At 61.7% G+C, this 56297-nt stretch carries 49 protein-coding genes (2 of these 49 cut by a window edge); 26 read left to right on the forward strand and 23 right to left on the reverse strand.

All coding sequences use genetic code 11. The annotated features are described in order from the left end of the window. The 3 genes from ACM6IM_RS24495 to ACM6IM_RS24505 all read right to left on the reverse strand — a co-directional run. Positions 1–255 carry the 5' portion of an MFS transporter gene (locus ACM6IM_RS24495; protein WP_192305254.1) on the reverse strand. It extends 1062 nt beyond the left edge of the window, so only the first 255 of its 1317 coding nucleotides appear in the window; the start codon lies at positions 253–255; the stop codon falls past the left edge of the window. A 193-nt stretch (positions 256–448) separates the two neighbouring features. After that, positions 449–1684, reverse strand: coding sequence for a transporter associated domain-containing protein (locus ACM6IM_RS24500; protein WP_414866536.1), 1236 nt, complete (start codon positions 1682–1684; stop codon positions 449–451). Between the two features lie 12 nt (positions 1685–1696). Further along, positions 1697–2509, reverse strand: coding sequence for an inner membrane protein YpjD (locus ACM6IM_RS24505; protein ID WP_192305258.1), 813 nt, complete (start codon positions 2507–2509; stop codon positions 1697–1699). 194 nt (positions 2510–2703) lie between these two features. Here ACM6IM_RS24505 and ffh point away from each other — a divergent pair, with 194 nt between their 5' ends. From ffh to ACM6IM_RS24555, 10 genes are all read left to right on the forward strand, one after another. Beyond that, the gene (ffh, locus tag ACM6IM_RS24510) at positions 2704–4080 is read left to right on the forward strand and encodes a signal recognition particle protein (protein WP_192305260.1); all 1377 of its coding nucleotides are present in this window, start codon (positions 2704–2706) and stop codon (positions 4078–4080) included. A 248-nt stretch (positions 4081–4328) separates the two neighbouring features. After that, positions 4329–4580: a 30S ribosomal protein S16 gene (rpsP, locus tag ACM6IM_RS24515; protein WP_007944872.1), complete on the forward strand. Its 252-nt coding sequence runs from the start codon at positions 4329–4331 to the stop codon at positions 4578–4580. 5 nt (positions 4581–4585) lie between these two features. Then, positions 4586–5122: a ribosome maturation factor RimM gene (rimM, locus tag ACM6IM_RS24520; RefSeq protein ID WP_414866537.1), complete on the forward strand. Its 537-nt coding sequence runs from the start codon at positions 4586–4588 to the stop codon at positions 5120–5122. A gap of 2 nt (positions 5123–5124) precedes the next feature. Continuing rightward, entirely contained in the window at positions 5125–5877 is a 753-nt protein-coding gene (gene trmD / locus ACM6IM_RS24525; RefSeq protein WP_010463006.1) for a tRNA (guanosine(37)-N1)-methyltransferase TrmD, read from the forward strand. A gap of 45 nt (positions 5878–5922) precedes the next feature. Further along, entirely contained in the window at positions 5923–6273 is a 351-nt protein-coding gene (gene rplS / locus ACM6IM_RS24530) for a 50S ribosomal protein L19 (protein ID WP_054593850.1), read from the forward strand. Positions 6274–6372: 99 nt separating this feature from the next. Beyond that, the gene (xerD, locus tag ACM6IM_RS24535) at positions 6373–7269 is read left to right on the forward strand and encodes a site-specific tyrosine recombinase XerD (RefSeq protein ID WP_414866538.1); all 897 of its coding nucleotides are present in this window, start codon (positions 6373–6375) and stop codon (positions 7267–7269) included. Between the two features lie 273 nt (positions 7270–7542). Beyond that, entirely contained in the window at positions 7543–8274 is a 732-nt protein-coding gene (gene dsbC / locus ACM6IM_RS24540) for a bifunctional protein-disulfide isomerase/oxidoreductase DsbC (RefSeq protein ID WP_192305266.1), read from the forward strand. A 134-nt stretch (positions 8275–8408) separates the two neighbouring features. Beyond that, positions 8409–9713 (forward strand): homoserine dehydrogenase, encoded by a 1305-nt coding sequence (locus ACM6IM_RS24545; RefSeq protein WP_201194139.1) that lies wholly within the window; start codon positions 8409–8411, stop codon positions 9711–9713. A gap of 66 nt (positions 9714–9779) precedes the next feature. After that, positions 9780–11189, forward strand: coding sequence for a threonine synthase (gene thrC, locus ACM6IM_RS24550; protein WP_192305271.1), 1410 nt, complete (start codon positions 9780–9782; stop codon positions 11187–11189). Between the two features lie 313 nt (positions 11190–11502). After that, on the forward strand, positions 11503–11787 hold the full coding sequence (locus ACM6IM_RS24555) for a DUF3509 domain-containing protein (protein WP_414866539.1): 285 nt from the start codon (positions 11503–11505) through the stop codon (positions 11785–11787). Positions 11788–11961: 174 nt separating this feature from the next. On the opposite strand, the gene ACM6IM_RS24560 is transcribed toward ACM6IM_RS24555, so the two are convergent. Both ACM6IM_RS24560 and ACM6IM_RS24565 read right to left on the reverse strand, forming a co-directional pair. Beyond that, complete coding sequence (locus tag ACM6IM_RS24560) at positions 11962–12810, reverse strand: TIGR02285 family protein (protein WP_412548004.1); 849 nt, start codon at positions 12808–12810, stop codon at positions 11962–11964. A 73-nt stretch (positions 12811–12883) separates the two neighbouring features. Continuing rightward, entirely contained in the window at positions 12884–14083 is a 1200-nt protein-coding gene (locus ACM6IM_RS24565) for a CaiB/BaiF CoA transferase family protein (RefSeq protein WP_414866540.1), read from the reverse strand. Positions 14084–14229: 146 nt separating this feature from the next. On the opposite strand from ACM6IM_RS24565, the gene ACM6IM_RS24570 reads away from it, so the two are divergent. From ACM6IM_RS24570 to ACM6IM_RS24580, 3 genes are all read left to right on the forward strand, one after another. Beyond that, positions 14230–14772 carry a YaeQ family protein gene (locus tag ACM6IM_RS24570; RefSeq protein ID WP_192305279.1) on the forward strand — a complete coding sequence of 181 codons (543 nt, stop codon included), beginning with the start codon at positions 14230–14232 and terminating at the stop codon, positions 14770–14772. A 58-nt stretch (positions 14773–14830) separates the two neighbouring features. Continuing rightward, complete coding sequence (recJ, locus tag ACM6IM_RS24575; RefSeq protein WP_192305281.1) at positions 14831–16540, forward strand: single-stranded-DNA-specific exonuclease RecJ; 1710 nt, start codon at positions 14831–14833, stop codon at positions 16538–16540. Between the two features lie 266 nt (positions 16541–16806). Continuing rightward, positions 16807–17913, forward strand: coding sequence for an NADH:flavin oxidoreductase/NADH oxidase (locus tag ACM6IM_RS24580; protein WP_414866541.1), 1107 nt, complete (start codon positions 16807–16809; stop codon positions 17911–17913). A 57-nt stretch (positions 17914–17970) separates the two neighbouring features. On the opposite strand, the gene ACM6IM_RS24585 is transcribed toward ACM6IM_RS24580, so the two are convergent. After that, positions 17971–19092 carry an OpgC family protein gene (locus ACM6IM_RS24585; RefSeq protein WP_192305285.1) on the reverse strand — a complete coding sequence of 374 codons (1122 nt, stop codon included), beginning with the start codon at positions 19090–19092 and terminating at the stop codon, positions 17971–17973. Between the two features lie 238 nt (positions 19093–19330). On the opposite strand from ACM6IM_RS24585, the gene ACM6IM_RS24590 reads away from it, so the two are divergent. Genes ACM6IM_RS24590 through ACM6IM_RS24600 form a run of 3 tightly spaced genes read left to right on the forward strand, consistent with a single transcriptional unit; the run spans position 19331 to position 22220 of the window. Further along, complete coding sequence (locus tag ACM6IM_RS24590; RefSeq protein WP_192305287.1) at positions 19331–19705, forward strand: GtrA family protein; 375 nt, start codon at positions 19331–19333, stop codon at positions 19703–19705. Beyond that, the gene (locus tag ACM6IM_RS24595) at positions 19702–20667 is read left to right on the forward strand and encodes a glycosyltransferase family 2 protein (RefSeq protein ID WP_414866542.1); all 966 of its coding nucleotides are present in this window, start codon (positions 19702–19704) and stop codon (positions 20665–20667) included. The genes ACM6IM_RS24590 and ACM6IM_RS24595 overlap by 4 nt, the downstream gene beginning before the upstream one ends. Beyond that, positions 20664–22220 carry a glycosyltransferase family 39 protein gene (locus ACM6IM_RS24600; protein ID WP_414866543.1) on the forward strand — a complete coding sequence of 519 codons (1557 nt, stop codon included), beginning with the start codon at positions 20664–20666 and terminating at the stop codon, positions 22218–22220. The genes ACM6IM_RS24595 and ACM6IM_RS24600 overlap by 4 nt, the downstream gene beginning before the upstream one ends. A gap of 2 nt (positions 22221–22222) precedes the next feature. Here the strand turns inward: ACM6IM_RS24600 and ACM6IM_RS24605 are convergent, their stop codons facing one another. Next, positions 22223–23842, reverse strand: coding sequence for an FMN-binding glutamate synthase family protein (locus ACM6IM_RS24605; protein ID WP_201194123.1), 1620 nt, complete (start codon positions 23840–23842; stop codon positions 22223–22225). Between the two features lie 164 nt (positions 23843–24006). Next, complete coding sequence (locus ACM6IM_RS24610; protein ID WP_192305296.1) at positions 24007–24807, reverse strand: helix-turn-helix transcriptional regulator; 801 nt, start codon at positions 24805–24807, stop codon at positions 24007–24009. A 126-nt stretch (positions 24808–24933) separates the two neighbouring features. On the opposite strand from ACM6IM_RS24610, the gene ACM6IM_RS24615 reads away from it, so the two are divergent. The 4 genes from ACM6IM_RS24615 to ACM6IM_RS24630 all read left to right on the forward strand — a co-directional run bounded on the left by ACM6IM_RS24615 (position 24934) and on the right by ACM6IM_RS24630 (position 28518). Further along, a complete protein-coding gene (locus ACM6IM_RS24615; protein WP_414866544.1) occupies positions 24934–25755 on the forward strand; it encodes a carbon-nitrogen hydrolase family protein in 822 nt (273 codons plus the stop codon). 235 nt (positions 25756–25990) lie between these two features. Then, complete coding sequence (locus ACM6IM_RS24620) at positions 25991–27316, forward strand: APC family permease (protein WP_414866545.1); 1326 nt, start codon at positions 25991–25993, stop codon at positions 27314–27316. Between the two features lie 114 nt (positions 27317–27430). Beyond that, positions 27431–27853 (forward strand): NUDIX hydrolase, encoded by a 423-nt coding sequence (locus ACM6IM_RS24625; RefSeq protein WP_414866546.1) that lies wholly within the window; start codon positions 27431–27433, stop codon positions 27851–27853. Positions 27854–27879: 26 nt separating this feature from the next. After that, positions 27880–28518, forward strand: coding sequence for a LysE family translocator (locus ACM6IM_RS24630; protein ID WP_414866547.1), 639 nt, complete (start codon positions 27880–27882; stop codon positions 28516–28518). 13 nt (positions 28519–28531) lie between these two features. Here ACM6IM_RS24630 and metR read toward each other — a convergent pair whose 3' ends face one another. Then, complete coding sequence (gene metR, locus ACM6IM_RS24635; protein WP_192305307.1) at positions 28532–29449, reverse strand: transcriptional regulator MetR; 918 nt, start codon at positions 29447–29449, stop codon at positions 28532–28534. 116 nt (positions 29450–29565) lie between these two features. Then, the gene (locus ACM6IM_RS24640) at positions 29566–35103 is read right to left on the reverse strand and encodes a dermonecrotic toxin domain-containing protein (protein ID WP_414866548.1); all 5538 of its coding nucleotides are present in this window, start codon (positions 35101–35103) and stop codon (positions 29566–29568) included. Between the two features lie 217 nt (positions 35104–35320). Here ACM6IM_RS24640 and ACM6IM_RS24645 point away from each other — a divergent pair, with 217 nt between their 5' ends. Both ACM6IM_RS24645 and ACM6IM_RS24650 read left to right on the forward strand, forming a co-directional pair. Beyond that, a complete protein-coding gene (locus tag ACM6IM_RS24645) occupies positions 35321–36355 on the forward strand; it encodes an alpha/beta fold hydrolase (protein WP_414866549.1) in 1035 nt (344 codons plus the stop codon). An 81-nt stretch (positions 36356–36436) separates the two neighbouring features. Beyond that, positions 36437–37102: a DsbA family oxidoreductase gene (locus ACM6IM_RS24650; RefSeq protein WP_414866550.1), complete on the forward strand. Its 666-nt coding sequence runs from the start codon at positions 36437–36439 to the stop codon at positions 37100–37102. A 27-nt stretch (positions 37103–37129) separates the two neighbouring features. On the opposite strand, the gene ACM6IM_RS24655 is transcribed toward ACM6IM_RS24650, so the two are convergent. The 11 genes from ACM6IM_RS24655 to ACM6IM_RS24705 form a co-directional block, all read right to left on the reverse strand. After that, positions 37130–37459, reverse strand: a complete 330-nt coding sequence (locus ACM6IM_RS24655) for a GlpM family protein (RefSeq protein ID WP_201194420.1) — start codon at positions 37457–37459, stop codon at positions 37130–37132. An 8-nt stretch (positions 37460–37467) separates the two neighbouring features. Continuing rightward, a complete protein-coding gene (locus tag ACM6IM_RS24660; protein ID WP_414866551.1) occupies positions 37468–38796 on the reverse strand; it encodes a sigma-54-dependent transcriptional regulator in 1329 nt (442 codons plus the stop codon). Then, positions 38793–40694, reverse strand: a complete 1902-nt coding sequence (locus ACM6IM_RS24665) for a sensor histidine kinase (RefSeq protein ID WP_201194108.1) — start codon at positions 40692–40694, stop codon at positions 38793–38795. The genes ACM6IM_RS24660 and ACM6IM_RS24665 overlap by 4 nt, the downstream gene beginning before the upstream one ends. A 162-nt stretch (positions 40695–40856) precedes the next feature. Further along, the gene (locus ACM6IM_RS24670; RefSeq protein WP_192305323.1) at positions 40857–41591 is read right to left on the reverse strand and encodes an amino acid ABC transporter ATP-binding protein; all 735 of its coding nucleotides are present in this window, start codon (positions 41589–41591) and stop codon (positions 40857–40859) included. After that, positions 41588–42259: an amino acid ABC transporter permease gene (locus tag ACM6IM_RS24675; RefSeq protein ID WP_192305324.1), complete on the reverse strand. Its 672-nt coding sequence runs from the start codon at positions 42257–42259 to the stop codon at positions 41588–41590. Before ACM6IM_RS24675 ends, ACM6IM_RS24670 begins: the two co-directional genes overlap by 4 nt. Further along, positions 42259–43005: an amino acid ABC transporter permease gene (locus ACM6IM_RS24680; protein WP_414866552.1), complete on the reverse strand. Its 747-nt coding sequence runs from the start codon at positions 43003–43005 to the stop codon at positions 42259–42261. Before ACM6IM_RS24680 ends, ACM6IM_RS24675 begins: the two co-directional genes overlap by 1 nt. A 194-nt stretch (positions 43006–43199) precedes the next feature. Then, entirely contained in the window at positions 43200–44114 is a 915-nt protein-coding gene (locus ACM6IM_RS24685; RefSeq protein WP_201194105.1) for a glutamate/aspartate ABC transporter substrate-binding protein, read from the reverse strand. Between the two features lie 447 nt (positions 44115–44561). Further along, entirely contained in the window at positions 44562–46100 is a 1539-nt protein-coding gene (gene glpD / locus ACM6IM_RS24690) for a glycerol-3-phosphate dehydrogenase (protein ID WP_414866553.1), read from the reverse strand. 307 nt (positions 46101–46407) lie between these two features. Then, positions 46408–47163, reverse strand: a complete 756-nt coding sequence (locus ACM6IM_RS24695) for a DeoR/GlpR family transcriptional regulator (RefSeq protein WP_201194102.1) — start codon at positions 47161–47163, stop codon at positions 46408–46410. A gap of 95 nt (positions 47164–47258) precedes the next feature. Next, positions 47259–48764, reverse strand: a complete 1506-nt coding sequence (gene glpK / locus ACM6IM_RS24700) for a glycerol kinase GlpK (protein ID WP_192305334.1) — start codon at positions 48762–48764, stop codon at positions 47259–47261. A gap of 74 nt (positions 48765–48838) precedes the next feature. Continuing rightward, positions 48839–49690, reverse strand: a complete 852-nt coding sequence (locus tag ACM6IM_RS24705; RefSeq protein ID WP_414866610.1) for an MIP/aquaporin family protein — start codon at positions 49688–49690, stop codon at positions 48839–48841. Between the two features lie 370 nt (positions 49691–50060). Here ACM6IM_RS24705 and ybaK point away from each other — a divergent pair, with 370 nt between their 5' ends. Together ybaK and ACM6IM_RS24715 are read left to right on the forward strand one after the other, a co-directional pair. Continuing rightward, positions 50061–50531 carry a Cys-tRNA(Pro) deacylase gene (gene ybaK, locus ACM6IM_RS24710; protein ID WP_414866554.1) on the forward strand — a complete coding sequence of 157 codons (471 nt, stop codon included), beginning with the start codon at positions 50061–50063 and terminating at the stop codon, positions 50529–50531. Between the two features lie 16 nt (positions 50532–50547). Next, the gene (locus ACM6IM_RS24715) at positions 50548–51330 is read left to right on the forward strand and encodes a PhzF family phenazine biosynthesis protein (RefSeq protein WP_201194098.1); all 783 of its coding nucleotides are present in this window, start codon (positions 50548–50550) and stop codon (positions 51328–51330) included. A 54-nt stretch (positions 51331–51384) separates the two neighbouring features. On the opposite strand, the gene ACM6IM_RS24720 is transcribed toward ACM6IM_RS24715, so the two are convergent. Further along, positions 51385–52494: an ABC transporter ATP-binding protein gene (locus ACM6IM_RS24720; protein ID WP_414866555.1), complete on the reverse strand. Its 1110-nt coding sequence runs from the start codon at positions 52492–52494 to the stop codon at positions 51385–51387. After that, positions 52491–53411: an ornithine carbamoyltransferase gene (argF, locus tag ACM6IM_RS24725; protein ID WP_414866556.1), complete on the reverse strand. Its 921-nt coding sequence runs from the start codon at positions 53409–53411 to the stop codon at positions 52491–52493. The genes ACM6IM_RS24720 and argF overlap by 4 nt, the downstream gene beginning before the upstream one ends. A 401-nt stretch (positions 53412–53812) precedes the next feature. On the opposite strand from argF, the gene ACM6IM_RS24730 reads away from it, so the two are divergent. Further along, positions 53813–54103, forward strand: a complete 291-nt coding sequence (locus ACM6IM_RS24730) for a hypothetical protein (RefSeq protein WP_192305339.1) — start codon at positions 53813–53815, stop codon at positions 54101–54103. 135 nt (positions 54104–54238) lie between these two features. Next, positions 54239–56297 carry the 5' portion of a molybdopterin oxidoreductase family protein gene (locus tag ACM6IM_RS24735; protein ID WP_414866557.1) on the forward strand. Its footprint extends 47 nt past the window's final position, so only the first 2059 of its 2106 coding nucleotides appear in the window; the start codon lies at positions 54239–54241; its stop codon lies beyond the right edge, outside the window.

Genomic DNA, 56297 nt, shown 5'->3' on the forward strand with positions numbered 1-56297 from the left:
ATGGCCAAACAGCGCCGAGCCCAAGGGGCGCGCCAGAAAAGCGATGCCGAAGGTGAGAAACGCCGAGAGCATCTGGGCAGTGCCGGAGGTCTGCGGGAAAAACACCGGGCCGATCACCAGCGCTGCGGCCGTGGCGTACACATAAAAGTCGTAGAACTCGATGGCAGTGCCGATAAAGCTCGCCGTCGCGACCCGAGTGGCGGAGTTCGTCGGCTGTTCGGGCGTGGTTTCGGTAAAGGTCGTGCTGGTCGTCATGCGGTTGTCCCTGACAGTCATGTGCTCCCGTGGAGCGAATTATTATGGTTGAACACCCAGGGATGTGGGTTTGCAGCGGGGTGCGGGTAGCACGGGTAGGGCGGGGCTTGGGTAAGCGTAGTGCGATTATAGGAAGGTGGCTAACGATTGAACAAGGGCAAACCCCTGTGCGCTCAGGCTGGATCGGCGAGGGTTAAGGGGTGACCGGAATGGCGCTGGTGTGCCAGATCAATACGCGGGTCACGCGATTGTCTTCGGTTTCCAGAATCTCCAGCCGGTAACGCCCGATCTTCAGGCACACCGGGCTGTCCGGAATCGTCTCCAGTGCCTCGGTCACCAACCCATTGAGGGTTTTCGGGCCGTCGCTGGGCAGGTGCCAGCCGAGGCTTTTGTTCAGCTCGCGGATGGACGCCGCGCCATCGATCACCAGGCGTCCGTCGGCCTGTGGATGGATGTGCGGGTTATGCAGGCTGTGCTGGCTTTCGAATTCGCCGACGATTTCTTCGAGGATGTCTTCCAGGGTCACAATGCCGAGCACCTCGCCATACTCGTCGACCACCATGCCCAGGCGCCGTTGCTGCTTGTGGAAATTCAGCAATTGCAGTTGCAGTGGGGTGCTCTCCGGGACGAAATACGGGTCGTAGCTGGCGGCCAGCAACGCTTCGCGGGTCAGGTTGCCCTCGGTCAGCAGATGGCGGATCTGGCGGGTGTTGAGCACCGCTTCGACCTGATTGATGTCACTGTGGAACACCGGCAGGCGTGTGCGCCGATTGGCCCGCAATTGCTCGACGATCTCTTCGATGGAGTCGTCCAGGTTGATCCCGTCGACATCGCTGCGCGGCACCAGGATGTCGTTGACGGTGATGTTGTCCAGCGCATGGATGCCCGGCAGCGGGTGTGGTCGGCAGACCGGGCTCTGCGGGTCATCATGGCGATCGGTCGGCGTTTCGTCCTCGCTCTGCTGCACCACCCGGACCCTGCGGGCAAACGGTCGCGTCAGCAACCGGCTGAGGCCATCGAGCAGCCAGGCGGCGGGGTAGACGATTTTCAGTGGCACGCCGAGCAGGGTATTGCCCAGGGACAGGACGGCATCCGGATAACGCACAGCGAGGGCACGCGGCAGGTAGTCGGCAAACACCAGGAGCATCGCGCCCGCCACGAGGCAGGCGACCCACGGGCCGTTTTCGGCCCAGGTGAAAATCGCCAGCAGGGTGCAGATGACCACCACCAGCGCGCGACACAGGGTGTTGCAGAAGATCAGGCTGGACAGCGGGAAACTCAGTTTCGCCACCGGCTTGTCGCTGGAGCGCGAGGCCGTGCGTTGGGCCAGCAAATGCTGTTGCGCGGCCTCGACGGCGGTGAACAGCCCCGACCATAAAATCAGCAGGGCCACCACGGCGAGCATCGGTCCTATGGGCAAGTCGTCCATTAATGCCGCCTGTCAGATATGCAGGATGTATTCACGGACCAGTTTGCTGCCGAAGTACGCCAGCATCAGCAGGCAGAAACCGGCCAGGGTCCAGCGGATGGCCTTGTGTCCACGCCAGCCGAGGCGATTGCGACCCCAGAGCAGCACGCTGAAGACGATCCAGGCCAGGCACGCCAGCAGGGTCTTGTGCACCAGGTGCTGGGCGAACAGGTTGTCGACGAACAGCCATCCGGAAATCAGCGACAGCGACAACAGGGTCCAGCCGGCCCAGAGGAAACCGAACAGCAGGCTTTCCATGGTTTGCAGCGGCGGGAAGTTCTTGATCAGCCCGGACGGGTGCTTGTGCTTGAGCTGATGGTCCTGGACCAGCAGCAACAAGGCCTGGAACACCGCGATGGTGAACATGCCGTAGGCGAGGATCGACAACAGGATGTGCGCGAGGATGCCCGGCTCTTCGTCGATGATCTGCACCGTGCCGGCAGGGGCGAACTGGGCAAGCAGCACGGTCGCGACGCCCAGCGGGAACAGCAGGATCAGCAGGTTTTCCACGGGGATTCGTGAACACGCCAGCAGGGTCAGGGCGATGACGGCGGCAGCGATCAGGCTGGCGGCGCTGAAAAAGTCCAGGCCCAGGCCGATCGGCGTCAGCAGGTGGGTGAACAGGCTGGCACTGTGGGCCAGGACCGCCAGCACGCCGAGCGTGACCAGCAGGCGCTTGTTCGCCTTGGCGCCGGAGGCCAGGCGAGTGCCCTGATAGATGGTCGCAGCGGCATACAAGCAGGCGGCGGCGAGCGTGGTGAGCAAACTGGGTGACAAGGGGAGCATAAATCCTGTTAGGCAAGCCCGAAAGGCGCTGAGTTTGGCATAGAACCCCCACGGCACGAAAGTGCGAGGTGTGCGCCAGACGCAGTCTTCGCTATAATCCGCGACCTGCCCACGCCGCCAGCTCGCCGAGCACCTGTTTTTCCGCTCTGGGCCGCCATTATCCCGGTCTACACAGGGCCTGAAAGGATCGCGCAATGTTTGAAAACCTAACCGACCGTCTCTCGCAGACGCTGCGCCATGTCACCGGCAAGGCCAAGCTGACCGAGGACAACATCAAAGACACCCTGCGCGAAGTGCGCATGGCGCTGCTCGAAGCCGACGTCGCCTTGCCGGTGGTGAAGGATTTCGTCAACTCGGTCAAGGAACGCGCCGTCGGCACCGAAGTGTCGCGCAGCCTGACGCCGGGCCAGGCCTTCGTGAAGATCGTCCAGGCCGAACTCGAAAGCCTGATGGGTGCGGCCAACGAAGACCTGAACCTGAGCGCCGTGCCACCTGCGGTCGTCTTGATGGCCGGTTTGCAAGGCGCCGGTAAAACCACCACGGCCGGCAAGCTCGCGCGCTTCCTTAAAGAGCGCAAGAAGAAGTCGGTGATGGTCGTGTCCGCGGACGTCTACCGTCCGGCGGCGATCAAGCAGCTGGAAACCCTGGCCAACGACATCGGCGTGACGTTCTTTCCGTCCGACCTGAGCCAGAAGCCGGTGGACATCGCCCAGGCGGCCATCAAGGAAGCCCGGCTGAAATTCATCGACGTGGTGATCGTCGATACCGCCGGTCGCCTGCACATCGACGAAGAGATGATGGGCGAGATCAAGGCGTTGCACGCTGCGGTCAACCCGGTCGAGACCCTGTTCGTGGTCGACGCCATGACCGGTCAGGACGCCGCCAACACGGCCAAGGCCTTCGGCGATGCGCTGCCCCTGACCGGCGTGATCCTGACCAAGGTCGACGGCGATGCCCGTGGCGGTGCCGCGCTGTCGGTCCGTGCCATCACCGGCAAGCCGATCAAGTTCATCGGTATGGGCGAGAAGAGCGAAGCGCTCGAGCCGTTCCACCCTGAGCGTATCGCTTCGCGCATCCTCGGCATGGGTGACGTGCTCAGCCTGATCGAGCAGGCGGAAGCGACCCTCGACAAGGACAAGGCCGACAAGCTGGCCAAGAAACTGAAGAAGGGCAAGGGCTTCGACCTCGAAGACTTCCGCGATCAGTTGCAACAGATGAAGAACATGGGCGGCCTCGGCGGCCTCATGGACAAACTGCCCAACATCGGCGGCGTGAACCTGGCGCAGATGGGCAACGCCCAGGGCGCGGCAGAGAAGCAGTTCAAGCAGATGGAGGCCATCATCAACTCCATGACCCCCGCCGAGCGTCGCGACCCCGAGATGATCAGCGGTTCGCGCAAGCGCCGGATCGCCATGGGTTCCGGCACCCAGGTGCAGGACATCGGTCGCTTGATCAAGCAGCACAAGCAGATGCAGAAGATGATGAAGAAGTTTTCCGCAAAAGGCGGCATGGCCAAAATGATGCGCGGCATGGGCGGTATGTTGCCCGGCGGCGGCATGCCGAAGCTATAAGGAAGGCGCCGGTCATCGCATCGGCGCAGGCCCGCAGGGAGGCGGGATCTCCAGCAAACCCGCACTTGGCGGGAGCTGACTGGCCGTTGTCAACGACGGCTCTATAGCAAATCTGGATGGCGGCCGATAGACCGCCGGAAAAAGTCATTTGCAAAAGTCCGGATATTCCTTAGAATATGCGGCCTTTCGGGCACCTATGCCCGCTGTGCCTTTAGATTTGCAGCACCGACTACAGGAACGATGTTCACATGCTAACAATCCGTCTTGCCCTTGGCGGCTCCAAAAAGCGCCCGTTTTACCACTTGACCGTAACCGACAGCCGCAACCCGCGCGACGGTTCGCACAAGGAACAGGTTGGTTTCTTCAACCCTGTTGCCCGTGGTCAGGAAGTTCGTCTGTCCGTGAACCAAGAGCGCGTAGCCTACTGGCTGAGCGTTGGTGCACAGCCTTCTGAGCGCGTTGCTCAGTTGTTGAAGGACGCTGCTAAGGCTGCGGCCTGAGCAATATGAACGCGACGCCAGCTGTTGCTGATGATTTGATCGTTATCGGCAAAATTTATTCGGTTCATGGCGTTCGCGGCGAAGTGAAGGTGTATTCCTTTACTGATCCGACTGAAAACCTGTTGCAGTACAAATCCTGGACGCTCAAGCGCGAAGGAAGTGTGAAACAGGTCGAGCTGGTCAGCGGACGTGGGAACGACAAGTTCCTGGTCGCAAAGCTCAAGGGTCTTGATGATCGTGAAGAAGCGCGTCTTCTGGCCGGTTACGAGATCTGCGTGCCGCGTAACCTGTTCCCTGAACTGACCGACGGCGAGTACTACTGGTACCAGCTGGAAGGTCTGAAGGTTATTGATCAACTCGGGCAATTGCTCGGGAAAATCGATCATCTTCTGGAAACCGGCGCCAATGATGTAATGGTGGTCAAGCCTTGCGCTGGCAGCCTGGATGATCGCGAACGCCTGTTGCCCTATACCGAGCAATGCGTGTTGGCCATCGACCTTGCCGCAGGCGAGATGAAGGTGGATTGGGACGCGGACTTCTAAGCGTGGCTAACTTGCGCGTAGAAGTGATCAGTCTGTTCCCCGAGATGTTCTCCGCCATCAGCGAGTACGGCATCACCAGTCGGGCGGTGAAACAGGGGCTGTTGCAGCTGACCTGTTGGAATCCGCGAGACTACACGACGGATCGACATCACACGGTGGATGATCGCCCATTTGGCGGTGGTCCGGGGATGGTGATGAAGATCAAGCCCCTGGAAGATGCTCTGGTTCAGGCCAAGGCAGCAGCCGGGGAGGCGGCGAAGGTGATTTACCTGTCCCCCCAAGGCCGTCAACTGACTCAGTCGGCGGTACGCGAGTTGGCGAATCTGGATGCATTGATCCTGATTGCCGGTCGCTATGAAGGCATTGACGAGCGTTTTATCGAGGCTCATGTCGATGAAGAGTGGTCGATTGGCGACTATGTACTGTCTGGCGGCGAGCTGCCGGCGATGGTCCTGATCGATGCGGTTACACGACTGCTGCCCGGAGCTTTAGGGCATGCGGACTCCGCCGAGGAAGATTCCTTTACGGATGGTCTGCTGGATTGCCCGCACTACACCCGACCTGAGGTGTATGCGGATCAGCGTGTTCCCGACGTATTGCTAAGTGGCAATCACGCGCACATCCGGCGTTGGCGTTTACAGCAGTCCCTTGGTCGGACCTTTGAACGACGCGCCGATCTTCTGGAAAGCCGCTCGCTTTCTGGAGAAGAGAAGAAGCTGCTCGAGGAATACATCCGCGAGCGGGACGATAGTTAACAACGTATCGATGGTAGATCCGACGATTTACCTTAGGAGCACAGCATGACTAACAAAATCATCCTTGCACTCGAAGCAGAGCAGATGACCAAAGAAATCCCTACCTTTGCCCCGGGCGACACCATTGTCGTTCAGGTGAAAGTGAAGGAAGGCGACCGTTCGCGTCTGCAAGCGTTCGAAGGTGTTGTTATCGCCAAGCGTAACCGCGGCGTAAACAGTGCATTCACCGTTCGTAAAATCTCCAACGGTGTTGGCGTAGAGCGTACTTTCCAGACCTACAGCCCGCAAATCGACAGCATGGCTGTCAAGCGTCGCGGCGACGTACGTAAAGCCAAGCTGTACTACCTGCGCGACCTGTCGGGTAAAGCAGCTCGCATCAAGGAAAAACTGGTTTAAGTCCAGCTTCCGATGCAAAAAAAGCAGCCTGCGGGCTGCTTTTTTGTTGCCCGCGATTTATCGTTCCGAACCGTATTGCCGGTTTTTGCCTGAGCCTCTATGCCTGCCATTGATCATCCACTGATAGACCAGTTTCTCGATGCGCTGTGGCTGGAGAAAGGTCTTTCCGATAACACCCGTGATGCCTATCGCAGCGACCTGGCACTGTTCAACGGCTGGTTGCAGGATAAAAACCTGGAACTGCTCAACGCCGGTCGCGAGTTGATCCTCGATCACCTAGCCTGGCGCCTGGAGCAGAACTACAAGCCTCGTTCCACGGCGCGTTTCCTTTCCGGCGTGCGGGGCTTCTATCGCTATCTGCTGCGGGAAAAGCTGATCGCTGTCGATCCGACGCTGCGTGTGGACATGCCGCAACTGGGCAGGCCGTTGCCCAAATCCCTGTCGGAGGCGGATGTCGAAGCGCTGTTGAAGGCGCCTGACCTGAGCGAAGCCATCGGCCAGCGTGATCGTGCCATGCTCGAAGTGCTCTACGCCTGCGGGTTGCGGGTGACGGAATTGATCAGCCTGACGCTGGAGCAGGTCAACCTGCGCCAGGGCGTGTTGCGGGTGATGGGCAAGGGCAGCAAAGAGCGGCTGGTGCCCATGGGGGAGGAGGCGATTGTCTGGGTCGAGCGCTACCTGCGCGATGGCCGTGGTGAACTGCTGGGCGGCCGTCCGAGCGACGTGTTGTTTCCCAGCCAGCGCGGTGAGCAGATGACGCGCCAGACCTTCTGGCATCGCATCAAGCATCAGGCCAAGGTCGCCGGGATCGGCAAATCGCTGTCGCCGCACACCCTGCGTCATGCCTTCGCCACTCACTTGCTCAATCACGGTGCCGACTTGCGGGTGGTGCAGATGCTGCTCGGCCACAGCGACCTGTCGACCACCCAGATCTACACCCATGTTGCCCGGGCGCGGCTGCAGGACCTGCATGCCAGGCATCATCCGCGGGGGTGAGCGCTGGTCCCCAGTGGGAGCGGGCTTGCTCGCGAAAGCGGTGTATCAGATACAAATTACGTGACTGACACACCGCTTTCGCGAGCAAGCCCGCTCCCACAGACAAGCTGTTCCTCATGGCAATTGATCGTTGGCCAACACCTTGTATCACCGGCATTCGGCCCTGCGACCCTTATGTGGTAGGCTTTGCCGGTTTGCACGATGGGCGGTTATGACCCGGTGTTTCGGCACGGGCGTTCTGATCGTCCCATTTGTCCGCCTTCAGGAGTTCTCATGCGTCTGACCCAGATTTTCGCCGCCGCAGCCATTGCGTTGGTCAGCACCTTTGCCGTCGCCGATGACGCGGCCGACAAAGCCATCCGTAAAAGCCTGGAAAACCTCCAGCTCGAAGTCCCGGTAGAAAGCATCTCCGCCAGCCCCTTGCCCGGCCTGTACGAAGTCAAGCTCAAGGGTAGCCGCGTCCTCTACGCCAGCGCCGACGGCCAGTACGTGGTGCAGGGCTACATGTTCCAGCTCAAGGACGGTAAGCCGGTCAACCTGACCGAGAAGACCGAACGCCTGGGCATCTCCAAGCTGATCAACGACATTCCGGTTGCCGAAACCGTGGTTTACCCGGCCATCGGCGAAACCAAGTCACACATCACCGTGTTCACCGACACCACCTGCCCGTACTGCCACAAACTGCACGCCGAAGTGCCTGAGCTGAACAAGCGCGGCATCGAAGTGCGTTACGTCGCGTTCCCGCGCCAGGGCCTGGGTTCGCCAGGTGACGAGCAACTGCAGGCGGTCTGGTGCTCGAAAGACAAGAAAGCGGCCATGGACAAGATGGTCGATGGCAAGGAAATCAAGGCCGCCAAGTGCGACAACCCGGTTTCCAAGCAATTTGCCCTCGGCCAGTCGATTGGCGTGAACGGCACGCCGGCCATCGTTTTGGCCGACGGTCAGGTGATTCCGGGCTACCAGCCTGCGCCACAAGTCGCCAAACTGGCGCTGGGCGCGAAGTGATTTCGCATCGCCAGGGCGTGGCCCTGGCGGTCATGGTCCGGTGGCAGTATTGGCCGGACCATCAATAGAGAGCCGCGAACCTGCGGCTGTTTTCACGGCCGGCCTCGTGTCGGCCGTTTTATGGGGAGTTCACAGTGAAACCGGTCAAAGTAGGCATCTGTGGGTTAGGGACCGTCGGTGGCGGAACCTTCAACGTACTTCAGCGCAACGCCGAGGAAATTGCTCGTCGTGCCGGGCGTGGGATCGAAGTGGCACAAATTGCCATTCGCACGCCAAAGCCTCAGTTCCAAACGACCGGTATTGCGATTACCACCGATGTCTTCGAAGTGGCCACGAACCCTGAGATCGACATCGTCATAGAGCTGATGGGCGGCTATACCGTTGCCCGGGAGCTGGTACTCAAGGCCATCGAGAATGGCAAGCATGTGGTCACCGCGAACAAGGCGCTTATCGCCGTTCACGGTAATGAGATTTTCGCCAAGGCGCGCGAGAAGGGCGTGATTGTCGCGTTCGAAGCGGCCGTGGCCGGTGGCATTCCGGTGATCAAGGCGATCCGTGAAGGCCTGTCTGCCAACCGTATCAACTGGGTGGCGGGCATCATCAACGGCACCGGCAACTTCATCCTGACGGAAATGCGCGAGAAGGGTCGCACCTTCGAAGACGTGTTGGTCGAGGCCCAGGCACTGGGGTACGCCGAAGCGGATCCAACCTTCGACGTCGAAGGCATCGATGCAGCGCACAAGCTGACGATCCTGGCGTCCATCGCGTTCGGTATCCCGCTGCAGTTCGACAAGGCCTACACCGAAGGCATCACCAAGCTGACCACCGCTGACGTGAACTACGCCGAGGCGCTGGGCTACCGCATCAAGCACCTCGGCGTGGCGCGCAGCACTGCCGCCGGCATCGAGTTGCGCGTGCACCCGACGCTGATCCCTGCCGATCGCCTGATCGCCAACGTCAACGGGGTGATGAACGCGGTGATGGTCAACGGCGATGCTGCCGGCTCGACCCTGTTCTACGGTGCGGGTGCCGGCATGGAGCCGACCGCTTCGTCGGTGATCGCCGACCTGGTGGATGTGGTTCGCGCCATGACTTCCGATCCGGAGAACCGCGTGCCGCACCTGGCCTTCCAGCCGGATTCGCTGTCGGCCCATCCGATCCTGCCGATCGAAGCCTGCGAAAGCGCCTATTACCTGCGCATCCAGGCCAAGGACCATCCGGGCGTACTGGCCCAGGTGGCGAGCATCTTGTCGGAGCGTGGCATCAACATCGAATCGATCATGCAGAAAGAAGTCGAAGAGCATGACGGCCTGGTGCCGATGATCCTGCTGACCCACCGTGTGCTGGAGCAGCATATCAACGACGCGATCGCCGCCCTGGAAGCCCTGGCTGGCGTAGTCGGCCCGGTGGTGCGGATCCGCGTCGAGCACCTGAACTAAGCCGTTATCGTTCACCGGGCCCGTCACCGGGCCCGGCTTTGCGAACACTGTCCATTGGAGTCAGTCATGCGTTACATCAGTACCCGCGGCCAGGCACCGGCCTTGAATTTCGAAGACGTCCTGCTGGCCGGTCTGGCCACTGACGGCGGTTTGTACGTCCCGGAAAACCTGCCCCGTTTCACCCAGGAAGAAATCGCTTCCTGGGCCGGCCTGCCGTATCACGAGCTGGCTTTCCGCGTCATGCGCCCGTTCGTGACCGGCAGCATTCCGGACGCCGATTTCAAGAAGATCCTGGAAGAAACCTACGGGGTCTTCGCCCACAGCGCCGTGGCCCCGCTGCGTCAGTTGAACGGCAATGAATGGGTGCTGGAGCTGTTCCACGGCCCAACCCTGGCGTTCAAGGATTTCGCCCTGCAACTGCTCGGCCGCCTGCTCGACTACGTGCTGGAAAAACGCGGTGAGCGCGTGGTGATCGTCGGTGCGACCTCCGGCGATACCGGTTCGGCCGCCATCGAAGGCTGCAAGCACTGCGAAAACGTCGACATCTTCATCCTCCACCCGCATAACCGGGTGTCGGACGTGCAACGTCGACAGATGACCACTATCTTCGGTGAGAACATCCACAACATCGCCATCGAAGGCAACTTCGATGACTGCCAGGAAATGGTCAAGGCCAGCTTCGCCGACCAGAGCTTCCTCAAGGGCACGCGCCTGGTGGCGGTGAACTCGATCAACTGGGCGCGGATCATGGCCCAGATCGTCTACTACTTCCACGCCGCCCTGCAGTTGGGCGGTCCGGCGCGCTCGGTATCGTTCTCGGTGCCGACCGGCAACTTCGGCGACATCTTCGCCGGTTACCTGGCGCGCAACATGGGCCTGCCGATCAACCAGTTGATCGTTGCCACCAACCGCAACGACATCCTGCACCGCTTCATGAGCGGCAACCAGTACGTCAAGGAAACCCTGCACGCCACGTTGTCGCCGTCGATGGACATCATGGTGTCGTCGAACTTCGAACGCCTGCTGTTCGACCTGCACGGTCGCAACGGCGCGGCGATCGCCGGCCTGATGGACAGCTTCAAGCAGGGTGGCGGTTTCAGTGTCGAGCAGGAGCGCTGGACCGAAGCCCGCAAGCTGTTCGACTCGTTGGCCGTGGATGACGCGCAAACCTGCGAAACCATCGCCGAAGTCTTCGAGCAGACCGGCGAAGTGCTGGACCCGCACACCGCCATCGGCGTCAGGGCCGCACGCGAATGCCGCCGCAGCCTGGACATCCCGATGGTGATCCTGGGCACCGCACACCCGGTCAAGTTCCCCGATGCGGTGGAGAAGGCCGGCGTTGGCAAGGCGCTGGAACTGCCTGCGCACCTGGCGGACCTGTTCGAGCGTGACGAGCGCTGCACCGTGCTGCCAAACGAGCTGAAAGCCGTGCAGGCCTTCGTCAGCCAGCATGGCAATCGCGGCAAGCCGTTGTAACCGGCGTCCACCGACATCGCGGGCTTTCCTCGCCCCCTGTGGGAGCGAGCCTGCTCGCGATTGCGGTGTGTCAGCCTGACATTCCTTTACTGACAGCCCCTCATCGCGAGCAGGCTCGCTCCCACAGAGGGAGGCATCCGTCCTCCCGACCAGCGCCACGCCGCTGTTTTTTCCCTGTCATATTCCCCATGCATCCTCGGACCAGAGACGCAGCTTCGCGCTCTGCATCCCGAACTTTCTTCTCGTGCCGGCGGTCATTTACTGTAGACACGCCCCTGGCACTTCGTTTTCGGACTATTGAGTGGTGATCGAGATGGAAAGTATCTGCCTATTGCTCGGTGAGGCTCTGAGCCCGTATCAGGTGACATTGACCCCGTCAGGCACCCACGGCGAATGCCTGGTGACCTTGAAGAGCGCCACCGGCGCTATCGTCGTCGAACGACCTTTCAACCAGGCTCAGTTGACCGACAAGCGTTTGCTCACCGATGTGGTCGACGGTTTGCACCGCGATCTGATGATTGCCGAAGGGCGCCTGGAGCCCTGTGTGATTGCGGCGTTGCGCAATGCCGCACAGGAAAAGCTCGTGGCTCGCGCTTAAGTGAATTTTCTTTCACGGGAACCTTCCCGGCCCAACGCCGGTCAGAGTTTGTAACAGCAGGATCAAGCATTGTGCTCCGGTGCTTGCCGCTTGCTGCCACTGGTCTTGATATAGGCCACGTTTAACCCCGAGTCGTCTCCCCACTTCTCGGGGTTTCTTTTTGCCCGCGATTTGTCACGGCCGCCCTTGTTGCTCGAAATACGCCCTGGATTCCTCCAGGTAGGCGCTGCGACTTTCCGGGTCCAGCCATGCAGAGTAGGCCTCGCTCAAATGCTGGTGAGGCAGTTTGCGCAGCAACTGGTTGATCTCGCTGATTGCCTGCCGGCCCTTGGGCGTGTCGGTACAACCGATGTACCCCGACAGGTACTTTTCCGCACCCCGGATCGGATAAAACTGCAGCTCATCCTCCGCAATACCCTGCTGTTGGGCCTGGTAGCGAATCTCCGGGCGGTAGCCCAGCAGGAAGCGCAAACGACCCAGGCGCTGCATCTGCAGCAGGCTGCCCAGGGCATCGTTGCCGTAGTGCGGGGTCAGCGCCTCGGCCGGCGCCCGTTTGAGCAACGCATCCAGGTACTCGCCATAGTTGCGTTCGGCAATCACGCCCAATTGCTCGCGACCGCTGGCCAGCAATTGCGCCAGGTCCACTTCGCCGTCGTGCAGGTAGGGGGCAATCACTTCATGATCGACCCGGCGCACGGCCAGGCCGTTACTCATGGCACGAAACACCGGGATGGAAAACGCGATCCAGCGCTCGCGTTCCCGGCTCCAGTTCAAGGCCGCATCGCACGTCAGGGAAGGCTCGTGGAGCATTTGCAGGGCGCGGGCGCGATTGACCCGCATCAGGACATGCCGGTATTGCGGCATGTCTGCGGTCAACAGGGGCAACAACTGGTCGATCACGCCCTGGCCCTTTTTCGGCCCTTCGAAAATCGTCAGTGGGGGCAGGTCGCGCAAGAGCCAGATCAGGGTTTCCCTGGGTTGGGCCATGGCCGAAGGCACCGGGCCGGCGAGCAGCCAAGCCATCGCGAACGTGCATGCGACCTTCACACCCCACGACAAGTTGTGCGGGGTGAGGGGCGCAAGCGGGCGCCTCAGCTTAGATGGCCCCGTCTTTGCGCAGCTGTGCGATCTGTTCCGTGTCGTAGCCAAGATCGTTGAGTACCTGCACATTGTGTTCGCCCAACTGCGGCCCGACCCATTGCGAAGTGCCAGGTGTCTCTGAGAGTTTCGGCACGATTCCCGGCATCTTGAAATCTTTGCCATCCGGCAGCTTCGCCTTCAAGAACATTTCCCGCGCCAGGTATTGCGGATCGCTGAACATGTCCTCGGCACTGAAGATACGGCTGGCGGGCACCTCGGCCTGATTCAACTGCTGCATGACCGTGTCCAGCGGCAGCGAGTTGACCCAGCGATCGATGACCCCATAAAGCTCGTCCCGGCGGCTGTCGCGCCCGTCGTTGCTGGCCAGCGTCGGGTCGTTGGCCAGGTCTTCGCGGCCGATGACCCGCATGAAGCGCTTGAAGATCGCGTCGCCGTTGGCGCCGATCTGCACGTGCTTGCCATCGGCGCTGGTGTGGATCGACGACGGCGTGATGCCCGGCATGATGTTGCCGGTACGTTCACGGATGAAACCGAACACGTCGAACTCCGGGACCATGCTTTCCATCATGGCGAAGATCGCTTCGTACAACGCCACATCGACCACCTGGCCGAGGCCGCCGTTGACTTCGCGATGACGCAGCGCCATCAGCGCCCCGATCACGCCCCACAGCGCGGCAATCGAGTCACCGATGGAAATCCCGGTGCGTACCGGTGGCCGGTCCTCGAAACCGGTGATGTAGCGCAGACCGCCCATGGACTCGCCGACGGCGCCGAAGCCTGGCTGATCCTTCATCGGGCCGGTCTGGCCGAACCCCGACAGGCGCACCATGACCAGCCTCGGGTTCAGTTCGTGCAGGACGTCCCAACCCAGGCCGAGCTTCTCCAGGACACCGGGGCGAAAGTTCTCGATCAGGATGTCCGCCTCGCCCAGCAGTTTTTTCAGGATCGCCAGGCCCTGCGGGTGTTTCAGGTTCAGGGTCAGGGACTTCTTGTTCCGTGCCTGGACGAACCACCAGAGGGAAGTGCCTTCGTACAGCTTGCGCCATTTGCGCAATGGATCGCCGCCATCGGGAGACTCGATCTTGATCACTTCGGCACCGAATTCACCGCAGATGCGCGAGGCAAACGGCCCGGCAATCAACGTGCCCAGTTCGATGATTTTCACCCCTGAGAGGGGTTTGGCGGATAACGACATGCTGAATCCTGTAGGACAAGGCTTGGCTGATAGAGCGTTTTAGCACAGCCAACCGTCCGGCGCGCAAGGTTGATGGTCAGCAATTCGTTGAATGCCCGTCGCATCGGTTAGACTTGCCGCCTTTCCACGTATCAAGAAGCCCGTTCATGGCCCAGCCGTCCACGACCTACAAGTTTGAACTGAACCTCACCGACCTCGACCGCAGCATCTACGAGTCAGTGAAGCAGACCATCGCCCGTCATCCGTCGGAAACCGAAGAGCGCATGGCCGTGCGCCTGCTGGCCTACGCCCTTTGGTACAACGAACAGCTGTCGTTTGGCCGCGGTCTGTCGGACGTTGATGAGCCGGCACTGTGGGAAAAGAGCCTGGACGATCGCGTCCTGCACTGGATCGAAGTGGGCCAGCCGGACGTCGATCGCCTGACCTGGTGCTCGCGCCGTACCGAACGCACCAGCCTGCTGGCCTACGGCAGCCTGCGTGTCTGGGAAGGCAAGGTGATCCCGGCGATCAAGAACCTGAAGAACGTGCACATTGCGGCCGTTCCGCAGGATGCCCTGGACATTCTGTCCAAGGACATGCCACGGGTGATCAAATGGGACGTGATGATCAGTGACGGGACGATTTTCGTGACCGACGACCGGGGTCAGCACGAAGTCCAGTTGCAGTGGCTGAGCGGCGAACGCGGCTGATTTTTCAGCGTATCGTCCGGTTTTATCCTACGTATCCAAGAGAAGCACCTGTCACCCCATGCGCATCGAACCTCGCCTGTTGCCCGAAACCCTGCCATTCCTCGGTGATCTGCCGCCGCTGCTGACGCGTCTGTACGCGGCGCGGGGCGTGCAGACCGAGGCTGAACTGGACAAGAGCCTGGCACGGCTGATTCCGTTTCAGCAGCTCAAGGGCATCGACGCGGCGGTCGATCTGCTGGTGACGGCCCTGGAGCAGCGCCAGCGGATTCTGATCGTCGGCGACTTCGACGCGGACGGCGCCACGGCCAGCACCGTGGGCACGCTGGGCCTGCGCCTGTTGGGCGCCGCGCATGTCGACTACCTGGTGCCGAACCGTTTCGAGTACGGCTACGGCCTGACACCGGAAATCGTCGAGGTGGCGCTGACCCGTGGGCCGCAGCTGTTGATCACCGTGGACAATGGCATCTCCAGCGTCGAGGGCGTGGCGGCAGCGAAGAAGGCCGGGCTCAAGGTGCTGGTCACTGATCACCACTTGCCGGGCGACGAGCTGCCGCTGGCCGATGCCATCGTCAATCCTAACCAGCCCGGTTGCGACTTTCCGAGCAAGGCACTGGCCGGTGTCGGGGTGATTTTTTATGTGCTGATGGCCTTGCGCGCGCGGTTGCGCAGCCTCGGCTGGTACAACAGCCAGCCGCAGCCGAATATCGGCGAGTTGCTCGATCTGGTGGCGCTGGGCAGCGTCGCCGACGTGGTGCCGCTGGATGCCAATAACCGGATCCTGGTGCACCAGGGCCTGGAGCGGATTCGCGCCGGGCGTGCGCGGCCGGGGATCAAGGCGATCCTCGAAGTTGCCAAGCGCGACCCTGCGCGCATCACCTCCACCGACCTGGGGTTCATCGTCGGTCCGCGCTTGAATGCGGCGGGGCGCCTGGATGACATGAGCCTGGGCATCGAGTGCCTGCTCACCGAGGATGCCGCTGTCGCCCGGGACATGGCCGCCCAGCTCGACGGCATGAACCAGGACCGCAAATCCATCGAACAGGGCATGCAGCGCGAGGCGCTGGCCCAGCTCAAGGATTTGCCGGTGGAATCGATGCCGTTCGGCCTGTGCCTGTTCGACCCCGAGTGGCACCAGGGGGTGATCGGCATCCTGGCGTCGCGCATGAAAGAGCGCTATTTCCGCCCGACCATCGCCTTTGCCGATGCCGGCGACGGCCTGCTCAAGGGCTCGGGGCGCTCGGTCCAGGGGTTTCATATCCGCGACGCCCTGAGCGTGGTCGCGGCGCAGCATCCCGACCTGATCAGCAAGTACGGCGGCCACGCGATGGCGGCGGGCCTGACGCTGCCCGAAGCGAATTTCCCGCTGTTCGCCGAAGCCTTCGACGCCGAAGTGCGCCGGCAATTGCGCGAAGAAGACCTGACCGGGCGCCTGCTGTCCGACGGTACGCTGGCGGTCGAGGAGTTTCACCTCGAGCTGGCCCGTGCCTTGCGCCATGCCGGCCCTTGGGGCCAGCACTTCCCGGAGCCGTTGTTTCACGGAGTGTTCCAACTGGTGGAGCAGCGCGTGGTTGGCGAGCGGCACCTCAAGGTGGTGCTCAAAAGCGAGTGCGGCTCGGTGAAGCTCGATGGCATCGCGTTCGGCATCGACCGCGATATCTGGCCGAACCCGACGATCAAATGGGTCGAACTGGCCTACAAACTCGACCTCAACGAGTTTCGCGGGGTTGAAACCGTACAGCTGATGATTGCCCACATCGAGCCGCGTTAAGCCATCGCGAGCCGGCTCGCCCCCACGGGATTTGCATGTGCCACGTGGAAGCGAGCCGGCTCGCGAAGCGATTTCCGTCCCGCGAATCCCGCGGAACCCTCCGCCATCCCCCATTGTCGACTAGGCTCTAAGCACTGCTTGATTGGCCTTGTGACGTCTTGTCGAATTGTTTGCCCGCGGGGGCGGGTGCTGCGCCTTCTTTCCTGTCACTCGTCGACTTGTCAAACAGAACCCTGGAGCCTGACCACTGATTCGAGAGGTGCCCCATGAGTCTGCTGCTTGAACCCTACACCCTTCGCCAACTGACCCTGCTCAACCGCATCGCGGTGTCGCCAATGTGCCAGTATTCCAGCGTCGATGGCCTGGCCAATGACTGGCACCTGGTGCACCTTGGCAGCCGTGCAGTGGGCGGCGCGGGGCTGATTTTTACCGAAGCCACGGCCGTGACGGCCGATGGACGCATCACCGCGCAAGACCTCGGTTTGTGGAATGACCAACAAATCGAACCGCTGCAACGCATCACGCGTTTCATTGCCGCCCAGGGGGCTGTCGCGGGCATCCAGCTGGCACACGCCGGGCGCAAGGCGAGCACCCATCGCCCATGGATCGGCAAACACGGCAGCGTCAAGCCCGAAGACGGCGGCTGGACCCCGGTCGGTCCGTCGCCCATTGCCTTTGACCCGCAACACACGCAACCCAAGCCGCTGGATGAAGGTGAAATCGCCGAGGTCATCCAGGCCTTCGTGGTGGCGGCACAACGTGCATTGACCGCCGGTTTCAAGGTGGTCGAGGTCCACGCCGCGCATGGTTACCTGCTGCATCAATTTCTCTCGCCGCTGAGCAACCAGCGGCGCGATCAATATGGCGGTTCGTTCGAAAACCGCATTCGTCTGGTGTTGCAAGTCACCGAAGCGGTGCGTGCGGTGTGGCCCGAGGAGCTGCCGGTGTTTGTCCGTGTCTCGGCCACCGATTGGGTCGAGGACGGCTGGAACCCTGATGAAACCGTGGAACTGGCGCGACGCCTGAGGGACCTTGGGGTGGACCTGATCGACGTGTCCTCGGGCGGCACGGCGGCCAACGCGGAAATTCCCACGGGCCCCGGCTACCAGACCCGTTTCGCCGAGCGGGTGCGCAAGGAATCCGGCATGGCCACCGGCACCGTCGGGATGATCACTGAACCGGCCCAGGCCGAGCACATTCTGCGCACGTGCCAGGCCGACATCATTTTCCTGGCCCGCGAACTGTTGCGCGATCCGTACTGGCCGCTGCACGCGGACGACGACCTGGGCGGGCGCAAGGCGGTCTGGCCGGCGCAGTACCAACGCGCGACCCACCGCGATCAGCCGATCCATGAGGCGGATTTGCGCGATTGATTGAATCGACACAACTCCGGCCGGGCTCCCCTGTAGGAGCAAGCTTGCTCCTACAGTTCAGGCCGGTACGGCGTGCGTGCGATTCAACCGCTTGTTGAACTCCAGCCACGCCCCCAGCAGGGCCATCAATCCGGCGCCCACCAGTGCAGTGAATATCTGCATGGCAAACGCGTCGTCGGTCATGGCGTTGATCATGTCGGCCAACGGTGCCAGCAGTACCCCGAGGCAGAAGATTTCCAGGGAGTAACGCCCCATGCGACAGGATTGTTGCGCCAGCCAGTTTTGCGTCCAGCCGGTGTCCGGCAGCAGCCTGGCCGTGACATACGCCATGGCCAGGAAATGCAGGAGCCGCACGGGGGACAGGTCGGTCTTGCTGATCGGGTACAGCAAGTTGCTCAGCCAGGCTGGCATCACGGCGTCGTGTATTTCCGGCCAACGCCAGGAGAGGGTGATCACGCCGGTGATGACCACGTACAAAGCCGCGCTGACAAATAACGGCTGACGGGCCAGCGGCCGGGTATCGGGCAAGCGCGCCTGCTGGCCGTGGCTGGCCGCGGCACCGCCGAGCACGAACAGCAACTGCCAGACGACCGGGTTGAAGTACCACACGCCATCCTTGATGGCCGCCAGGTTCCAGCCGAACCACGGCGCCAGCAGGTACACCGTCAACGACACCGCCACCGCGATCCAGGCCTTGTGCACCAGCAGCGGCAGCGCCAGCGGCAAACCGGCCAGCAACACGATGTACAGCGGCAGTGGGTCCATGAGGTTCGGTTTAAAGCGCAGCAGCAGTTCATCCGTGAGGGCCTGCTGCGGGTTGGTGATGAAATGCTGCATGCCCATTTCTTCCACCAGGTCCCGGGTTTCCACGTGGCTGTTGGCGAAGAACACGATGCCCATCAGCATCGCCAGAAGGAAAATGTGCACCACGTAGAGCACCCAGGCGCGGCGCAGGATTTTCAGGCAGGCGAACAGGTAACCGTCGCGCTTGAGGATTTTCCCGTAGGCCAGGACGGCGGCATAACCGGCCAGGAACACGAATATCTCGGCGGCGTCGCTGAAACCGAAGTTGCGCGGGGTGATTTGCCCCAGGGGGTTGTGCGGAACGTGATCCCAGAAGATGAAGATCAGCGCCAGGCCGCGGAAAAAGTCGATTCGGTGATCGCGTTCAGACGTCATGACAGCGGGCTCGTGAACGGGTGTTGATGTGAAGATTGCGCAGCGCCAGTGTCGCGCGCCGCACATAGCGGCGCGCAGGGTGGCGTGATTCGCCAATAAATGCAAAGTGGGGATATTACGGGATGTTGAAGTGTTGTTTAACCGCTGGTCCGAAAACGACCATGACCTGTGATTTCTGACAGTAGACAGGCGTGCCTGCAGCCAGGACTGTAGGCAGCAGTTAAACAGGGCTTTCAACATGCGACGGTTATGGAAAGGCTTTTCCAGCTATGCCGTGATTGGGGTCGCCAACACCCTCATTCATTGGCAGATGTTCTTCGTCTTGACCACGGCCGCCGAGCTCAGCCAGGCACTGGGCAATTTCCTGGCGTTTTGCGTTGCCGCCTCGTTTTCCTTCTATGTGAACGCCGTCTATACGTTCAACTCGCGGGTGTCGATGTGGCGCTACCTGCTCTTCGTCGGCTTCATGGGCATGCTCAGCTACGGCCTGGGCTTCATCGCTGACAGCTATGGCATACGCCGTCTGGTGACGGTCGTTACGTTTTCGCTGCTGAGTCTGTTCCTGGGTTTTCTCTACGCCAGGTTTGTCGTGTTTCGGGACGCTGAAGCTTGAACATTTCGCTGGTCGTGCCGGTGTACAACGAGGAGTTGGCCATTCAGGGATTCTATCGAGCGGTGCGCAATGAACCTTCCCTGAGTGCGCACCGGATCGAAATCATATTCATCAACGATGGCAGCTCCGATAGCACGGCGGATCTGGCCCAGGCCATCGCGCTGCACGATGCCGATGTGGTCTTGATCAATTTCTCGCGCAACTTCGGCAAGGAGCCCGCGTTGTTCGCCGGCCTGGAGTACGCCAGTGGCGATGTCGTCATCCCCATGGACGTTGATCTGCAAGACCCGATAGACGTTATTCCAAGATTGATCAGCGAATGGCAAAACGGCGCCGACGTCGTACTGGCCAAACGTCTTCATCGGTCCTGCGATAGCCTCCTCAAGCGTCATTTTGCGGCTTTGTTCTATCAATTGCTCAACCGGATGGCTTCGACCCGCATCGAAGAAAATGTGGGCGACTTTCGCTTGATGGACAGGAAAGTCGTGGAGGTGATCAAGGGCCTGCCAGAGCAGCAGTTGTATATGAAGGGCGTGTTGTCCTGGGCTGGGTTCACAACATCCATTGTCGAATACGAGCGGGCTCCACGGGCTGTCGGGCGGAGCAAGTTCAATGGTTGGAAGTTGTGGAACCTGGCGCTGGAAGGCATCACTTCGTTCAGCACCGTGCCGCTGCGGGTCTGGTCCTACGTGGGCGGCGTCATTTCGCTGATGGCGCTGGGCTATGCGGTCTACATGGTGCTGGACAAGCTGCTGTTCGGCAACGATGTGCGCGGGTACCCGTCGCTGATGACTGCAGTTCTGTTTCTGGGCGGAGTCCAACTGATCGGTATCGGCATTCTTGGCGAATACATCGGGCGGATCTATATGGAGGCCAAGCATCGGCCGCGGTATGTGATCAAGGACATCGTGAGAGGTCAGAACGTGCAGGCTGACCCTCTCCCGATGCAGAGAGTGAAATGACCGCGGCGCCACGCCTGATGGACGGCCTGGCCAGCAAGCAGCGTTGGCGCGGGTACCCGCTGGCACTTTTTGCGCTGGTGGCGCTGGCCTTCATCGTCAGGTTCCATGGCATTGCGATTCCCGTCATCTGGTTCGACGAAAGTTTCAGTCTGCTGCTGGCCGAACGATCCCCTGGGCAAATCTGGAACATTACAGCGGGCGATGTTCATCCACCCTTGTATTACGTGATGCTGCATTACTGGATGTGGCTGTTTGGCAGGGGTGCGGCGAGCGTGCGCACGCTCAGCGTGACGCTGGACATCGGCACCTTGCTGCTGTGTATGCAACTGATAAGCCTGGTCGCCAGCCGCCGGGCCGCCTGTATCGCCGGCTTGCTGTTTGCGCTGCTGCCCATATCGATCCGTTACAGCCAGGAAGCGCGCATGTATACGCTGATCGGTTTCTGGCTGATGGCGGCGACTGTCGTGCTGGTCTGCTGGGGGCGGCAACCGCACTTCAAACGCTATCCGGTGATGTATGTGCTGTTGATGGCGGCGGCGTTTTACACCCACTACTTTGCCGCGCTGTGCGTGTTGGTGCATTGGTTGTATTGGTCGGGGCTGGGCAGCGGCGCTTCCGTGTTACTGCCCGCGCGGCAATGGTTGACGGCTAACGTCGCGATTGTCGTGCTGTATTTGCCCTGGGTGCCGAACTTTGTTCGACAGGTGTCACACAGTCAGGGCATCGAGTGGATCGCGCCGTCGACCTGGCAATTGCTGCCTGAATTCTTTGCGCGATCGGCCGTTATGATTTCAGTCACGAACCAAGGGGCAGGATGGGCGCTTGGGGTTTCGGCGTTGATCCTCGCCTGCGCAGGGCTGGCATTGCGTGACCGGCGACGGGAGCGTCGAGCGATGTGGCTGCTCATCCATTACGGGTTTTTGCCGGTCATTGTCCTGTTCACGCTGTCTTGGGTCGTTCCCATTTTCGTATCCCGATACCTGCTCTTCTGCGTCGTGGGTTTGCCCATGGTCGTCGCCATTGCCCTGGATAAACTGGCGGAGCATCGCCCGCTCTGCGCTTTCCTCTGCCTGTGCCTGGCGGTGGCAGGCGAAACCTATGGATTGCAGCGAGTCTACGCACAGCAGGATTCATTGGAGGGAACGTTCGTTCGTTACGTAGGCAGGGTCGACATCGTGGTAGAAGAGTTGAAACGCCAGGCCGACAGGAGCGATGAGGTCGTTGTCGACGGGTTCTTCTGGTATCTGCCGTTCAGTTACTACAATGACACCGGGGTCCAGCCGAGGCTCTACACGACCGACCCGCCGATCAAGGGCCAGGGCCCGTGGTTGTTCATTCCCCAGGAGCGGATTCTTTCCAGCGACCTGTCATCCGTCACGTTTCACTCGGACAGAGTCTGGTGGGTGAACAATCGACTCGATCTGCAAAGCGTCCCGCCATTCCCCGAGGGTTGGAGGTGGATGAGGACTATTAAGGCCGGGCGCATCGGCGTGCATCTGTTCGTTCGGGAACACCGCGCTGAAAGCCCCCAGGCCTCCAGCGCCGTGCGGTGATGTCACGCCGCTGCCACGTCATTAGGCTCAAAACTGTCCGCCCGCGCCATCTGCCACATCCGCGAATAGAATTCGCCGTTCACTTCGCCGGTCAGCAGTTCCCCTGGCTTGAGGAAGACGTGCAACTGCGAGAACAGCTTGATCTCGGTCGCCGACATGCGTCGCACCAGGTGCTTGGCCGACAGTTGCGACGGGTGTTCGAGGCCGGCGGCGGCGAGCATTTCGGCCAGGCCCTTGAGGGTGTTGCGGTGGAAGTTGTAGACGCGCTGGGCCTTGTCCGGCACCACCAGGGCGCGCTGGCGCAGGGTGTCCTGGGTGGCGACGCCGGTCGGGCACTTGTTGGTGTGGCAGCTTTGCGACTGGATGCAGCCGATGGCGAACATGAAGCCGCGCGCCGAGTTGGCCCAGTCGGCACCGATGGCCAGGACGCTGGCGATGTCGAAGGCGCTGACGATCTTGCCGCTGGCGCCGAGTTTGATCTTGTCCCGCAGGTTCAGGCCGACCAGGGTGTTGTGCACGAACAGCAGGCCTTCGCGCATCGGCACGCCGATGTGGTCGGTGAACTCCACCGGCGCAGCGCCGGTGCCGCCTTCCTTGCCATCGATGACAATGAAGTCCGGCAGGATGCCGGTTTCCAGCATCGCCTTGGCGATGCCCATGAATTCCCAGGGATGGCCCAGGCACAGTTTGAAGCCCACCGGTTTGCCACCCGACAGTTCACGCAACTGCTGGATGAACTGCATCAGTTCGATCGGCGTGGAAAACGCGCTGTGTCGCGATGGCGAGATGCAGTCTTCGCCCATCAGGATGCCCCGGGTCTCGGCGATTTCCCGGGTGACTTTGTGTTTGGGCAGAATCCCGCCGTGGCCGGGTTTGGCGCCCTGGCTCATCTTGATCTCGATCATCCGCACTTGCGGTGTCTGCGCCTGGGCGGCAAAACGTTCCGGGTCGAAGCGACCGTCTGCGGTCCGGCAACCGAAATAGCCGCTGCCGAGTTCCCAGGTCAGGTCGCCGCCGTTTTCCCGGTGATAGGCACTGATGCTGCCTTCGCCGGTGTCGTGGGCGAAGTTGCCGAGCTTGGCGCCCTGGTTCAGCGCGCGAATGGCGTTGGCGCTGAGCGAGCCGAAGCTCATGGCCGAGATGTTGAACACCGAGGCCGAATACGGCTGCGTGCACTGCGGGCCGCCCACCGTGACGCGGAAACTGCTCGGGTCGCTCAACGGTGCCGGGCGCATCGAATGGCCGATGAATTCGAAGCCGGACTGATACACGTCGATCAGGGTGCCGAAGGGTTTGTCGGCGCTTTCGTTCTTGGCCCGCGAGTAGACCAGCGAGCGCTGGGCCCGGGAGAAGGGCAGGGCGTCGCTGTCGGATTCGAGCAGGTACTGGCGGATTTCCGGGCGAATCCCCTCGACCAGATAACGGATGTTGCCCAGGATCGGGTAATTGCGGCGCACCGCGTGAGGGCTTTGCAGCAGATCGAACACGCCGATCAGGCTGAGCACCAAGGTGACGGCGGTGATTGGCCAGAGCCAGTCATGCTCCAGGAAGGGCAGGCTGGCGAGGGTGAAGATCACGCACGCGGCAAAGAAGGCATAGCGGCTCAGGAGTGACAGGCTCATACGGTTTCCTTGGTTCGGACTCAATAGCGTGGCTGATGACAACATTGTGAGAGCGAGCCCTGCTCGCGAAAGCGTCGGGTCAGTCGACGTCAAGGTTGAATCAACAATCGTATTCGTCGGAGTGCCGCCCAGAGTCGGCTCGCTCCCACATGAAGGCTGCGCAATCAGGCATTTTGCGCCTGCAGAAAAATCGAAAACAGCTCCGACTGGGACTTGATCCCCAGCTTGCTGTACATGTGTTTCTTATGGACTTTCACGGTTTCGACGGAGATTTCCAGCTTGCGGGCGATTTCCTTGCTCGAGCAGCCGCTGAGCATCAGGCGCCCGACGTCCAGCTCCCGGGCGGTCAGTTGAGCGCCCTTGAGTTGCTGCACCGAGGCTTCCAGTTGCACTCGCCAGTCACCCTGCACCGGCGCGGGCGCGAGGGCCACGACCTCGTTGATTTCGTACGGCAGGCGCTGGCGCAACAGGCCGAGCACCCACGGCTGGATCAACGACAGCAGGGCAATCTGCCCGGCGCTGAAGCGTTGCTTGCTGCCCAGTGACAGACACAGCGTGCGCTCGCCTTCGAGCTGACAATTAAACTGGATTTCGTCAGCCACGACATTCACACGAAAGTATCGTTGATAGTACTCGGTGAGTTCGAAATGCTCCGGTGCCACTTCCGATAAACGGTAGAGGCCGGTGCGCGACTGCTCGCGACAGGCGATGTAGAACGGGTCGAGCAGGTACAGGCCGCGCAGGTAATCCTGGAACAACGGGTCGGGGCCGCCATCTTCGCCGGGGCACTCGGCGAACACCTGCGGGTGTTGATCGGCGCTGAACAGCAGCGCGACCCAGCTGTCACAGGGCACGTATTGATCGAGCAGGCGCACCAGTTGCGTCCAGAAATTGGGCTTGTCCAGTGCGTCGATCAGTTGCCCTACCGAACGGTGCCAGGCGATGTCGTCCAGCGCGAGTGTCATGGCTCTACCCCTATGGTGTTACCCCGGCCGCGTGATTCCCTGGCCGGTTGCTTGCTGCGCATACTGGCGCACAGACACCGACCGGGCAATCTTTCTGCCGCCCGGCCACCAGAACAAGGGATACCCATGAAGGTCGAACTCGCCCAATTGGCGGGCCGTGACAACGACACGGCTTACAACCTCGAACGCGCACTGGCAGCGATTGCCGGCTGCGCGGCCGACACGCACTTGATCATGTTTCCGGAAAGCCACCTGATGGGCTTCCCGTCGGCCGCTACCGTCGCCGCCGTGGCGGAACCGCTGGACGGCACGAGCGTCAGCGCGATTGTCGCTGCGGCCCGTGAACGCAATGTGGCCGTGGTGATCGGCACCGCCGAAAATGATAACGGCCGGTTCTTCAACACCACCCTGCTGATTACCCCCGAAGGCATCGCCCTGAAATACCGCAAGACCCATCTGTGGGCCTCGGATCGCGGCGTGTATGAAGCGGGTGACCGCTACGCCACCTGCCTGTGGAACGGTGTGCGGGTCGGGCTACTGATCTGCTACGACATCGAATTCCCGGAAACCGCCCGCGCCCTGGCGCAACTGGGCGCCGAACTGTTGATCGTCACCAACGGCAACATGGACCCCTACGGCCCGACGCACCGCACCGCGATCATGGCCCGCGCCCAGGAAAACCAGGCGTTCGCGGTGATGGTCAACCGGGTGGAGGCGGGTGACGGCGGCTTGCTGTTTGCCGGCGGCAGTGCGCTGGTCGATCCGCTGGGCACATTGCTGTTCGAGGCCGGCCGCGAGGAAGGTCAGTTCGCGGTGGAACTGGACCTGAACCGACTGAAGGCGGCGCGCCAGGATTATCGCTACCTGGATGACCAGCGGCTGAAGCTGCCGGGGACAGTGGTTGAGCATGCTTGTGGGTTGCGGGAGTTGCTGATTCCCAACGGCTGATCCGCAGTTTTGTGCCGGTCGGGCCGACGCCATCGCGGGCAAGCCCGCTCCCACAGGGATCTGCGGTGGATACCGGCGTCGTGAACGCCACACAACCTGTGGGAGCTGGCTTGCCAGCGAAGAGGCCCTGCCAGACAACACTTTTGCTTGAACCGAAGAACAATAAAGCAACACCCGAAAACCCTGCGCCGAACTCGGCTCTGCCATAAATCCAATAATTCCGGAGTAGTCGCTCATGGCTCGTTTGCAACGCACCCTTTCATTGGGGTCGGTGGTGCTGTTTGGCATCGCCTACATGACGCCGATCATTGTGCTCGGCACGTTCGGCATCCTCGCTCAATCCACCGAAGGCAGCGTGCCGGCCGCGTACCTGGCGGCACTGGTGGCGATGTTCTTCACCGCCATGAGCTACGGCCGCATGGCGTCGGCATTTCCCGTGGCCGGCTCGGCCTACAGCTATGTGCGCAAGGCCATCAGCCCCAAGCTGGGGTTCATTGCCGGTTGGGCGGTGTTGCTCGACTACCTGTTCCTGCCGATGGCGATCTGGCTGATCGGTGCGGCGTACCTGTATTCCGCGTTCCCGGTGGTGCCGCAATGGGTCTGGGTGCTGGCGTTCATCGGCATCACCAGCGCGATCAACATCGTCGGGCTGAAACTGGCCAATGGCATCAACGCCTTGTTGATGCTGGTGCAGTTTCTGGTGCTGATCGCCTTCGTTGCGTTGTGCGTGCATTACGTCGCGGGCGATGCGAGCACGCCTCTGTGGTCGATGAAACCGTTCTTCAATGGCGACATGCAGATGCCGCTGATCATGAGCGGCGCCGCCATCGCCTGTTACTCGTTCCTCGGTTTCGACGCGGTCAGTACCCTCACCGAAGAAACCCGTGACCCGCGCCGCACCATCCCGCGAGCGATCATGCTGATCACCCTGATCGGCGGGCTGATCTTCGTCGGCGTGTCGTACTTCGTGCAGATCGCGCACCCTTCGTTCCAGTTCGACAGCGTCGACTCGGCGGCTTATGAAATTGCCCGCAACATCGGCGGCGACCTGTTCGTGTCGATCTTCCTGATCGGCCTGATCGTCGGCCAGTTCGCGTCGGGCCTGTCGGCCCAGGCCAGTGGTTCGCGCCTGTTGTTCGCCATGGGCCGCGACGGTGTGTTGCCCAAGTCCTTCTTCGGCACCTTGCACGAACGCTTCGGCACGCCGATCAACAGCATCCTGCTGTGCGCGGCCGTCGCCCTGCTGGCGTTGAAACTGGACGTCACCACCTCGACCTCGTTCATCAACTTCGGCGCGTTCCTGGCCTTCAGCCTGGTCAACCTGTCGGTGATCTTTCACTACTGGATCGGTGGTGAGAAAAAAGGGCTGCGCGAGTTCGTGCTGTTCCTGTTGTTCCCCTTCATCGGCCTGGCGGCAGACTTGTGGCTGATGGTCAGCCTCGATCACCTGGCGATCTACCTGGGCCTGAGCTGGCTGGCGATCGGCGTGGTGTACCTGGCGGTGCTGACCGGTGGATTCCGCCGCCAGCCGCCGGAGATGGATTTCCAGGAAGCGACGTAAGCGCAAACCTCCACCCCCGGTAGGAGCGAGCTCCCACGGGGGTGTTTTTTCGGGGTGACGGCGCGAGGGCACTCATGTGATCCTTGCGCTTTCCCCTGAGGTCAACGCCGCGCCATGAGTCTTTCGCCCCGTATCATCCGCATCGCCGCCGCCCTGCTGATCGGTCCTGACGGCCGTACCCTGCTGGTGCGCAAGCGCGGCACCGAGGCCTTCATGCAACCGGGCGGCAAGATCGAGGCCCATGAACAACCGGTTCAGGCCCTGGCCCGCGAGCTGGAGGAAGAGCTGGGCTTGATCATCGATCCGGCACACGCCACTTACCTGGGGCCCTTCTCGGCACCGGCGGCCAACGAGCCGGGGTTTGTCGTACAGGCCGAGCTGTTCCAGCTGACGATCGATTCGCCGGTCACCCCGGCGGCGGAGATCGAAGAAGTGCGCTGGATCGACCCGGCCACTGACGGCAACCTCAGTCTGGCGCCATTGACACGCGACCTGATCCTGCCGTTTTATCGAGCCTCGATGACCGCCATCGCCTGATCATCCACCGGCCAGGGACTGCGCCCATGATTCCGCTTCAAGACCTGCTGATCTTCGCTGCTGCTGCCTTGCTGATGGTGCTGACCCCAGGGCCGAACATGATCTACCTGATCTCCCGTTCGATCTGCCAGGGGCGCAAGGCCGGGGTGACTTCCCTGCTCGGCGTGGTGGCGGGTTTTTTCGTGCACCTGTTCGCGGCAGCGGCGGGGCTGACGGCGGTGTTCCTGGCGGTGCCGCTGGCCTATGAGGTATTGAGGTGGGCCGGTGCGCTGTACCTGTTGTGGCTGGCCTGGCAAGCCGTCAAGCCGGGGGCGCGGTCACCCTTCGAAGCGCGTCAGTTGCCGCCGGACTCCTCGCGCAAACTGATCACCATGGGCTTTCTGACCAGTGCCCTGAACCCGAAAATCGCGGTGTTCTACCTGTCGGTGTTTCCGCAGTTCATTTCGCCTGAGCACGGGTCGGTGTTCACCCAGAGCATGCTCCTGGGGCTGACCCAGATCAGCGTCAGTTTCTGCGTCAACCTGCTGATCGCGATATTCGCCGCAGGCATTGCGTCGTGGTTCGTCAACAACCCGACCTGGTTGTCGGTGCAACGCTATTTCATGGGCTTTGTGCTGGCCGGGCTGGCGCTGCGGCTGATGTTCGAGCAACGGCGAGCGGCCTGATAAGGGAGCGGGGTCATTTGACGGCGCTGACCCCATCCAGGGTCGAGAACGAAGTGTCCTTGGCTGTCAGCAGGAAATCGCGCATGTACGGCGCATCCAGCATGTCTGCACGAATCCCCGCGTACAACGTCGCAAACAATCCTTTCTCACCCAGGCGCTTGGCCTTGACGTAGCCCCGCGAGCTGTATTCGTGCAACGCCCAGTGCGGCATGCCGCAAACCCCACGGCCGCTGGCCACCAATTGCATCATCATCACCGTCAGTTCCGAGGTGCGGACCTGCGCCGGTTCGATGTCGGCCGGTTCCAGGAAACGGGTGAAGATGTCCAGCCGGTCTCGCTCGACCGGGTAGGTGATCAGGGTTTCCGTGAGCAGGTCTTCGGGAACGATGTACGACTTGTTCGCCAGGCGATGCTGATTGGCGACCGCCAGCATCGCTTCGTAGGTGAACAGGGGCACATAGGTAATGCCGGCGATGTCCAGCGGGTCGGAGGTCACCACCAGGTCCAGGTCGCCTCGGGCCAGGGCGGGCAGGGGGGCGAAGGAGAAACCCGACGCCAGGTCGAGTTCGACTTCCGGCCAGGCATCGCGGAACTGGTCGATGGTCGGCATCAGCCATTGGAAACAGCTGTGGCATTCGATTGCCATGTGCAAGCGCCCGGCGGTCCCGCCGGCCAGCCGCGCGATGTCGCGCTCGGCGCCCCGCAGCAATGGCAGGGTGGCCTCGGCCAGTTGCAGCAAACGCAAACCGGCGCTGGTGAACCGCACCGGTTTGGTCTTGCGCACGAACAACGGCATCCCCAGCCGTTCCTCGAGCTCCTTGAACTGGTGGGACAGCGCCGACTGCGTCAGGTGCAGGCGCTCGGCCGCTTCCACCAGGCTGTCGGCTTCGCGCAGGGCGTGCAGGGTTTTCAGGTGACGGATCTCAAGCACCGGGGGCTCCATGAACAAAACTTGATGACAGCGCATAAAGGTTGAGTTTGTCTCATGTTGGGTGGGCTGTCGATAACCTGTTTCGCCTGGCCTGTGAGAGAGCCCCCGGTTTTCCCTTACAGCTTTTCAAAGTGCGACAGCACCGCCGATTTTTTGCCGATGTCGGCGTAGGGCAGGTCGGCATTGTCCGCATGGGTCAGGAAACGATGCTCGGGCAGCTTCAAATGGGCTTTCTCGAAAGCACCCAGGGTCGCCGAGGCCTTGGCATAGTGGAAGTGGGCGTACCACAGCACTTTCGCCGGCGTCTGTGTCAGGTCCCAGATTTCGTATTCCTGCATGAAGTCGCTGCGGCCATCCCGGCGTTTGCCCAGGTTGGCGATGGGGCGAGTCTTGCGGATCTCCACGGCCTTCTGATCGACCAGGTCGGCGAGCATGCCATCGGTAGGCTGGCGGGTCTGCAGCGACTGGCGGGTTCTCATCGCACGCCCGGTGGCCGTCAACTCCGTGGCCTTGCCCCGCAGCTGGACAATGATCGGGTTTTGCGGTGCAAGCGTCTCGATGCTCCGCGCACGCTGGCTCAGCTCATTCGCTTCGCTGAGCATCATGTGCTCCAGATCGACCGGCAGCATGTTCTGTGCCGCGTAGGCCTGCACCCGTGTCAGGTAGGTCTCTTGTGAATCCAGGCGCTGACGCGCTTCCGCCACTAACGACTCAAGGTTGCGTTCAACGGCAGCGGCCGCTCGGGTTCGTGGGTTCAACAAGCGGGATTTGCCATTGGCGGCGAGCTCCCAGATTTCGTTGTATCCACCTTGACCGGTCACGGTGTACTGCGGTCTTCCGCTGGTGGAGGTCGTGCGCTCCACGCCAATCAGCAGTTGGTCGTCTTCGGTCACGAACACCTTTTTTGTGCGTACCCCGGGTGCAGCGGCCGGTGGTGGAAGGTCGAGGGCCTTGCGCGCGCGTTCGGTCATTTTATCGATACAGTCGAGCAGGGTCGGCACGGCGTCCAGATGAAAGTGCTGCGGGTAGCTGGCCGTCCACGCCTGCAGATCGCGACGGAATCGACTGTACTGGTCGATGCAGTCCTGCAGAATCTGGTTGCGCTGCGCCCGGGTGGCCGTCACCTCCGGCAGGCTGAACTGAGTGAAAAAGGCCCGGTCGACCTGGTCTCGCTTGACCATCGCCTGGTTTTGCAACAGGAGCCACGACACTTCGCTCGTCGCGTCGTAGCGCGTCACGGTTTCCAGCAAGTGACCGGTTCTGAGGTAAAGAAGGGTGGTGTCATTCAGGCGCCCGCTCAGCTCGGTGACTTCCCGGGTCATGTGGGCTTTATCGGCACTGATGGTAATGCGCTGGTACCAATGGTTGAGGTCCCGCCGACGGGCCTCGATCGTGTCGAATGCCTGGAGAATCTCCAGACGCAACTTCCTGATGTCCTCCAGCAGCCGCATGCGGTCGGCGAAGGCCTCGGCAGGGATGGTGTCCAGTTTCGCCGTCAGGGCATCCATACGGTCGATCACGGGATCGGCCCGATGACTGGCGAAGATCAGCCGGAGTTTGTATCGGTCGGTCATCAACAGCGCATCGTTGCTCTGGAATTCCAGGAGTGCGCGTCGCTTGTTGCCGTGGGTGAGCGGCAGCAGGTCCGCCAGTGTCTGATAGTGCCGGCCGACCATTTCGATGTCGGCGCTGCAGGCTGTTTCGGCGGCTTGCATCAGCGCCCCGAGACGCTCCGGGGGCGCGCTCCTGTAAGCGGCCAGCGCGGTGTCGGTCAGCTTGACCCGGTCATTGATTCGAACGGCGAGTTCGTCGGCCGCTTCGGTCAAGGCGTGGTGACGACGAAACGCCTGGTCCGCCCACCAGCGCGGCAGGCGTTGGCGAATGGCGTCCGGCCAGATCGGGTCCAGCGCGTTGGCCACGTGCCCAAGCACGTTGCCGCCGCCGAGACCGCCGCCGTCGAACGTCGTGCCGTACACACCGAACCAGGTGTCCCATTGGCCCGCTTCATCCAGAGCAATCGGTTGTTTGTAGGTTTTGCGGCTGTTGCCGAACAACCGCCACTGGCGCAGATCCTTGCTCAACTGCACCTGGAATACCCGACCCTGACGGACAATGAAGTCACCGTCAGCGTGTCGGTAGACATTGCGGTAAAGGCCATGGGTAGCCGGTTGCAGACCGACCAGCGCGATGGGGTGCTCGTATTCGTAGCCGGCGAAACGTGCCACGACCTGTCGGGCCTTGCGCATGGACGGTGGCTGTAATGCGCCGGCACTGGCCGTCAGGGCACGCAACTGACGCGTGCGGGTCAACTGGCGCGCTTCAGTGGCGAGTGAGGACGTGGCCGCCTCGCCGGGCAGCAGGTCCATGGCGGCGTCGATCAGGCACAGCAGCACGGTCTGCAGTTCCGCCAGGCCATCGCCGACGTTGCCGCGAAGAAATGCCGCGACGGCCTGATTCGCCGCGTTCCAGGCATCGTAGAGCGCAATCGCGGTGCCGACGAAGGGCACCACCCCGAGGGCCATCTTGATGTAGTTGAAGGCGCGCGGACCTTCCAGCGCGTAACGCTCAAGGGACAGCGCGGCATTGGAGCGTGAAGTGTCGCGATGGGCGATGATCAGGCGACCCATATGGGCGTCGAGCAGATGCGCGGCCAAAGAGGTGGAGGCCGGCCACGGCGCGCCGATTTCGATCATGCCGTCGAAGTATCGGCGCACGGCTTCGTTGAGGCGACTTTCATGGGCCCTGGCATCGCCGCCCAAGGCCCGGCCGGCCAGGTAGCGGATCATCCTGTCCTGCTGGCACAAACTGAACAGCGCCTTGCGCGCCGCCTCGCGGGAGTCGTAGCGGCGCAGGAAACGGCCGTCGGGGCCGTCGGGCAGGTACAGCAGGGTCACGCCGCTGACCTGTTCTTCGATGAACGTCACGCCCGACAAGGTGCTCGGGCCTTCGCCGGACGTGTCCTTGCCCCCTGCGCTCAGCCGTGCCGGCAGCAGGACGATGCGTTTGCCGTGGGCGCGCCACCCCGCCGGGGTATTGGCATCGATGGCAATGTTCAGGATCTGCAATTCTTCGCTGTCGATCTGTTTCTGCAGCCGCGCGCATTCACCCTGCAGTTTGAGCATCAGGCGCCAGGGCTCGATCAGGGATTCGCGACGGTGCTCCCGGACGAATACCGGCTCGCTGAGCGCACCCTTGAACGCGTCGAGAATCTGTTGCTCGTAGGCCTTGGGCAGGTCGAGTTCCGGCAGGATCTTGCGCAGGTAGGTCGGCGTGATGCCATTGAGCAGGCGAATGCGCTCCTTGTCGTTGTCGGCGGTAATTTCCCGGTGCATCAGGACCAGGCGCTGCGACAGGGGGTCCTGTTGCACCGACAGGGCGCTGTCGATGTTCAGTTGGGCCAACGCTTCGAGTGACATCCTGCTGCGTGTGGCACTGGCCACCATGACCGTGGTCCGCACCGGGCCGGTGGGGCCTGCGGAGTAACGGGTCTCCCAGGTGACCGCATCGGGGATGTCCAGTTGCACATCGAACGCGCCCTTGACCGAGAAGTCCTGGCGCAATCGGGCTTGCAGGTGTTTGCGGGTGAACTCGCTGCGCGGTTCCAGGGCGAGGGTCAGCAACTCGTGGCTGCGCTTCATCGCCTTCAGGTAGGCCTCGATCAAGGCCTTGAGTGCACCGCGATCGGCTACCGGCAGCCGCTGCAGCCAGTCGGGCAGGTGGTCGGCCAGGGCGGCGCTGCGGTCCTGCTCCAGCCGGTGGGCAAAGGCCAGGTTTCTGGCCGCATGCACTGGAACCTGCAAGGTCGCCAGGGCCAGGACGCGCAGGGTTTCCAGTCGTTCGGCACGTTGCGGCGCGTCGTCGGCAATGGCGTTGGCGCGCTTTTCGAAGTCGTTGGTCAGTTGTTTCAAGCCATGCTCGAGCGCGTCGCCAGTGATGGCTTGCCATTGCAGGGTCGCGCCCTTGGCCGCAGCCGTCATCTTGAAGAGCACACGTTCCAGCTCGCGACGGTTGGCGAAGCGTTGCAGTCCGCCGCCATTGCCCGGCCAATAGATCAGCACGCTGTGGGGTGAGTCGGCGTCGGCGAGCGCATCGGCCGCGCTCACGACAAAGACGCCGTCCAGTGCCTGGGGCACGACGCGAGGGGTGTCACCGATCTGTTCGGGTGCCGACAAGCTCAGGCTGGCGGCCACCGGGGCCGTGTCGGTGCGCTCGAGCAGGGACATCAGCAGGTGGTGCTCATCGTCACTGAGTTGCCCGAGCAAGCGTTGCACGGCGGCCTCGGCCTTCAGACCTGCCCGGTGAGCACTGTGAAGGGCTGTGAATTCAGGCTCGAAACTCGCGGCACGTGGCCGGTGGAGCAAGGAGACGGCGGCTTTATCGGCGTCCTGCTCGGCCTTCTCCAGGGCGTTGAGCCAGTCCTTGAACGGTTGCAGGCCGGCGCCATTGCCGACTTGCACGATCAGGCGGTCGAGCGCGTCATGTTGCCGGTTCAGGGCCGCCTGGCGCGAAGACCAGGGGATGTCGGCATACAAGCTGCCGAACAGCGGTTGTTCGCTGCTCCGATCCTCATGCTGCGTGACATCGAGCCTGGGCGGTGACGCGATGACGGGGCTGTTGCCACGTTGTCGATCCACCTCGTCGGCCTGGAGCAGGGATTGCGCAGCCTGTTCCGCCAGGTTGGGTTTGCCTCGGGTGCCATTGCGCAGCGCGCTGATCTGAGCCTGCTGATGACTGGCGAACAGGTCGCTGGCACCGGTCGGCATGGGGGCACTCTTCGCACTGTATTCAACACTCAGGTTGTCGTTGGGCAGGCCCTGCGGGACGAGCGCCTGCCGGGTCAGCCAATCCTCCAGGTCGCTGCGCTTGCCGAAGGCCTGGATGGCCACCGGATGGCTGGGCAGGTACAGCCAATGCTCGCCATCGGCCGTCGGACCACGGCTGATGGCCCATGCGCCCGTGAGTTTGAGGCGGCTTTGATTACTGAGCACCAGCGCCAGTTGTTCGGTGCGCAGGGGCGGAGCATTCGGTGGCATCGTCTCGACCTCGGGGTCAATGATCGACAGCAGCGGCCCGAGCTGTTGCGCCGTCAGGGCCTTGCGGGCGAAGGCCAGATGAACGGCGGCCTCGAAGTGATTGCGGTACAGCTCAATGGCGCGGGTCTGTCGCGACACCGCCGTGCCGGGAGCGCGGGCGCTCCAGAAGTCGCGCCAGCGCCGGTTGTGTGCCTGCTCCGGATTGAGCGTCTTCAGTCGCTCGAGCATTTGCCGGGGCGTCAGTGACGACAGCGAATGGCTGCGAGGCAGGCCGGTGATTCGCCAGTGCGGGTCCGGCGCGCTGTCCAGCTGCGGGTGCTGAAAGGCAAAGGCGCAGGCGTGCGTCAGCGAAATGAAGCGTTCGGGCTGGGCGCCGGTGGCAGGGAGCAGGAGCCCGGCGTGCACGCCGTCCAGATCGAGCTGTTGACTGAGCAAACCGTCGACCGTGTCGCGGATGGACGGCACGCCGGCGAACAGCTCGCGCAAACCCTCGCAGCACGCGCGCCAGCGCGCCAGGGCGCTGAGCATCAGGCTTTCATCGTGGTGGCCGGGCAGGCTTGAGAAGGGCGGCATGACCAAAGGTGCGGGGGCAGGGAGGTCGGGCAGGCGTCTATCGGTCATGGGGGCATGGCTCGGTGTGGGGGCGGGAAGTCCGTCCCGTGAGCGAGCCATTTAAGAAAAATGCCGGGTGGTGTTGGCACTACATAGTTACCGCGCAGAGTGCCGGCACCGACCACTCGGCAATCTTCATCAAACTGTCACGCAACTGTGGCAGCGCGCTTGAACAAACTTCATCAGACTCGCGCTCTACTGGGGTTCTGCGTTTCGGTGTTTCTTCATGTGTGCACGATTTTTTTCCACCGTGGTTTTTCTGGCCGCGTTGTTGTTCGGCCTGCCGTCGTTGGCGGCGTCTCGATGCGATGTCAATGTTCCGACCGAACGGGTCGATCTGGCGCAGGTCAGCCTGGCCTACCAGAGCATCGGCCGTGCCTCGGATCCGGCCCTGCTGCTGGTGATGGGCCTGGGTGGGCAACTGATTCACTGGCCCGATGAAGTGGTGGTCGCGCTGTGTCAGCAAGGTTTCCGGGTGATTCGCTATGACAATCGCGATGTCGGCCTGTCGACCTGGCGGCAGGCGCCGGCCGAGGCCAACCTGGCGTTCGAAGTGCTGCGCTACAAGCTCGGCCTGCCGGTGGCGGCCCCGTATTCGCTGACGGACATGGCCGACGATGCGCTGAGCCTGATGACGGCCTTGCACGTCGAGCAATTCCACGTGCTGGGCGCGAGCATGGGCGGGATGATCGCCCAGCACATGGCGGCCATGGCGCCACAACGGGTGGAGAGCCTGACCCTGATCATGACCAGCTCCGGTGCCGAAGGCCTGCCGGCGCCGAGTGCGGCACTGGTGCAATTGCTGTCGCGCCGGGGTGCCCCCAATCGCCAGGTGGCGCTGGAGCAGCAGGCGGATCTGCTCGCGGCGCTGGGCAGCCCGACCGTGAGCGATGATCGGCAGGCGTTGTTGCAGCAGGCGGCGGTGGCTTATGACCGCGCCTTCAACCCCGAGGGGGTGAAGCGCCAGATCATGGCGATCCTCGCCGAGCCGAGCCGGGTGGCGCTGCTCAACCAGTTGCGCGTACCGACCCTGGTGGTTCACGGCACGGCCGATCCGTTGCTGCCGGTGATGCATGGCGTGCATCTGGCGGCGCATATCCAGGGCAGCCAGCTGCGCCTGATACCGGGACTGGCTCATCGGTTCCAGGAGGCGTTCAAGGCACCGTTGCTGGCAGCCGTGTTGCCGTATCTGCAGGCCCATCGCGAGGACACATCACACTGGGCGCGGATCGATCCGCCCGCTGCGAGCAATCTGCTGTAAACGCTGTGGGAGCGAGCCTGTAGTACCTGCCACAGGGACACCGGGTGTATCGTCTGGGTTTTGCACCCTGCGAGGTCTGTGATGAGCGCTCCCCTGAAAATCGATTTCGTCAGCGACGTGTCCTGCCCCTGGTGCGTCGTTGGCCTGTACGGCCTGACGCGGGCCCTGGAGCAACTGGGCGATGAAGTGCAGGCCGAAATCCGGTTCCAGCCGTTCGAGCTGAACCCGAAGATGGCGCCCGAAGGGCAGAACATCACCGAACACATCAGTGAAAAGTACGGCTCGACCCCGGAGCAATCGCAGCAGAATCGCGAAATGATCCGTGCGCGCGGCGCCGAGGTCGGTTTTGCGTTTCGCACCGATGGCAACAGTCGCATCTACAACACCTTCGATGCGCACCGCCTGCTGTATTGGGCGGGGCTGGAGGGGTTGCAATTCAATCTGAAGGAAGCGCTGTTCAAGGCGTACTTCACCGACGGCGGCAATCCTTCCGATCACGCTCAACTGGCGCAGTTGGCCCAGAGCGTCGGCCTCGACCGACAGCGGGCCGAGGCGATACTGGCTTCGGACGAGTTCGCCCACGAGGTTCGCGAGGAGGAACAATTGTGGTTGTCCCGAGGGGTCAGCTCGGTGCCGACGGTGGTATTCAACGGACAATACGCGGTCACGGGCGGGCAGCCGGTGGAGACGTTCGTCGGGGCGATCCGGCAGATCGTCAGTGCGGCGAAAGGCGGCGCTGTTGGCTGACGTCTGGCAGTTGGTGGCTTCCGCCAGCTAGGCGTGCAGCCGCACCCAGACACTGACCAGCACCGTCGCTGCCATCAACCACGCCACCGCCGCCACTGCCAGGGACGCCTCCAGGCGCAGGCGATCGATCATCACGTACAGCGTCGCCAGGTAGATGAAGTACGGAATGATCGACCACATGCCGAACACGATGGTGGTCTTCAGGTCTTCCAACGAGCGCCCTTTGCCGACGATGTAATGCGCGATCAGGGCGAAGGTCGGAAACAGCGGCACCAGACCGGCGATATAGTAATTGCGGGTCTTGGCCAGGGCCGCGAGGATCACCACCACCGCAGCACCGAGCGCGGCCTTGAGTATCAGATCCATCAGTGGCTCAGCCCGTACTTTTTCACTTTGTCGAATAACGTGGTCTTGGCCATGCCCAGTTCCAGGCTGGCCTGGGTCAGGTTGCCGCCGCTGCGTTGCAGGGCCTCGCCCAGCAGGTTGCGCTCGAAGGCTTCCACCGCTTCGGCGAACGCCAGGCCCTGGGTGCCAGCGCTGGCGCCGGCCTTTTTGAAGGCGGGCAGGCCGAGGGCGAACCGTTCGGCGACGTTGCGCAATTCGCGCACGTTGCCCGGCCAGTCGTGGCTCATCAGGTGCGACAGGGTCTGGTTGTCCAGCTCCGGGGCGATCCGGTCGAAGCGCAGGGACGACTGCTGCAGGAAGTGCTCGAACAGTTGCAGGATGTCTTCGCGGCGTTCGCGCAGCGGTGGCAGTTCCAGGGTCACGACGTTGAGGCGGTAGTACAGGTCGCTGCGGAAATCACCGGCCTTGCTCAAATCGTCGAGGTCGGACTTGGTGGCCGCGATCACCCGGCAATCCACCGCGACGCTCTGATTCGAGCCGAGACGTTCCAGGGTGCGCTCCTGCAATACCCGCAGCAACTTGATCTGCAAGGGCAACGGCATGCTTTCCACTTCGTCGAGGAACAGCGTGCCGCCGTCGGCGTGTTCGATCTTGCCGATCCGCCGTTTGCCGGCGCCGGTGAAGGCATTGGCTTCATGGCCGAAGATTTCACTTTCGAACAGATTCTCCGGCAGCCCGCCGCAGTTCAGCGCGACGAATTGCCGGGTGTGGCGGCGACTGAAGTCATGCAGGCAACGGGCAACCAGTTCCTTGCCGGTGCCGGTCTCACCTTCGATCAACACGTTGGCCGAGGTGTCGGCGACATTGGCAATCAGTTCCCGCAGATGTTGCATCGCCGGCGAGCGCCCGATGATCCGTCCTTCCAGGGAGTCGCGCTCTGCCAGTTGCCGGCGCAGCGAAGACACTTCCCGCGCCAGACTGCGCTGCTCCAGCGCCCGTCGTGCCACGTCCACCAGGCGTTCCGGCGAGAACGGTTTCTCCATGAAGTCATAGGCGCCTTTCTGCATCGCGCCAACGGCCATGGAAATGTCGCCGTGGCCGGTGATCAGCACCACCGGCAGGCTGCGATCCCGCGCCTTGAGCCGGGTCAGCAGTTCCAGGCCATCGATGCCGGGCAGGCGAATGTCACTGATGACGATGCCGGCAAAATTATCGCCAACCCGCTCCAGCGCTTCTTCGGCGCTGGTCACGCCGATGCAGGGAATGTCCTCCAGGGTCAGCGCCTGTTGGCAGCCGAGCAGCACATGGGGGTCGTCTTCGACGATCAGCACACTTAGGTCGTTGTTCATATTGGCTCGGCAGGAGTAGGGCTTACCAACGGTAAACTGAGGACGAAGCTGGTTCCACCGCTGGCCGGATGCTCGACACCCAGGTGCCCGCCGGTGGCGGCGGCCAGGCTCGCGGACAGGGTCAGGCCAAGCCCGAGGCCCTGTTCGCCGGGTTTGGTGGTGAAAAACGGTTCGAACAGGTGCTTGCGGGTGTCGGCGTCGATGCCGTGCCCGTTGTCACGGACCCGCAGGCGATATTTGCCGTCCAGCGCTTCGCCTTCAAGCCACAGCTCTGGCAGCGGCTGGGCCTGCATGGCGTCGAGGGCGTTGCCGATCAGGTTGACCAGAATCTGCTCCAGGCGGGTCTGGTCGATCTGCACCTGCACTTCCTCGAAACGGCGATGCACTTGCAAGTGGGCGCTTTCGACCCGCGTGCCCAGCAGTTGCAAGGCCGCCTCCACGCCCTTGCCCAGGCAGGCCTGACCCTTGTCGTCACCGCGTCGGGCGAAGGCGCGCAGGCTGGCGGTGATCCGGCCCATGCGGTCGATCAGTTCGTTGATGGTCTTGAGGTTGGTACTCGCCACGTCCAGCTGGCCGCGTTCCATGAAGCGCACGGTGTTGCCGGACAAGGTGCGCAGCGCCGCCAGTGGCTGGTTCAGTTCGTGGGCGATGCTGGTGGACATCTGGCCGATGGCCGCGAGTTTACCGGCCTGCACCAGCTCATCCTGGGCGCGGCGCAGGGTTTCCTCGGCATGCCGGCGTTCGCGGATCTGGCCCTTGAGCCGTTCGTTGCTGGCGCGCAGGTCGGTGGTGCGTTCGGTAATCCGACGCTCCAATTGATTGTTGGCTTCCTGCAGGGCTTCACGGGCGGCGAGGCGGGTGGCGATGACCTTGCGGCGCTCGTTCCAGGCGATCAGCAGGAACGCCACCAGGGCAAACGCCACGGCGACGAGAATGCCCTGGTTGATTGCCTCGCGGCGCAGATCCTGCAGCGGGGTGAGCAGGGTGAAATGCCAAGGCGTGTCACTCAACTGGCGGGTTTGCGAGAGGTAGCTGATGTTCTCTTCCTCGGACTCCACTTCGCTGTTGGCGGGGAAGGTCAGCTTTTCCTCGCCTTCGGCGAGTTTTTCCCGGGCCAGCGGTTGCAGTTCGTTCAGCGGGAACCAGTAGTACTGAAGGCTGCGGGCGAGTTTTTCCTTGGTGTCTTCGTTCAGCGGCACCACGGACTTCAGGCGCCGCGAAGGGTCACTGGAGAGGATGATGATGCCGTTTTCGTCGCTGACGAAGGCTTCCAGGCGCGCCCGCTGCCACCGTTCCTCCATGGCTTCGAGGCGCACTTTGACCACGGCCACGCCAATGATCTTGCCGTGCTCTTCCAGGCCATGGGCCAGGTAATAACCGGGCTCGCCATTGGTACTGCCGATGCCATAGAAACGGCCCGGCTGGCCACGAATGGCGTTTTGGAAATAGGCGCGGAAGGAGAGGTCTTCACCGAGGTAGCTGTCGACGTCGCGCCAGTTACTGGTGGCCATGACGCGGCCCGTGGTGTCCATCACATAGATGGCCCGGCTGCGGCTGCGTCGGTTCAGGCCCTCGAGGTAATCGTTGACGACCTGGCGGTGTTCCGGCGTCGGGTCGGCCAGCAGCCTGGACACACTCGATTCGAGTTCCAGCAGGCTGGGCAGGTAGGTGTACTTGCTGATCTCGCTCTCGACGGCGCGTGCGTGCAGCTCAAGCTGGCGCTGGCCGTTCTCGCTGAGGCTGCGGATGCCGTAGTGCTCGCTGAGCCAGAAGCCGAGGTAGCCCAATCCGACCATCAGGGCGATGATCAGCGGTGGCAGGAGCAGATGGCGAATCTGACGGGGTTTCACGGCGAGTGATGGCGGCGCGGCGCGATAAAGAGTGGGGTCGCATTTCATCACAGATGCCTTGGGTCAACCACAACACAAATCTCAACACCACCGCCGACCCAATGTGGGAGCGGGCTTGCTCGCGAAGGCGTAGTGTCTGTCACATCCATTTTGAATGTGCCGCCGCCTTCGCGAGCAAGCCCGCTCCCACAAGGGGAGTGCGGTGTTTTCTCAGTGCTGCAAGATCTTGTTGAGGAAGTGCTGGGTACGTTCGGCGCGGCTGTTGATGTCGCCGAAGAACTCCTCTTTCGGGCAGTCCTCGATGATCTTGCCGGCATCCATGAAGATCACCCGGTCCGCCACTTTGCGGGCAAAGCCCATCTCGTGGGTCACGCACATCATGGTCATGCCTTCATGGGCCAGTTGCACCATCACGTCGAGCACTTCGTTGACCATTTCCGGGTCCAGCGCCGAGGTCGGTTCGTCGAACAGCATGACGATCGGGTCCATCGCCAGCGCACGGGCAATCGCCACGCGCTGTTGCTGACCGCCGGAGAGCTGGCCCGGGTGCTTGTGGGCGTGGGCCGACAGGCCGACACGCTCCAGCAGTTGCAGGCCTTTTTTGGTGGCTTCTTCCTTGCTGCGGCCCAACACCTTGATCTGCGCAATGGTCAGGTTTTCGGTGATGGTCAGGTGCGGGAACAGTTCGAAGTGCTGGAACACCATGCCCACGCGCGAGCGCAGCTTGGGCAGGTCGGTCTTCGGGTTGGCGATGGAGGTGCCATCGACCACGATGTCACCTTTCTGGAACGGCTCCAGGGCGTTGACGCACTTGATCAGGGTCGACTTGCCGGAACCGGACGGCCCGCACACCACGATCACTTCGCCTTTCTTGACCTCGGTGCTGCAATCGGTCAGCACCTGGAAGTCCCCATACCACTTGTTGATGTTTTTGATAGAGATCATACGGCGAACCTTTTTTGCAGACGCTTGACCAGCTGCGAGGCGGCAAAGCTGATGATGAAGTACACGAGACCTGCGAAGATCAGGAACTCATTCGAGCGACCGATGATGTCGCCACTGGCGCGCGAAGCATTGAGGAAATCCACCAGGCCGACGGCGTAGACCAGCGAGGTGTCCTGGAACAGGATGATGCTTTGCTGAAGCAACAGCGGGGTCATCTTGCGGAACGCTTGCGGCAGGATGATCAGGCGCATCATCTGGCCATAATTCATGCCCAGCGCCTGGGCGGCACCCATCTGACCCTTGGGGATCGACTGCACGCCGGCACGGACGATTTCGCAGAAGTAGGCCGCTTCGAACATCATGAACGCCACGATGCACGAGGTGAAGGCGCCGATCGGGGTGTCTTCGCCGGTGATCCAGCGCAGGACGAACGGCACCGCCAGGTAGAACCAGGTGATGACCAGCAGCAGCGGGATCGAACGGAAGTAGTTGACGTAGGCGCCGGCCAGGTTCGACAGCAGTTTGCTGTGGGACAGGCGCATCAGTGCGAGCACGGTGCCCAGGATGATCCCGCCGACGACGCCCATCGCCATCAGTTGCAGGGTCATGACCATGCCGTTCCACAAGCCCGGCAGGGAAGGAATGATGCCCGAGAAGTCGAATTCCATCATTTACCCCCTACGGAGATCAGGCCAGGCACGGCGACTTTCTTCTCGACCAGGCGCATCAGCAGCATCAGGCTCATGTTCAGGGTGAAGTAGATCAGCGTGGCCAGGGTGAACGCTTCGAACAGGTTGGCCGAGAATTCGGCGGTCTGCTTGGTCTGCGCGAGCAACTCCATCAGGCCGATCAGCGACGCCACGGACGAGTTCTTGAAGACGTTGAGAAATTCCGACGTGAGCGGCGGAATGATGATCCGGTAAGCCTGGGGCAGCAGCACGTTCCAGTAGATCTGCGGCAGCTTGAAGCCCATGGCGCGAGCGGCCGATTCCTGGCCCTTGGGCAGTGCCTGGATGCCGGTGCGCACCTGTTCGCACACCCGGGCGGCCGTGAACAGGCCCAGGCACACGATGACGCTGAGGAACGCCGACGTGGTCGGGTTCAGGTCCTGCTTGTACCAGTCCTGCAGGTTCTGCGGCAGCAGGTCGGGCACCAGGAAGTACCAGATGAACAGCTGCACCAGCAGCGGCACGTTACGGAAGATTTCCACGAAGCAGGTCGCAATGCCCGACACCAGGCGATTCGGTACGGTGCGCATGACACCCAGAATCGAGCCCAGTGCCAGGGCGATGATCCAGGCCACGATGGCGATGGCGATGGTCCAGCCCAGACCGGAGATGTACCAGTCGAGATACGTCTCGCTGCCCACTCCGGTGGACCTGAAGAACACGCCCCAGTCCCAGTTGTAATTCATTAGGGTCTCCCCTCGGATTCTATCGATGTACAAATGCCCGCCTGGGGAAACTCCGTTCCCACCCAATCGCGACGATTGGGCACACACGAGCGGCTCGACAGCCACCGGTTCGAGTGTTTCCAGATTGATGCCAGCAGGGAGTGACAACTCCTGAAAGGGCAACGGCCCTCTCAGGAGATAAGGTTAGACAGAAATCAGGATTTCTTGTCGTCAGCCGCTTTATCGGTCGGCGTGGCGATCAGCGCCTTGAGCTCGTTGCTCATCGGGAAGTTCAGGTTCAGGTTTTTTGGCGGGATAGGTTGCATGAACCACTTGTCGAAAATCTGGTTGATTTCGCCCGATGCGTAGGTGGCCTTGATGGCGTCATCGACTGCCTTTTTGAATGGCTCATCACCTTTGCGCATCATGCAGCCGTAGATTTCATACGACTGTGGAGTGCCGGTTACAGCCCAGTCAGCTGGCTTTTTGGCCTTGGCCATTTCACCGGCCAGCAAGGCGTCGTCCATCATGAACGCTACGGCACGGCCGCTTTCCAGCATCTGGAAGGACTCGCCATGGTCCTTGGCGGAGATCACGTTCATGCCCATCTGCTTGTCGGCATTCATTGCCTTGAGGATGCGCTCGGACGTGGTGCCGGCGGTGGTCACGACGTTCTTGCCTTTCAGGTCGTCGAAATCCTTGTAGGCGGAGTCTTTCTTGGCCAGCAGGCGGGTGCCGACTTCGAAGATGCCCACGGAGAAGTCAACTTGTTGCTGACGCTCGACGTTGTTGGTGGTGGAACCGCATTCCAGGTCCACGGTGCCGTTCTGCACCAGCGGAATACGGGTTTGCGAGGTCACCAGGTTGTATTTGACCTGGAGGTTTGGCAGGTCAAGGTCTTTCTTCAGGGCTTCGACCACTTTCAGCTGGATGTCGTGGGAGTAACCCATCGGCTTGCCGGAGGCGTCCGCGATGTAGGAAAACGGAATGGAAGCGTCACGATGCCCGAGAGTGATTACACCGGACTCTTTGATCTTCTTCAGGGTGCCGGTGAGTTCGGCGGCGAAAACTGGAGTGCTGATCAGAGCGGCAGCAATGGCTGCGCCCAGGATATGGGGAACGATGCGCATCAAATTGTCCTCGACATTGTTTTTTTTATGGAGCCAGTTGATCGGCCCTTTTGAGCTTCGAACGTTTGCTGCCTTTCAAGGTTCCACGCAGCAAGCATTCGTCCGAAAGTGTAGAGCATGAGTCGTGCCAGGCCAGGGCGAATGCATCAACCCATTGATTTATAAGAGCTATTAGTTTGGGTTGATGTTTTTTTGATATCAGAAAATCCGGTTAACCGAATGAACGTCAATGCTCTGTTCGGAAAACCGAATGCTTTGCCATGCTGGTTGATCATCCCTGTGGGAGCGGGCTTGCTCGCGATGGCGGCGTGTCATTCATTATTTCGTATCTGACACACCGTATTCGCGAGCAAGCCCGCTCCCACAGGGGAATGTATAGGTGCCCAGAACGGAAAAAGCCCCCGAATCGTGAGATTCGGGGGCTTTCGCTCACAGTGGTCCGGTCGATCAGGCCGCTTCGATCTTGCGGCGGTTCTGTTCGACTGTGTTCAGGTAGTCGGCGAGTTTCTGCTGTTCGGCCGCCGTGGTGAACAGGCCCAGCTTGCTGCGACGCCACAGGATGTCATGCGCGGTGGTCGCCCATTCCTCGCTGCACAGGTAATCGACCTCGCGGCTGTAAAGGCCGCCGCCGATGTGTTCGCCCAGGTCAGCGAGGGTCTGCACGCCTTCCAGCATGCGCCAGGTGCGGCTGCCGTAAGTGGTGGACCAACGACGGGCGATTTCCGTGGGCACCCAATCGTACTGATCGCGAATCCGCGAACTCAGGGCCTGCGGGGTGCTCATGTCTTCGCCGCCCGGCAGGGTTTCGCCGGCGGTCCAGCTCGGCTTGATGTGCGGGAAGTACGGTGCCAGTTGCGCCAGTGCCGACTCGGCCAGTTTGCGGTAGGTGGTCAGCTTGCCGCCGAACACGGACAGCAACGGGGCCTCTTCAGCAGAACCCGACAAGGCCAGCGTGTAGTCGCGGGTGACGGCCGATGGGTTGTCGGACTCATCGTTGCACAGCGGGCGCACCCCGGAATAACTGTGCAGGATGTCGTCACGGCTGATCTGTTTCTTGAAGTGGGCATTGACCACTTTGAGCAGGTAATCGGTTTCGCCGTCGGTGATAGCCACTTTTGCCGGGTCACCGGTGTATTCGCGATCGGTCGTGCCGATCAGGGTGAACTGGTTCAGGTACGGAATGGTGAAAACGATACGCTGATCTTCGTTCTGCAGAATGTGTGCGTGGTCGCCCTCGTACAGTTTCGGCACGATCAGGTGGCTGCCCTGGATGAGGCGGATGCCGTAGGGCGATTCCATCTTCAGGTCATCACGAATGAACTTGGCGACCCATGGACCGGCCGCGTTGACCAGTGCCTTGCTGCGGATCGAGAACAGGCTGCCGTCGGGGCGTTCCAGGTGCAGGTGCCACAGGCCCTTGGTGCGGCGGGCGCTGACGCAGCGGGTCTGGGTGTGAACATGGGCGCCTTTTTCGCGGGCGGCCATGGCGTTCAATACCACCAGGCGGGCGTCGTCGACCCAGCAATCGGAGTATTCGAAACCCTTGGTGATTTCGCTTTTCAACGGGCTGTCCGGGCCGAACTTCAGGCTTTTCGAGCCTTCGAGCTTTTCCCGTTTGCCGAGGTTGTCATACAGAAACAGGCCCGCGCGGATCATCCAGGCCGGGCGCAGGTGCGGGCGATGCGGCAATACGAAGCGCATCTGCTTGACGATGTGCGGCGCTTTGGCCAGCAGCACTTCGCGCTCGGCGAGGGCTTCACGGACCAGGCGGAATTCGTAATGTTCAAGGTAGCGCAGGCCACCGTGGATCAGTTTGCTGCTGGCCGACGACGTATGGCTGGCCAGGTCGTCCTTTTCGCAAAGGAATACCGAGAGACCGCGACCGGCGGCATCCGCTGCGATTCCCACGCCATTGATCCCGCCACCGATGACGGCAACGTCGTAGACCTCAGCGATAGGAGGCGTAGGCAAGGTAGAAGTGGGCATCGCATGGCCTCGGGTATTTTTTGGTTTTCGGTATTTGAATTCGAACATTAATGTTCATTTGCGAAAATGGTAGCCCAATAAGCCGTGCACAGCCAGCCTGCTTCGATTGAAAAAACTCATCGAAGGGCGGCTAAAGGAAAATTTTCGAACATGAGGGCGCGTTTTTAGCGCAAGTGGGATGTTGTCTGTTCCGGCCCCTTCGCGAGCAAGCCCGCTCCCACAGTGTTTGTGTGAACGACACGGATCAACTGTGGGAGCGGGCTTGCTCGCGATGGGGCCGGCACAGGCTACAGAGAAGCCAAGGTGATCAAACGACTTCCAACCGAACCTTATGCTGACTCAACAACTGCGCCAGGGCCGGCACCGGTTGCTGGTCGGTTACCAGGCAATCGATGAGGCTGATCGGCCCCAGCCGGATCATGGCGTTGCGTCCGAATTTGCTGGAGTCCGCTGCCAGGATCACCTGCCGGGCATTGGCGATGATGGCCTGGGATACCCGTACTTCCTGGTAATCGAAGTCCAGCAGGCTGCCGTCTTCATCGATGCCGCTGATGCCGACCAGGGCGAAATCGACCTTGAACTGGTTGATGAAATCGACGCTCGCCTGACCGACCACGCCGCCATCGCGCCGCACATTGCCGCCGGTCAACAGGACGTCGAAGTCGTCCTTGGCGCTGAGCATCGACGCGACGTGCAGGTTATTGGTGATGATCTTCAAATGGCTGTGGTTGAGCAGCGCCCGGGCGATCGATTCGGTGGTGGTGCCGATGTTGATGAACAGCGAGGCGTGGTCAGGGATCTGCGCGGCAATGGCTTCGCCGATCCGCTGCTTTTCATCGCGCATCTGGTCGGCGCGCATGGCGTAGGCGGTGTTTTCGACACTGGAATCGTAGGCCGCGCCGCCATGGTAGCGACGCAGCAGATTGGCTTCCGCGAGCTGATTGATGTCGCGGCGGATGGTCTGGGGGGTCACGACGAACAGCGAGGCCATTTCCTCGATGCTGACGTAACCGCGTTCGCGAACCAGCTCGAGGATTTGTTGCTGACGGGGAGGCAGATTCATGGGGCGTCCTTTGGGCTGCCGTGCAAAATTTGCCCATGATGCCGCAGGAATCTACTCCCTGCCAGTTACAACCGGATACCGGTCCGGTCCGTGGCTTATTCAGCGCCTTCGTGCGGTTCCCAGTCGCGGGTGCGGCTGACGGCTTTTTTCCAGCCGGCGTAGAGTTTTTCCTTGGCCGCTTCGTCCAGCGTCGGTTCGAACTCGCGCTCGATGATGGCCTTGTCGCGCAACTCCTCCAGGCTGCCCCAGAAACCACAGGCCAGACCGGCCAGGTAAGCCGCACCGAGCGCCGTGGTCTCACGCATTTTCGGACGTTCGACCTGAGTGCCCAGAATGTCGGCCTGGAATTGCATGAGGAAGTTGTTCGCCACCGCGCCGCCGTCCACGCGCAGCGCTTTGAGGCGTTCGCCGGAATCCTGTTGCATGGCGTCGAGCACGTCGCGGGTCTGGTAGGCAATCGACTCCAGGGCCGCACGAATGATGTGGTCCACGCGAACGCCGCGGGTCAGGCCGAACAACGCGCCACGGGCATACGGGTCCCAGTAGGGCGCACCGAGCCCGGTGAAGGCCGGCACCAGGTACACGCCGTTGCTGTCCTTGACCTTGTTGGCGAAGTATTCGGTGTCATGCGCGTCGTTGATGATCTTCAATTCATCGCGCAGCCATTGAACGGTCGAGCCGCCGTTGAACACTGCACCTTCCAGCGCGTAGGCGACTTCGCCGCGCGGACCGCACGCGATGGTGGTCAGCATGCCGTGTTGCGATTTCACGGCTTTCTCGCCGGTGTTCATCAGCAGGAAGCAGCCCGTGCCGTAGGTGTTTTTCGCCTGGCCCGGTTCGACGCACATCTGGCCGAACAGCGCAGCCTGTTGGTCACCGGCGATACCGCCGATGGCGATGCCGCTCTTGGTGTGGCCATAGATTTCAGAAGACGATTTCACCGGCGGCAGCATCTCGCGCGGGATATCCAAAACTTCCAGCATCTTCGCATCCCACTCCAGGGTGTGGATGTTGAAGAGCATCGTGCGCGAGGCGTTGGTGTAGTCGGTGACGTGCACCTTGCCGCCGGTAAATTTCCAGATCAGCCAGCTGTCGACGGTGCCGAACAGCAGTTCGCCGTTGCGTGCCCGTTCACGGCTGCCCTCGACGTTGTCGAGGATCCACTTGAGTTTGGTGCCGGAGAAGTACGGGTCGGTGACCAGGCCGGTGGTCTCGCTGATGTATTGCTCGTGGCCATCGCGTTTGAGCTGCTGGCAGATCTCGGTGCTGCGCCGGCACTGCCAGACGATCGCGTTGTAGATCGGCCGGCCGGTGGTCTTGTCCCAGACGACGGTGGTTTCACGCTGGTTGGTGATGCCGATGGCGGCCACCTGGTCGTGATGCAGACCAGCTTGCGCCAGGGCTTCGACCATCACGGCACTTTGGGTGGCGAAGATTTCCATCGGGTCGTGTTCCACCCAGCCGGCCTGTGGGTAGTGCTGGGCGAATTCGCGCTGGGCGGTGCAGACCACGTTGGCATCGCGGTCGAAAATGATCGCGCGCGAGCTGGTCGTACCCTGATCGAGGGCAATGATGTAGTTCTTATTCTGAATGTCGGTCATGTCGATTGCCTTGGTCGAAATAAGGGGGTGAGGTCAGGCGCGGATCAAAAGGGCAGGATCGCGCGCCAACGGTATCAAGAAGTTCTTGGTTTGCCGTCAATGGCCGGTGCTGCATCCGTTGTAGCAGGTTCGGAGCCTGGCAAATGGCGGGCAATCAGCCCGCGATAGGCGGCGGCACCGAGGCAGGCACCGATGATCGGTGCAAAAATCGGGATCAGGAAATACGGGATATCACGCGCGCCGGTGAGGGAAATTTCACCCCAGCCTGCGAAGAAAGTCATCAGCTTGGGGCCGAAATCACGCGCCGGATTCATCGCGAAACCCGTCAGCGGACCCATCGAGCTGCCGATCACGGCAATCAGCAGCCCGATCAGCAGCGGCGCCATGGGCCCGTTCGGCAAGCCGTTGTTGTCGTCGGTCAGCGACATGATCACGCCCATCAGGATCGCGGTAATGATCACTTCAACCAGGAATGCCTGGGCGGTGGACAGCGACGGGTTGGGGAAAGTGGAAAACACCGACGCAAGTTCGAGGCTGGCCTGACTGCCACGAACCATATGGTGGGTTTGTTCGTAATCGAAGAAGAGGTTGCTGTACAGCGTGTAAACCAACAAGGCGCCGCAGAACGCACCGGCCACCTGGGAGAGCATGTACAGCGGCAGTTTGCGCTTCTCGAAATCGGTGAACATACACAGCGCGATGCTGACGGCAGGATTGAGGTGAGCGCCGGACACGCCTGCGGTCAAGTAGATCGCCATGCTCACGCCAACACCCCAGATGATGCTGATTTCCCATAAGCCGAAGCTGGCACCCGCGACCTTGAGCGCGGCAACACAACCGGTACCGAAAAAGATCAGCAGCGCAGTGCCCAGGAACTCGGCCATGCATTGGCTGGAGAGCGACGGTTGTCGTAAAGCAGTTGTCATTGAATACCTCTTTGTTTTTTTTCTCTGGCGCCTTTTCCTGATCCTGGTCAAAGCGCGATTTTCACCGGGGAGGGTCCCCACCCTGATACCCGGTCTACTGCTGGGTGCTGCATTGTCGCGTTATACGGTATTCGTAATCGAAAAAATATAGTCAAGAAACATAACTGTCAAAGATCGAAAATGAACCATCGGTCACATCAGAACTATTAGTCACATGAATGATCGTTTTGTTTGATTGGTCAGGAGAACGCTGACGAACGGTAGGGTCTCGCCAGGTGCTGCGCAAACGCAGCCGGGATAGAGCGTTTTAGAGGGCAATGTCCTAGAATCGGACGCACTGTTTTTTCCTGCTGCCCAGTCTGGAGCTGTCATGACCCCCGCATTGGATTTGTTGAAAAAGGTTCGTGCCGAACATCACGTACACAGTTACGAACATGATCCGAAGGCAGCGTCCTACGGGCTCGAGGCGGCGGAAAAACTCGGTCTGGACCCTGCGCGGGTGTTCAAGACATTGCTTGCGGCCAGCGAGAAAGGGGAATTGCTGGTGGCGGTGGTGCCGGTGGCCGGCAGTCTGGACTTGAAAGGCCTGGCCCATGCGGCCAAGGTCAAGAAAGTCGAAATGGCCGACCCGGCTGCCGCGCAACGCTCCACCGGTTATCTGCTGGGCGGCATCAGCCCGCTCGGGCAGAAAAAACGCCTGCGGACCTTTATCGACCGTTCGGCTCAGGGCTTCGCCAGCATTTTTGTCAGTGCCGGACGGCGCGGCCTGGAAGTTGAATTGGCGCCGGCAGTATTGGCCGAGCATACTCAGGCGGCGTTTGCCGAAATTGGCCGCGCCTGAATCAGGGAGAAGATTTATGCAGCTTGAGTTTTACCAGGTCGATGCTTTCAGTGATCGGCCCTTCGGTGGCAATCCGGCGATGGTCTATCGGCTCGATGCCTGGCTCGCCGACGATTTGATGCAAAAAATTGCTGCCGAGCACAACCTGGCCGAAACCGCCTTTGTGGTGCGCGAAGGGCAGGGCTGGCGCATTCGCTGGTTTACGCCCACCACCGAAGTGCCATTGTGCGGACACGCCACGCTGGCCAGCGCGCATGTCTTGTTCGACATCCATAAGGAGCCGGCACAGCGCCTGGATTTCATCTGCAAATCCGGTCCGCTGAGTGTGACCCGCGAAGGCGAACGCTTGTGGCTGGACTTCCCGGCCATTGATACGTCGGAAGTGGGCGTGACCGTGGATGTCGAGCGTGCGCTGGGTGTCGAAGCGGTCGATGTGCGGGGCTCGAACGAGTTGTTCGTGGTGCTGGAGTCCGAGCAGGCGGTGCTCGATTGCCAGCCAGACATGGTTGCCCTGGCCAAGCTGCCGTGGCTGGGGGCCATTGTCACCGCCAAGGGCAGCAAGCATGATTTCGTGTCGCGCTATTTCGCACCGGCCATCGGCATCAATGAAGATCCGGTGACGGGGTCGACTCACTGCAGCCTGATTCCGTACTGGTCAAAACGCCTGGGCAAGTCGAGCCTGACGGCCTATCAATGTTCGAAACGCGGCGGCGAGTTGTTCTGCCGGCTGGAAGGGGATCGGGTGAAGATCGGCGGGAATGCGACGCTGGTGGCCAGCGGCACACTGATGTTGGGGTGATACGGGGCATCAATGTGGGAGCGAGCAGGCACGCTCCCACCGTTGATCCGTGTATCAGTTGGCGGTGCTGTACCGCCGCACACCCGACTCAACCCGGGGAATCTGCGCCGCCGTGCTGCCGGACGCCTGGAACAACACCAGATGATCGGCAGCCACCTGAATCCCGACATCCGAGCCGACCTGATGATCGATATGGCTCGGGAAAATCGACTCGAGTTGTGCACCGGTCGGCATCTGCAAGCGGTACAACGTCGACGCCCCCTGGAATGACTTGCCGACAATCCGTGCCTTCAAGGCGCTGTCCGGGGCATAAACGATATCGTCCGGGCGCAGCAGCACGTCCACCGCGCCACCGGTCGGCCAGGTGTAGGCCCGGTTACCGCGCAATTCGCCGAGCTCGGTCTGGACCGATTCCGGGCTGCTCAGTTGGCCGCGAATGAAGTAACCCTGGCCAATAAAGCTGGCGACATAGGGGGTCTGCGGTTCGTGGTACAGGTTGTAGGGCGTGTCCCACTGTTCCAGGCGGCCTTCCTTGAATACCCCGACGTGGTCGCTGACCGCGAATGCTTCTTCCTGATCGTGGGTCACCAGGATCGCGCTGGTGCCCCGGGCCTTGAGGATGTCGCGCACTTCGTGGCTGAGCTTGCGCCGCAGTTCGCCATCGAGGTTGGAAAAGGGTTCGTCGAGCAACAGCAACTGCGGTTCCGGTGCCAGGGCGCGAGCCAGGGCAACACGCTGTTGCTGGCCCCCCGACAGTTCGTGTGGAAAGCGCTTGCCCAGGTTCTTCAGGTTGACCAGTTCCAGCAGTTCTTCGGTGACCCGTTCTTTCTGCGGGTGCTTGCGAATGCCGAAGGCGATGTTCTCGGCCACGCTCAAATGCGGGAACAGGGCATAGTCCTGGAACACCATGCCGATCCGGCGTTTTTCCGGGGCCAGGGTGAACCCGGCGCTGGAGATCGTCTCGCCCGCCAGGGTGATCTCACCTTCGTGCACCGGTTCGAAACCGGCAATCGCCCGCAGCGTGGTGGTTTTGCCGCAACCCGAAGAGCCGAGCAGGCAACCGATGTCGCCGGCGTTCAAATGCAGGTTGAGGTTTTGCACGACCCGCTGGTCCTGATAGCCGCAGGCGAGGTTGCGCAGATTAAGCAGTAATGGCTGGCTCATGCGTGGTGGTACGCCGGCTCGACGAGAAACTCGAGCAGGGCCTTTTGTGCGTGGAGGCGGTTTTCTGCCTGGTCCCAGGCGACGGAGCGCGGGTCATCGAGCAGGTCGAGGCTGATTTCCTCGCCACGGTGGGCGGGCAGGCAGTGCATGAACAGCACGTCATCGGCAGCCAGGTCCAGCAGGGCGCGATTGACCTGGTACGGCGCGAACAGCTTCAGGCGCTTGGCGGTTTCTTCTTCCTGGCCCATGGAGGTCCAGACGTCGGTGCTCACCAGATGAGCGCCGCGCACGGCCTCCTGCGGATCGCGGACGATGGTCACCCGGTCACCGGCTCTGGCCACGAATTCGGGGTTGGGCTCGTAACCTTCGGGGCAGGCGATGCGCAACTGGAAGTCGAACTGGATCGCCGCTTCTATATAGCTGTTGCACATGTTGTTGCCGTCGCCGATCCAGGCCACAGTCTTGCCCTGGATCGAGCCGCGATGCTCCAGGAAGGTTTGCATGTCGGCCAGCAACTGACACGGGTGCAGGTCATCGGACAGGCCGTTGATCACCGGCACGCGGGAGTTGGCGGCGAATTCGGTCAGGGTGCTGTGGGCGAAGGTACGGATCATCACCGCATCGAGCATGCTCGACATGACGATGGCGGCGTCGCCGATCGGCTCGCCACGGCCCAGTTGCGTATCCCGTGGCGACAGGAAGATCGCCTGGCCACCCAGTTGGATCATGCCGGCTTCGAATGAAATACGGGTGCGGGTCGAGGACTTCTCGAAAATCATCCCGAGCACGCGGTTTTTCAATGGCTCGAACAGTACGCCGCGGTTACGCAGGTCTTTGAGCTCCACGCCTCGACGGAGCACGCTGACCAGCTCGTCGGGCGTGCAGTCCATCAGGGAGAGAAAGTGCCTAGCGCTCATCATTGACTACCTTTTTGCAACAGACCGCAGATACTCAAAGCCTTGTTTTACGGAACAACGGGCGAGACCTGCGGCGTAAGCCGCACGGGGCGACGAAATAGGGAAGGCGCGATCTTGACACTAAATGTCGCGTTTTTCCAATAGGCTACGGTGTTTACGGATTTCAGAGGGGCTACGCGAAAGCCGCGACAGCGCGTTTGAAGTGGGTTCCTGACAGCAGCCCGTCATTTGTACACCGGGCTCGCGGGGCTTGGCAATCAAGCGGGGCGGGGATGCTACTGTCGCTGTCGGTTTCGATCCGGTGCCTTTCAGCGTTAATGGCAATGTGCTTCGTCTGAAACACTTGCTAATGCAATGTGCTGGGTTATAAATAAGTCACGATCGATGCAGGAAGCCCCGGAATGGAATCGAAAGAACAGCAACTCATGGAATTGCTCGGCCTCACGGCCCGGGCACTGACGCACCTCACGGCTTCCATGACGTCGATGTCCTTCGAACTCTTGCGAAGCAACGACGAGGTCACCAAGGCTGCCGGCCGACGCATGATTGATCGCATGGCCACCATCAGCGCCGGTCTCGACGAGCACTGGCGGATCATTGGCGAGCTGACCGGCGTACACGTCGCTCACGAGCAGATCGAAACCATCCAGGAAATCCAGTTGCAAGCCCCGCCCAGGTTGCCATCGAACTGAGGTCGGGGCGGCCATCGGCTGGGCTGATGGGGGCCGATTCACAACGCGAACGTCGCTGGCGCGGCGCCGGGGCGCGGGCCATAGTCTTGATCCCGCGGCCGACAATGCCCGCCCAGTACAAGAAAGAGACTGGCCATGACCAAGACTCTCCATCACCGTGCCTGCCACCTGTGTGAAGCCATCTGCGGCCTGACCATCGAGACCACCGAGACCGATGGCAACGTGCAAATCACCTCGATCAAGGGCGACGCCCAGGATACGTTCAGTCGCGGTCACATCTGCCCCAAGGCTGTCGCCCTGCAGGACATTCAGAACGACCCGGACCGGCTGCGCCAGCCGATGCTGCGGGTCGGCAACGAGTGGCAGCCTGTCGAATGGGAAGACGCCTTCCACCTGGTCGCCGAGCGGTTGTCGGAGATCCAGGCGCGTCACGGGCAGAATGCGGTGGCGGTCTATCAAGGCAACCCCAGCGTGCACAACTACGGGTTGATGACTCACAGCAACTACTTCCTGGGCTTGCTGAAGACCCGCAATCGGTTTTCCGCGACTTCGGTCGACCAGTTGCCGCATCACCTGACCAGCCATTTGATGTATGGCCACGGCTTGCTGTTGCCGATCCCGGACATCGATCACACCGATTTCATGTTGATTCTCGGCGGTAACCCGCTGGCGTCCAACGGCAGCATCATGACCGTGCCGGACGTGGAGAAGCGCCTGAAAGCGATTCAGGCCCGGGGCGGCAAAGTGGTGGTGGTCGACCCGCGCCGCAGCGAGACGGCGGCGATGGCCGATCAGCACCTGTTCGTGCGCCCGGGGGGCGATGCGGCCTTGCTGTTCGGCGTGCTCAATACCTTGTTCAGTGAAGGCCTGACCCGCGACAGCCATCTGCCGGTGGAGGGCCTGGATCTTGTTCGCCAGGCGATTGCGCGGTTCACCGCCGAGGCCATGAGTCCGCTGTGCGCAGTGCCGGCCGAGCAGATACGCCAGTTGGCCCGGGACTTCGCCGCGGCGCCGACGGCGGTCTGCTATGGACGCATGGGCGTGTCGACCCAGGCTTTCGGCACGCTCTGTCATTGGCTGGTGCAACTGATCAATCTGGTGACCGGCAACCTCGATCGCGTCGGCGGCGCGTTGTGCACCGAACCGGCCGTGGACCTGGTGGCAACCACCTCGGGCGGGCATTTCAATCTGTGGCAGAGCCGGGTGTCCGGACGCCCGGAATATGCCGGTGAGCTGCCGGTGTCGGCCATGGCCGAAGAGATGCTCACCGGTGGGGAAGGTCAGGTGCGGGCATTGATCACGGTGGCCGGCAACCCGGTGCTGTCGACACCCAATGGCCGGCAACTGGAGCAGGCGCTGGATGGGTTGGAGTTCATGGTCAGCGTCGACCTCTACATCAACGAAACCACCCGTTATGCCGACCTGATTCTGCCATCGACATCCGCCCTGGAAAACGATCACTACGACACCACATTCAACCTGTTTGCCGTGCGAAACGTCACCCGGTTCAACCGCGCAATCCTGGCCAAACCGGAGGGGGCGTTGCACGACTGGGAGATTTTCGTCGGGCTGGCGAAAGCCTTTGCCGCGAAAACCGGCAAGGAGTTGAAGCCGACGATGCCGCCGGCCAGCATGATTGACCTGGGGTTGCGGATGGGATCCTACGGCGATGCCTCGGCACACAAGTTGTCGCTGGCGACGCTGTTCGATCACCCGCATGGGGTCGACCTGGGGCCCCTCAAGGCCAACCTGGCGGCGCGCTTGAAAACCGCTGACCAGCGCGTCCAGGCGGCGCCAGAGGTCATGCTCGCGGACCTGGCTCGTTTTGCCGCGTCGCAGGCGCCGGTCGCCGATGAACTCCTGATGATCGGCCGCCGTCATGTGCGCAGCAATAATTCCTGGATGCACAATTACCACCGGCTGGTGAAAGGCAAGCCGCGCCATCAGTTGCTGATGCACCCTGACGACCTCGCCAGTCGCGGGCTCAGTGACGGACAGCGGGTGCGGGTCAGCTCCCGGGTCGGCGTGATCGAAGTGGAAGTGCTCGGTAGTTCGGACATGATGAAAGGCGTGGTCAGCCTGCCGCACGGTTGGGGCCATGCGCGGCCCGGCGTGCAGATGGCCATTGCCAGCGGCCAGCCGGGGGCCAGCGCCAATGACCTGACCGACGAGTGCCAGCTCGACGAGTTGTCGG

The sequence above is a fragment of the Pseudomonas sp. IT-P12 genome, assembly GCF_949767465.1.
Taxonomy (GTDB): Bacteria; Pseudomonadota; Gammaproteobacteria; order Pseudomonadales; family Pseudomonadaceae; genus Aquipseudomonas.

Bases quoted from the DNA above. Each gene is read 5' to 3' on its own strand.
- ACM6IM_RS24680 (WP_414866552.1), bottom strand. From the start codon at position 43,005: ATGAATTACAACTGGGACTGGGGCGTGTTCTTCAGGTCCACCGGAGTG.
- glpK (WP_192305334.1), bottom strand. From the start codon at position 48,764: ATGACCGACATTCAGAATAAGAACTACATCATTGCCCTCGATCAGGGT.
- recJ (WP_192305281.1), top strand. From the start codon at position 14,831: ATGCGCATCGAACCTCGCCTGTTGCCCGAAACCCTGCCATTCCTCGGT.
- glpD (WP_414866553.1), bottom strand. From the start codon at position 46,100: ATGCCCACTTCTACCTTGCCTACGCCTCCTATCGCTGAGGTCTACGAC.
- xerD (WP_414866538.1), top strand. From the start codon at position 6,373: ATGCCTGCCATTGATCATCCACTGATAGACCAGTTTCTCGATGCGCTG.
- ACM6IM_RS24650 (WP_414866550.1), top strand. From the start codon at position 36,437: ATGAGCGCTCCCCTGAAAATCGATTTCGTCAGCGACGTGTCCTGCCCC.
- ACM6IM_RS24500 (WP_414866536.1), bottom strand. From the start codon at position 1,684: ATGGACGACTTGCCCATAGGACCGATGCTCGCCGTGGTGGCCCTGCTG.
- ACM6IM_RS24555 (WP_414866539.1), top strand. From the start codon at position 11,503: ATGGAAAGTATCTGCCTATTGCTCGGTGAGGCTCTGAGCCCGTATCAG.
- ffh (WP_192305260.1), top strand. From the start codon at position 2,704: ATGTTTGAAAACCTAACCGACCGTCTCTCGCAGACGCTGCGCCATGTC.
- ACM6IM_RS24715 (WP_201194098.1), top strand. From the start codon at position 50,548: ATGCAGCTTGAGTTTTACCAGGTCGATGCTTTCAGTGATCGGCCCTTC.
- ACM6IM_RS24705 (WP_414866610.1), bottom strand. From the start codon at position 49,690: ATGACAACTGCTTTACGACAACCGTCGCTCTCCAGCCAATGCATGGCC.
- ACM6IM_RS24580 (WP_414866541.1), top strand. From the start codon at position 16,807: ATGAGTCTGCTGCTTGAACCCTACACCCTTCGCCAACTGACCCTGCTC.
- rplS (WP_054593850.1), top strand. From the start codon at position 5,923: ATGACTAACAAAATCATCCTTGCACTCGAAGCAGAGCAGATGACCAAA.
- ACM6IM_RS24570 (WP_192305279.1), top strand. From the start codon at position 14,230: ATGGCCCAGCCGTCCACGACCTACAAGTTTGAACTGAACCTCACCGAC.
- ACM6IM_RS24670 (WP_192305323.1), bottom strand. From the start codon at position 41,591: ATGATCTCTATCAAAAACATCAACAAGTGGTATGGGGACTTCCAGGTG.
- ACM6IM_RS24605 (WP_201194123.1), bottom strand. From the start codon at position 23,842: ATGAGCCTGTCACTCCTGAGCCGCTATGCCTTCTTTGCCGCGTGCGTG.
- ACM6IM_RS24565 (WP_414866540.1), bottom strand. From the start codon at position 14,083: ATGTCGTTATCCGCCAAACCCCTCTCAGGGGTGAAAATCATCGAACTG.
- ACM6IM_RS24685 (WP_201194105.1), bottom strand. From the start codon at position 44,114: ATGCGCATCGTTCCCCATATCCTGGGCGCAGCCATTGCTGCCGCTCTG.
- ACM6IM_RS24675 (WP_192305324.1), bottom strand. From the start codon at position 42,259: ATGGAATTCGACTTCTCGGGCATCATTCCTTCCCTGCCGGGCTTGTGG.
- rimM (WP_414866537.1), top strand. From the start codon at position 4,586: ATGAACGCGACGCCAGCTGTTGCTGATGATTTGATCGTTATCGGCAAA.
- ACM6IM_RS24560 (WP_412548004.1), bottom strand. From the start codon at position 12,810: ATGGCTTGGCTGCTCGCCGGCCCGGTGCCTTCGGCCATGGCCCAACCC.
- ACM6IM_RS24610 (WP_192305296.1), bottom strand. From the start codon at position 24,807: ATGACACTCGCGCTGGACGACATCGCCTGGCACCGTTCGGTAGGGCAA.
- ACM6IM_RS24630 (WP_414866547.1), top strand. From the start codon at position 27,880: ATGATTCCGCTTCAAGACCTGCTGATCTTCGCTGCTGCTGCCTTGCTG.
- ACM6IM_RS24665 (WP_201194108.1), bottom strand. From the start codon at position 40,694: ATGAAATGCGACCCCACTCTTTATCGCGCCGCGCCGCCATCACTCGCC.
- ACM6IM_RS24625 (WP_414866546.1), top strand. From the start codon at position 27,431: ATGAGTCTTTCGCCCCGTATCATCCGCATCGCCGCCGCCCTGCTGATC.
- ACM6IM_RS24585 (WP_192305285.1), bottom strand. From the start codon at position 19,092: ATGACGTCTGAACGCGATCACCGAATCGACTTTTTCCGCGGCCTGGCG.
- thrC (WP_192305271.1), top strand. From the start codon at position 9,780: ATGCGTTACATCAGTACCCGCGGCCAGGCACCGGCCTTGAATTTCGAA.
- argF (WP_414866556.1), bottom strand. From the start codon at position 53,411: ATGAGCGCTAGGCACTTTCTCTCCCTGATGGACTGCACGCCCGACGAG.
- ACM6IM_RS24590 (WP_192305287.1), top strand. From the start codon at position 19,331: ATGCGACGGTTATGGAAAGGCTTTTCCAGCTATGCCGTGATTGGGGTC.
- ACM6IM_RS24615 (WP_414866544.1), top strand. From the start codon at position 24,934: ATGAAGGTCGAACTCGCCCAATTGGCGGGCCGTGACAACGACACGGCT.
- dsbC (WP_192305266.1), top strand. From the start codon at position 7,543: ATGCGTCTGACCCAGATTTTCGCCGCCGCAGCCATTGCGTTGGTCAGC.
- ACM6IM_RS24620 (WP_414866545.1), top strand. From the start codon at position 25,991: ATGGCTCGTTTGCAACGCACCCTTTCATTGGGGTCGGTGGTGCTGTTT.
- ACM6IM_RS24730 (WP_192305339.1), top strand. From the start codon at position 53,813: ATGGAATCGAAAGAACAGCAACTCATGGAATTGCTCGGCCTCACGGCC.
- ACM6IM_RS24600 (WP_414866543.1), top strand. From the start codon at position 20,664: ATGACCGCGGCGCCACGCCTGATGGACGGCCTGGCCAGCAAGCAGCGT.
- ACM6IM_RS24660 (WP_414866551.1), bottom strand. From the start codon at position 38,796: ATGAACAACGACCTAAGTGTGCTGATCGTCGAAGACGACCCCCATGTG.
- rpsP (WP_007944872.1), top strand. From the start codon at position 4,329: ATGCTAACAATCCGTCTTGCCCTTGGCGGCTCCAAAAAGCGCCCGTTT.
- ACM6IM_RS24720 (WP_414866555.1), bottom strand. From the start codon at position 52,494: ATGAGCCAGCCATTACTGCTTAATCTGCGCAACCTCGCCTGCGGCTAT.
- ACM6IM_RS24640 (WP_414866548.1), bottom strand. From the start codon at position 35,103: ATGACCGATAGACGCCTGCCCGACCTCCCTGCCCCCGCACCTTTGGTC.
- ACM6IM_RS24695 (WP_201194102.1), bottom strand. From the start codon at position 47,163: ATGAATCTGCCTCCCCGTCAGCAACAAATCCTCGAGCTGGTTCGCGAA.
- ybaK (WP_414866554.1), top strand. From the start codon at position 50,061: ATGACCCCCGCATTGGATTTGTTGAAAAAGGTTCGTGCCGAACATCAC.
- ACM6IM_RS24505 (WP_192305258.1), bottom strand. From the start codon at position 2,509: ATGCTCCCCTTGTCACCCAGTTTGCTCACCACGCTCGCCGCCGCCTGC.
- ACM6IM_RS24645 (WP_414866549.1), top strand. From the start codon at position 35,321: ATGTGTGCACGATTTTTTTCCACCGTGGTTTTTCTGGCCGCGTTGTTG.